Raw genomic sequence first — 57,671 nt, forward strand, 5'->3', positions numbered from 1 at the left:
TGAGGTGGACCGGGATAATTATGACGACGTTTTCGAGCAGTTGAAGGTGGAGCTGGATATTCCTGTCATCGATGACGTCATACGTTTTCGCGAGCTGGATGATATGCATCCGGATTACATCTATGACCGCACCGCACTGTTTGAGAAGTTCAAAAGCCTGAAGCGTCGTCTCAAGAGTAACGATACTTTCCAGGCGGCGGCGGATGAAATCCGCGGCTGGAGTGGTTCCGCTCCAAAAGCGGAAACGTCTGTGACGGAGGCTAAGCCGTCTAATGTGGGCGGCTCCAGCGACAGCGGGTCTCTGTTGGAAAGCCTGTTGGACAGCACATCTGGCGTTCAACGCTCCAGTAACGCTTTTGACGTGCGCACGCTGGTGCAGGAAATCTTTGCGCCCTATGTGAGCCAGGGACCGGACCCTCGCCAGCAGGAAATGCTGGAGGCCGTGGACCAGGCCGCCAGCGACCTGATGCGCAAAATCATGCATCACAGCGCTTTTCATGCCTTGGAAGCGAGCTGGCGCGGGCTGTATTTGTTGGTGCGCAGGCTGGAGACGGACGCAAACCTGCGCGTTTTCATCGTCGATGCGACGCGTCAAGAGCTGATAGCCGACGCCAACGCCGCGGAATCTATCGACGAAACCGGACTGTACAAATTGCTGGTGGAAAAGCGCAGCGCCAGCGGCGCCACGCCATTCAGTATGATCCTTGCTGACTATGCCTTCGGACCGGAGACGGAGTCGCTGAACTTTCTTTCCACACTGGCGGGTTCCGCCCATGTGATCGGAGCCGCGGCATTGACCGGCGGCGCAGCGACGCTGGCGGGATGCGGCGATTTGGCTGCGACCCCTGACCCGGATGACTGGAGCAACGCCGTCGATGCGGAATTCTCTGAACACTGGAAAACCGTGAGGGAGCAGGTTTGCGCAGGCAGTCTGGCGATGGTGGCGCCGCGGGTATTGCTGCGCATGCCCTATGGCAAACGCACCTCCCGTACGGAGCGCTTTGATTTTGAAGAGCTGCCGGAACGTAATCGACATGCTTTCTACCTGTGGGGCAACGGCGCCTGGTTGGCGGTAATGCTGCTGGCGCAACACTATACGGATTTCGGCTGGAATTTTGTTCCGGGTAAAAAGCAGCAGGTGGACCGCCTGCCTTTGCACGTTTACAGCGAAGATGGCGAATCCGTGGTGACGCCTTGCGCGGAGATTAACATCACTGATTCGGCGGTGCGGGCGCTGAGTCAGGCTGGCTTGATGGCGGTGCGTTCCATCGTGGGTAAAGACAGTGTGCTGATACCGAATTTCCGTTCGATTGCAGCGGCCAGCCCCGACCTTAACGGTCCTTGGAACGCATGAGTCGTTAACAGCTCGTTGATATGGACATGTTGATAATCTGGCGCAGGGACGCGCCAGGATGGCGGCAAGCCTCTGGAGATAAGGCTGTATAGACGCATGCCTTAAGGCTCAGGAGGATAACAGTTAGACAAAAGGAAACTCAGGCTCCCTCCTTGTGAAGATGACAGGCGGAGAGTGAGCCAGTAAGCAGTAGTATGAAAATTAGAGTATTAAGCGACCTCCATTTGGAATTTGAGGACTTCGCTGTCGATATCGACGATGTGGATGCGCTGGTCCTGGCCGGGGACATTCATGTCGGCGACAAAGGCGTGCGTTGGGCGCTGGAGCAGAGTCCAGCGAAGCCGATCATTTACGTGCTGGGAAATCATGAGTACTACCGGCATATCTACCCGAAGCTGGCGCGAAAGTTACGAGAGATGACGCAGGGAACGCATGTTCATGTGCTGGAGAATGAGTCCGTGGCGCTGGGCGATGTCGTCTTTTTCGGATGCACGTTGTGGACGGACTTCGAGTTGCTCTGCGATCCTCGCGTGGCGGGTTTTGAATGCCAACAGGTGATGAGCGACTTTCGTAAAATTCGCAGAGAACCCGGCTACTCCAAAGTGCGCTCACTGGATCTGGCGGTGATTCATTCTCGCTCGCTGCACTGGCTAAAAGGCGCCTTCGCCCATTGCGACGAAACGCATCCAACCAGCCGGCGCGTCGTAGTTACCCACCATGCGCCCAGTAGTCAGTCACTGCCGCTGCACAGGAAAAACGACATCATCAGCTCTGCGTATGCTTCTAATCTGGAGCCAGTGATCGAGTCCCTGCAGCCGAATCTGTGGATTCATGGGCATTTGCACAACAGCAATGATTACCAGATCGGAACCACACGAGTCGTATGCAATCCACGCGGTTATCCCGGCGAACGCAATCTGGATTTTGATCCGGCTTTCACTGTCAGCCTTTAATAGTAATTTGTCTAACTAACAGGCGAAGGCCATATACCTATTTGATAAATAGTGAGAGCAATATAGTTGTGAATATTGATGTGATTGATTACGACTCTCAGTATGCCGTGGCGGTGGCTGATTTGTTTCATGGGGCGGTGCATGGCGTCGATTCGCAGATGTACACGGCTGCGCAAAAAGAAGCGTGGGCGCCGACGCCGCCTGATTATGATAAATGGAAAGCCAGACTGGATATCAAAAAGCCGTTTTTGGCGATAAGCGATGGGCGGTTGCTTGGTTTTATCGAATTGGAGGCTGATGGCCATATTGACTGCCTGTATACCCATGTCGAGTTTCAGCGGCGTGGCGTGGCGGCTCAGCTTTATCAGCGGCTGGAGCGGGAGGCGGTTGACGCAGGTATGACGCGCCTTTATGTAGAAGCATCAAGGGCTGCGCGCCCATTCTTCGAGTCAAAAGGCTTTGTAACAACGCAACTTAATGAAATACAACGCAACGGTCAGATACTGGTTAATTTCACAATGGAAAAGAAGTTAACAAAACGCTAGCACATTTGGTTTTTTTATATCCATTTGATCTTATCGTCGTTATTTACAGAGTAAATCCTTTACTAAACTGTAAATAATGGCGCCGCATAAATACTGCTTCTTGGATTTTGCGCCCAAAAGGACGAGAACAGCCCGCATATTTATTCACGCCAGAACAACATATCCGTCGCAGCCCGAAGTCATGCGCAGTGAAGCGCCAAGTGGCGAGTCGGCGGGAAGTATCCTCAGAGGGGGGAGTGGACATGGCGGAAGCACCCGTATCATCGTCAGATAAGACCCGTTTAGGGGACCTGTTGCTCGAGCGGAATCTCATCACCCAGGAGCAACTGGAAAGGGCGATGTCTTTGCAGAAGACATCCCATAAAAAGCTGGGTGAGATCCTGGTCGAAGAACATTTGGTGTCAGACCGGCAAATACGGCGCACTCTTAAGATTCAACGTAATTTACGACGCACCGTACTGACATCTGTTTTAACTTTGTCGCCGTTATTCCTTGCAGGGTGCGGGGGGGCGACGCCGGCTAGCGCCGCGCCAAAAACACAGGCTTCAGCGGAAAGTTCCATCACCGTTTCAGAAACCGAACTGAGCGGCGATACGGTACTGGATTCGTCTTACACCACTTCCACCAAGAGCGGTAAAGGCGGGACCAAGGGTGGAGGCGGCAGATGGGGCGATGGCGGTACGACCACGGACACATCGGGAACAACGGATACGTCGACTACGGATACGTCAACCACCGAAACCTCCACTACGGACACAACGTCGACCGATACGACAACCACCGACTCTTCCAGTACGACGACTGATACAACTGCTTCGAGCAGCGATCAGACTACGGATACCAGCACTACTGATACGTCGTCGAATCAGACCACCACGACGGATACTACCAGTACGACTGACACATCCAGTACAACCGATACTACGGCGACGACGGATACCTCCACCACGGATACTTCCACAGATCAGACACAGCCAGATGAGGTGGACATAGTCATTTCTTTGCCTCCCGCATCGCAGTCTGCATCAGTGGGATCGTCGGTCACCTTGAACGTTAGCGCCAGTGGCAGCAATACGCTGTATTATCAATGGCGTAAAGACGGACAGAATATTCCGGACGCGGTGACCTCCAGTTACACCATACCCAATGTGAGCGAAGCGGACGCGGGCAGTTATGACGTCATGATTGGCAACGAGAGCGGTGTTGTCATCAGTGATGCGGCGACGCTGGACGTTGTGGTCGATCGCACTGCGCTGCTGAGTTGGACGCCGCCGGCGACCCGTGAAGACGGTAGTGTGCTGGCTGCATCGGAAATCCAGCTTTACCGGATCTATCACCTGTCTGAAGACGGTTCCGTGGAAACAGTATATGAAGCGTCGCCGGATGAAATCAGCTTCTCCTTCGACAATCTGCCCGTCGGCACCCACTACTTCGCCGTGTCGGCTGTGGATGTAAATGGGCTGGAGAGCGACACGTCAGATATTGTGATGAAAAAAGTCTTATAAAAACCAAGGGCGGATTATCCGCCCTTTTTACTTCCCTTACTTCTATTAACCTCATATCCCTCAGTAAGCTGGCGCGCTCTCGTATTGGATGCCTTTTTCCGCCGCCTGGGCTTTAACTGTTGAGTAAATTTTGTAGTCCAGCGTTTCTTCTTCTGCGCCGCTGTCTTTGAGTTTCTGTTCGATAAATTCCTGACGCTGGCGTGACAGATCCGCAATTTGCGTGCGCAGGGCATCGCGTTTTTCCGCTGTTTCCTTGATGACTTTCGCCTGTTCGTCTTTTTCCAGCGCTTGCAACGGAGCGGGTAGCGTCGCCGGGGCGATGCTGTCCAGATCGACGCGGCCGCTACTGATGTCATCGACCAGTTCGCTTTCCGCGAGGAAATTACCTTCACCTGCGGCTGACGCATTAAAGGCGGCCCGTTTAGCCAGCGCGGCATCGGAGCTGACTGCATTCAGTTTGTCCGTGGCGGCGCTTTTGGCGGCGAGAGCCTTACGTTTTTCTTCCGTGCCGTAGAACATGCGGGTCTTGTCCATTTCTCTGGAGAGGGACGCCAGCTGTTCGTCAAATGGCGTGGCCACCGCAACGGCCTGACCGGATTGCTCTACCTGGAAGAAGGAGCCCTGGTTCAACTGCGCAATGCGACGCCATTCCGTTTGCGTGAAAGGATCATCGCCAGCCTGGATGGTGTTGACGACGATGCCCTTGGTCAGAGCGTCTTTCAACGTTTGCGGGTATTGCTGCTCGTTCTGATAGTCCATGTGCGGAGGCGCGTCGCCAACCAGAAAGATGACCCGGTAACTGTCTTTGTCCTGACTCCAGGAAATCTTATGCACGGCGTCGAACAACGCCTGATTGACGCTTTCTGGACCGTCGCCGCCGCCTTCAGCCTGGAAGTCCATCAAGGTGGCGTACATGGAGTCCAAGTCCGGCGAAAGATCGATGACGCGGGTGATATAGCTGTCTCCTCGATCCCTGAAGGCGACCAGCCCCATTTTGATTTCTGGAGCGGGTTGCGCGGAGGCCATGGTGCTGGCGATGGACCAGATGTTTTCTTTCGCCGCCTGAATCAGACCACTCATGCTGCTGGTGGTGTCGAGAGCGAACACCACTTCAATTTTGGCCCGCTTCTCATTAATTGTCGCGATCGGGTTCGTTGTAGTGATGGGGGCCGTTGTCGTGACTGGATAAGTTATCTGGTTGACCGCCGGCTTCGCAATGGCGAGGTTCTGCAGCGTAGGGTAAAAGGCGACCACGCCGGCGGTGGCTGCAAACAGGGTGAAGGCGAACAGTTTCGATTTCATGGTTGAGTTCCTCCAATAAATAAATGAGCCGATGTCAGGAATGTCTGGATAGACGGCGCAAGGCGGCGTCTGCATTGCGATAGGCGCGCTCGAATTCCTCATTGCTGGCGGGAGCATCAACGCGTCCTGACGCAGACAGTTTGCGAGGGATGTAAACGAACGCCGCTTGCACGAGAAAGAACGTCCACAGAGCCAGAAACAGACTGTGGGTATGTAGTGCGGCGGCCAGGGATGCGAGCAGGGCTGCGCCATTGAGGAAGGCGTCCAGCGCGGCGGCGATCAGGCTGTCGTGAATATACAGGCAACGCGTCAGCCAGATAGCGGCGGTTTGCGTCGCCAGCCAGACCCATACGCCAGGGTTAAGCAGGAACAAGGCGGCGGTAACGGTCATCCAGGCGGCGAACACGACCAGACGTCCGGTGCGAGCGCGACTGTCGCGCAACAAGATCACCACATACGCCAGACCCAGCGCGGAAATCAGCAGCCTGAGTCCGAAGCCTTCTCCAACCACTGGTGCGAACAGAACCAGCGCCAGTGCGCCGACGATACTGAGCGCCAGCGCAATCACAGCGCCGCGCCAAAAAGTAGACTTGCTCATGACGCCCTCCGCTTTTGTTGTTCGCGCAGCATCGCCAGATCAATGTCTTCCTCGGTAATGCTGACGTCTTTGCTATCCCAGGCCTTGGGCTCGACGCTGTGATCAGTCTCAAACAAAGCGGCTTTCTGTCGCATGCTCTCAAGCCGGCGACGCTGATCGCAGAGGGATGAGGCTTGGGCAGTAATGGCGTCGGTCAGTTGACTGGCCTGCTGACGGAATTGCGACAGCAACAGCTCGCCTTCCAGTTTGCGACGGAGCAGGCTCCGGGCGAGGTTTTCATTCTCTGCTTCGAAGCAAAGATCCAGTTGAGCGTCGAGTCCACTCAGAGACTTTTCCACCTCTTTGATGCGACTGCTAACCTGCTGTATCTCATGCTCTTTCGCTTGCAGCCGGCGCGCGTTTTGCGATACTTCCTCTTCCATTTCCCGAATCGCCTGACGCAGAAGGGCGTCGGGTTCTTCCAGGCGGTCCAGCACGGCGTGCATATCCGCTTTGAATAAACGAGTCAGTCTGGTGATCAGCGCCATGTTCGTCTCCTTTCAGGGTGTTCGTTGATGTGGTTACAGTCTAAAAAGGAGCGTGCAGGTGTCGTAGACAGGCTTTTGTAAAACCTTCGCGGCGCTGTTTACAAAGAATTTACATGGCGTGGCGGCGCTTGTTGTTAGACTCGTTTGTAACTACATTCGCTATCGCGAGAGTGATTTTTTCAGGTATCAATTGAGGTGGAGATGCAACGCAAAGCGCGCATTCTGATCGTGGAGGACGAAACGGCGATTCGCACCGGACTGGTGGATGTCTTCGTTTACCATGGCTATGAGGTGGATTTCGCCGTGGATGGCGACGAAGGCCTGAGCAAGTCGCTGAATGGCGCTTATGACCTGATCCTGCTGGACGTAATGTTACCGGGTAAAAACGGTTATGAGATATGCGAAGCCGTGCGTGTTAAGGACCGCGATCAACCCATCATCATGCTGACCGCCAAGTCTTCCGACGAAGATGTCATTCATGGCCTGTCACTGGGCGCCGATGACTACGTCGCCAAACCTTTTTCCGTGGCGCAACTGGTGCTGCGGGTGCAGGCGGTATTGCGGCGCTCTCGCTCCACGACGCTGGATGACGCCCATATTCGTCTGGCGGGCGGCCTGGAGATAGACACTCTGAATCTGAGTTGTCAGCACAAGGGTGAGGACGTGGCGTTTACCCGCAGAGAGATGGATGTCCTGCAATATCTGCATGAGCACTGCGAGCGCCCGGTATCGCGAGAGGAGTTACTCAACAAAGTCTGGGGTTACGCTCGGGATTTGGATATTGAAACCCGCACCGTAGATATTCATATCGCCAAACTGCGTCGTAAGATCGAGGATGATCCCAAGCAACCGCAACGGCTGGTGACTGTGCGCGGCGGCGGCTACCGCCTGATGACGGAGTCCTGATGGCCGCCTCGCTGCGACATGGACTTACGCCAGGACGCCTGCGCCTGTTCCTGGCGGTTTTGTTTTTGGCTCTGCTGATCCCCTTTGCGGTATTGGTTTGGCAGACCCAGCAGCAGATCAAGTGGGAAGCGTTTCATCAGTACCGCTTGCTGGCGGAGGAACTGTCTCAGCGTATCGACTCTGAACTGCAGCGCTGGATTGCAGCGGAAGAGGCGCACTCTTACGCGGATTATCAGTTTCTGGTTCTGACCGGCGATCCCAATACCTCCAGTTATGTGCAGCGTTCCCCCTTGGCGACGTATCCTGTGGAATCGTCCATTCCGGGGCTGCTAGGGTATTTTCAGGTGGATGCGGAAGGCGTTTTCTCCACGCCGGCGACCCCTGACACCCTGGATAACCCTGAGCGTTGGGGGCTGAGCGCAGAGGAACTGACCCAGAGAACCTCCTTGCGCGACACTTTGTTGGATATTCTCAGCCAGAACCAATTGGTGCAACGTCGCCGGGCGGACGACAAGCCTGTCAGTCTGGCGGATGAAGCGATGAGCCTGGCGGATACGATGGGGCTGTCTTCCAGCGACTATAGCTCGTCGGTGGAGTCCGGCGCGGGAGGCCTGAGCGAGAACGCGGACAGCAGTTGGAGCCGCGACGCGGAGATGGACAGTACGGCGCAGACCGAACCAACGCCAGCGGCGTCGGTCGCGCAGGAGAGAGAAATCGCGCAAGCACCGGCGCAGGAAGAATACAAAGCCAAGTCCCCGCCGGTATACGCGCAGCAGGCATTTGATAATCTGAACTCGCCGGTGTTCGAGCAACGCCAGCGTAGCCAGAGCGACAAGCGTCTGGAAGATCTCAAGCTACAGAGCAGCTTCAAGAAAGAAAACGTTGCGAGCAAGTCCCTGTCGAAAGCGGCAGGCGTTTCAGCGCCCGCCCCTAATCGCTCCTCGCGCATAGAGCAAACCGCCTTGGTCGAGGAAGTGGAGTCCGAAGCCGCCCCAGGAGAGCCCGCTGTTGCTGCGCCCAAAGTCAAAATCTTTGAAAGTGAAGTTGATCCCCTGGAGCTGGCCTTGTTGGACAGCGGACAGTTTGTCCTGTTCAGGAAAGTCTGGCGCGATGGCCAGCGCATCATTCAGGGGGCGATCATTGAACAGAACGCCTTTATCGAAGGCGCGATGGCGCAGGCGTTTCAAGGGACGGCCCTGGCGCAGATGAGCAATATGGTGGTGGCGTTTCAGGGCGATATCCTGCAGACCGTTTCCGGCTCCATCAGACGTGGCTACATGGACCAGAGCGATGAATTAAATGGTGAGCTGTTGCATCAGGTGCGCTTGTCAGCTCCCCTTGGCGACTTTCAGTTGCTGTGGACGATTAACCGACTTCCCGCTGGCCCCGGCGCTCAGGTTGTCATATGGGCCAGTGTGATTCTTGGCGGTGTGCTGCTGCTGGGATTTATCATGCTGTACCGGCTTGGCCTGCGGCAGATCAAACTGGCGCGGCAGCAGCAGGACTTTGTTTCCGCCGTCAGCCATGAACTGAAAACGCCTCTGACCTCTATTCGCATGTACGGCGAAATGCTGCGGGAAGGCTGGGTTGGCGAAGAGAAAAAGCGGGAGTACTACGACTTCATTCATGACGAGAGTGAACGCCTTTCCCGCCTCATCGCCAACGTGCTGCAACTGGCGAGAATGGAGCGCAATGACCTGAAACTGGAACTCAAGCCCGTCGGCGCCCAGGCCCTGATGGATATGGTGCGCTCCAAAATCAGCAGCCAGGTCGAGCGGGCCGGATTTGAGTGCAGTTACGAACTTGATCCTTCCTGTGCGGATAGAGAGCTGCACGTGGACGCAGACGCCTTCGTGCAAGTGATCATCAATCTGGTGGATAACGCCATTAAGTTCTCCTCTAAATCCGAGCGCAAACGTATCGAGATCCACGCGCGGCCGCGGGGCCCCAAGTCAGTCGCCTGGAGCGTCAGGGATTACGGCCCGGGCGTTCAGAAAAGCCAGATGAAGAAAATCTTCCAACTGTTCTACCGCTCCGGTAATGAACTGACCCGTGAAACTGTCGGCACCGGAATTGGGCTGGCGCTGGTGCGACAGCTGACCCGCGCCATGGGAGGCGAAGTCGACGTGCTCAACCGCACTCCGGGAGTGGAGTTTGAGGTGGTGTTGAGCTGATGCAGGAATAAGTGGCTAACTGTAATTTTCTCTATAAAATAGCCACTTATCTGTTTTAAGACTTGTTGCAGGACGCAAACGATGATGTATCCCCCGCTTCGCTTGTTGCGAACTTCCCCCTCGACGATTTACCTCTCATCTGCGCTATGCCCAATTAGTCGCGGATAGCAACGTTCTCTGAATTTTCCCTCTAAACGAAGCCGGTTTTTGCTGGGCTTTGCAGTTGGTGGCGATAGCGCTGAATGATTAAGGATTGAGTAGGGCTATGAACGCTGTATTGCGTATTAAAAATGATCTTGTCGCGGCCAGTATGGTCGCCAGTATTCTGTTCCTCGCAATTGTCAGTCTGGGGCTTTCCCTGGCTGTCTTGCCGTTGTACGTCAATAAAACGCTGGGCTACTCTGCGTTTTATGTCGGATTGGTGGTAGCGATTGAGTCAATTTCTACGTTGCTTTCCCGCGCCTATGCCGGCAGGTTTTCGGATAATCATGGCCCCAGAAAAGGGATGGTGCTGGGGCTTACGCTGACCTTCAGCGCGGGAATGCTGTGCTATTTGTCATTCGCTTTGTTGCCGGCGACCATTCTTACTTACGTGATTATCTGCTTTTCCCGTATTTTGATGGGAATTGGCGAGAGCCTGATTTTCACTTGTAGCGGAACATGGCCTATTGGTCTGGTTGGGCGGGAGCACGCCGGTAAGATTATGTCCTGGGTGGGTATCGCTATGTTTTTAGGGCTGGCTGCCGGTAACTATGTCGGGGCCTGGTCTTATTACTCTGTAGGCATTGTCTATGCGGCGCTTTTCATGAGCCTGCCGCCAGTCATTGGCTTTGTATTTGTGGCGGTTGTCCGTCCCGTGGATGTGCATCCGGAAAGAAGCGAAATCAAGCTCGCTTATGCGATCAGTCGGATCTGGAAGTCGGGGTCAGGCTTTTCTCTCGCGAATATTGGCTATGCGGCGATTACCGCTTTTCTGGTGCTGTACTTTGTGGAAAGCGGCTGGCGGGAAGAGGCGGCTTTCTCTTTATCGCTCTTTGGCGTGGGCTATGTTTGCGCGCGTTTGACGCTGGGCTGGATGGCGGATTCATCCGGCTTAAAGATGACGCTGTTTTCTCTCGTCATTGAGGCGGTAGGGCTGTTGTTGATCGGATTGGCGACGTCGCCGCAGCAAGCGATGGTTGGCGCTTTTCTAACTGGGTTCGGTCTATCCATGGTGTATCCGTTACTGGCGCTGCCAGCCCTGAAAAGCCTGCCGGATAAGAACATCGGACTGGCGTTGAGCACCTATGAATCCTGCTTTGACATTGGAATTCTGATTGCGGGCATTATCGGCGGCTCGATCGTCTCCTGGTTCGGCTACGAGTCTATATTTATTTTCTCATTCTTTTGCTGCCTGTTAGCGATGGCGTCTACGGTGTTGGCATTCAGACAGTTAGATGAAGAGCAAATTGAGCCGATTGCGGTGACGAGTTAAGTCGCTGATAGACGGGTTAAGTGGACTCAGCCGGAGCCTATGGTCATTCGCTCCGGCTTCAGGGCGTCACCTATGCTGCGCTTCAGGGAAGAGCAGTGCGTAGGCGTCGAAAAAGGACAGAGCGTCTTCTTCGGTGGAGGCGTCTGCGAGAGTTTTCAGCTCAGGCTTGAGCGCCAGTCTATAGCCGTCCAGCAGGTGCTCGATATTGTGCAGCTCGGGATGGTGGTTGACGGCGTCGGGCATCATTTTCAGGATCGCATCCACATAGTCGAGGTTGCGATGAATCGCGTCTTCATTATGCAGGCTGGAGGCGACCCAGAGGTGGTTGAGTTCCTTGCCTGAGGTGCGCTTTTCCGAGTCGGCGGCTTGCACGACGGTGGTTCCATACACGACCGTGCACAGCTTTTCTTCCGCCTCAAACTCGCCATTTCTGTTGGCGTCATACCAAAACTCATAACCCAGCTCGTGGGTAAAGGCTCGGGCGTCGATGCTGATTTTGGCGACAGGCTTGCTGTCTGGACCCATCTCCAAGCCTTGATACAGGGAATAGCCATCGAACCAGCTGCGGGGACGTCCCAGGAAATTACCCGGGGGATACTCTTCTTCTACACGATAATGAACGCCCAAAATGTTGAGGTCACTGCCCTGGTGAAAAAACAGATCTCCCAGCAAAACGCCGTCTTCCTGCGTTTCCATGAGCAATTGCTGGCGTTCGTCCTTTAATTTGGTGCCGGTGCGGATGCGTTCGCCCAATATGCCCAGCATGCCCCGGCCTTCGATGACGGTATACAGCGGTTTAATATCGTGGACGTCGCCGTTGTTGATAGCGCCATACACTTCGGTTTCTTCCCGGCCAAAGGCTGGGTCATCTTCGTTGATGGCGAAGACAGGAATAAGCTGATCCTCGACAAGCACTCGACCGATCAGCGCCTCTTTGCGGCCCGCCAGACCTAACCATTTGCGGATTTCACGCTCTTCAGACGAGGCCAGCAAGACGCCGTTGGCGTCCTTAACCTGAAATGTTTCCACCTTTCCGTTGTCGTTAGCGTTGATCTCAGCGATGACGTCGCCGCTGGGAAGGTTGATGTCGTTGTCGCCCCAGAAGTTATAAGATCCGCTTCCCCGACTAACGCCGCTATACACTCGAATAACTGACTGATAAGGGACATCCTCATTAGCCCCTGCGTTCCATGGATAGGTTGTTCGGCTTTCCGCAATGGTCAGCACCGCATTGGAGACCGGGTAATCATTAAAAGGCAGACTGCAGATGAACTTAATAATTCCCCATAGGATGAATGCGGGAATGATATAGATCCCATAGCTAAATAGTTGATTAATAAACTGCATATCTAAGTAATGGATGAGGCTTGTCGGTAGTGTGTCGGATATGTGAGGCGTTAGCTGGCCGAGTATATCATAAGGTGATAGTATTTCGGCCCGGCTCATCGTCGAGTCCTCACTTCTTATGTAGTTTGCGCTTATGGCGCTTTATATTTGACGCAATATATAGCAATGGAATACTGGTCTTTACTCTACCTCCCGTGTCTCTTTTGGGCTGCCTATCACTACTATAAGGACCGGCATAAACCAGAGCCTGTTTTAATGCTGATTTTGGCCCTGGTATTGGGATACTGCTCAGCCTATATCGGCTTATATTTGTATGAAGCGCTGGACTATATTCATTTGCGTTTTGACGCCTATGAACTTGCGAAAAGTTCAAGTCTGCAATTATTTTTATATTCCGTTTTAGCCATTGGGCCGATAGAAGAGCTGGCCAAATTCATTCCTTTTCTTTTTATCATTGTTAGATTGCCGCATTTTGATGAACCCATAGACGGCATTATTTATTCCTCGTTTATCGCGCTCGGATTCTCACTACATGAGAACAGTTATTACCTGACCTATCTGGAGGGCTGGGAAGCGTTGGCCAGATCGCTGACGGCGCCGATGGTGCATGTCATGTTCGCCTCCATTTGGGGGTATGCATACGGCTATTCTGACTCCCATGGTGGCAATCGATACCTCGTGACTTTCTGTTTTCTCCTCATCGCGATGTTTCTGCATGGCGTGTTCGACTTTTTCAGTATTGGGTTATCCATCTGGGCGAATATTGCCCCGCCATTACTGATCCTGGCGATCTGGATGTGGCGGTTGCGGATTCTGCACCGTGTGCAAAACGAGGCTTGATGGCTCACATATGATTAACTCCAACGACTATGTTTATTCATTGCAGGCGCTGCGCTTCTGGTTGCAGGACATGACGCGCCGTTTGCACTCCCGCGCCAATCTTGATCCTGACGAAGAGGAATTAATGCTTCAGGTCGAGCTATGTTATGAGGACGTCTGGCAGGCGTATGCTTCTACCTATGACCCATCGACAAACATGGTTCCCCCTGACTTATTACAACGGTCCGCCTGGGTTCAGAGTCCAGAATGGCCGGAAGCGCTGCAGGAATTACGCCCGGAAGATAAATGCGATACGGATAAAGCAAAGAGATTGCTGCAATTGCCGTTTGAGCGAATCGAACCTTGTTTGCCAGAATTGCTGACGTGGTTACAGGACCCTAACTGGCCCGTTGCGGGAGTCATTGCCGAACCTTTGGCTGCGCTGGGGGAGAAGCTAACGCCCGCGTTGCGGCAGGCGCTCAAAATGGCGCGTCAGGATAATGATTCCTGGTGGGTGTCCAATCTCATCCTTAACCTGATCAACAGGCTGCCGGCGACCTCTGTGGAGGCGCTTAGAACGGAATTGTCATTCTGGATATTGAGCGAAGACCAGGAATTGGGCGTTCAGGTTATCCAGCTCTTGCTGCGTCATAAACTGGGAGACCAGCAGAATCTGCGCAGATGGGCCCAGATAAAGATAGATGCGTACGCGGAGTATATAGCGGAGCTGCAAGATGCTCTCAAGGAAGAGGAAGAGGAAGAGGAAGAGGAAGAGGGAAATCAGCGTTAGCCAATCTCCCTTGTAGTGAGCCTGATCCGAACGGTTAAGTCGCGTCCGCCTGTTGTTCAGGCGTCGCCTTCTGGAAAGCTTCCAGTTTCAAGCAGTTGTCGTTGATCTCACGCAGTCTCGGGAAATTCATCATCGGACAGTTAAAACGATTGGCGTTATATACCTGAGGAATCAGGCACACATCCGCCATTGTCACTTGCTCTCCGAAGCAATAAGGGCCCTTATCCGCGTAGCTCGCCGCCATTTGCTCAAGCGCCTTGAAGCCTTCAAGAATCCAATGCTGATACCACACCAGCTTCTTCTCCTCGTTGACCTCCATGGGGCCAGTCAGATACTGCAACACCCGCAGGTTATCCAGCGGGTGAATGTCACAAGCAATGACCTGACTGAAAGCCCGCACCTGCGCTTTAGTTTGAGGGTCTGCAGGCAGAAGAGCCGGAGTCGGATGACTGTCCTCCAGATACTCAATGATGGCCAGAGACTGGTTCAGGCGAAACTCGCCGTCTGTCAGTAGCGGCACAAGACCCTGAGGATTCAGGGCCTTATAGTCCGACTGGTGCTGTTGACCGCCGTCTTTCACCAAGTGCACGCTATGGGCTTCGTAAGGAAGCCCTTTCAGGTTCAGCGCGATACGCACCCGATAGGCGGCGCTGGAGCGCCAGTAATCGTAGAGCTGCATCATGAGTAGCGCGTCACTTTCTGGTCGATGGCGCCGAAAATGGAGCGCCCCTGCTTATCCAGCATCTCAATACGCACTTGGTCTCCGAAACGCATGAACGGCGTTTTGGGCGCGCCGTTTTCAATGATTTCCAGCATGCGCACTTCCGCCAGACAGCTTGAGCCGGTGGAACGGTCTTTGTTGGAGACCGTACCTGAACCGACGATGGCTCCGGCGGACAGCGGACGGGTTTTCGCGGCATGGGCGACCAGCGTGGGAAAGTCGAAGGTCATATCAATGCCGGCGTTGGGTTTACCCAGCAGCTTGTCATTCAAATGCGTGATCAAGGGCAGGTGCACCTTGCCGCCGTCCCAGGCGTCGCCCAGCTCGTCTGGCGTCACCGCCACAGGAGAGAAGGCGCTGGAAGGTTTGCTTTGGAAAAAGCCGAAGCCTTTCGCCAGTTCGCCGGGAATCAGGTTGCGCAGGGACACATCATTAACCAGCATCAGCAGGCGAATATGTTTGCCGGCGTCCGCGGCGTCAACGCCCATACGAACATCGTCGGTAATCACCGCCACTTCCGCTTCCATATCGATGCCCCAGTCTTCCGAAGCCATGGCGATATCTTCGCGCGGCCCCAGGAAGGCGTCGCTGCCGCCCTGGTACATCAGTGGGTCGGTCCAGAAGCTCTCCGGCATTTCCGCACCGCGAGCCTTGCGCACCAGCTCTACGTGATTAACGTAAGCGCTACCGTCAGCCCATTGATAGGCGCGTGGTAGCGGAGAGGCGCACTGGTTGGGATCAAATGCAATCGCGTCTTTGACGCGGCCTTCGTTCAAGGCGTTGTATACCTCTTCCAACGCGGAAGACAGGTCGTTCCACTGGTCCAAAGCGGCCTGCAGCGTGGGAGCGATCTGTGGAACGGCGACGGCCTGTTGCAGATCGCGACTGACGACAACCAGGACGCCGTCGCGCGAATTGCTTTTTAATGTTGCGAATTTCATGGATATTGCTCCTTAAACCGTCGCTATTTCATTTTCCAACTGTCTGCATACTCGATGGTCTCCACCTGACAGGCGGCCGGCCCGACTTCCAGCGCATCGCGGGTGTCGAGCATCACGGCGACTTCATCGGTTTCTTTGCGGGTATATTCGAGGCCCGCCGCGAACGCTTTGGGGTGAGGCCCGTGAGTGAAACCGGAAGGATGGAAGGTCACCATGGCCGGACCGATATTGTCACGGCTGAAGAAGTTGCCTTGATGGTAGAAAATGACCTCATCGAAGTCGTCATTGTTATGGTAGAAGGGCACTTTCAATGCGCCCGGATCGGATTCGATCGGACGGGGCACAAAGGTGCACACCACAAAACGACTGGCGACGAAGGTGGAGTGCGCTGACGGCGGTAAATGGTAGCGGTGAGACGCCAACGGGCGAATGTCGCGCCAGTTGATGCGCACCACGGACAGATCGCCATGCCAGCCGAGAGCGTCCAACGGGCTGTAAGGGTAGGTCACCCTGGAAATTGCATTGCGACGCTTGATCTCCACTATCCACTGTGTGTCGTCCTGCTGGGCGAGGAAGGCGTCGTCAATGCGGGGGACGTCCAGCATGGCGGGATCAAAGATCGCCTGCGGTCCCACCAATCCTTTTTCCGGCAGCTGATAGCTGTCGTTAGTGGCTTCGATCATCAACATAGTGATGGGAGACTTAGGCTCCAGTCGCCACATGGTGCTGCGCGGCAGCACGATATAGTCGCCTTCGCGCACGGTCAGACGGCCGTAATCACAGAAGAAGTCGCCCTCTCCTTCGTGAATGAAGAACAGGTCATCGCCGTCCGCATTGCGGGCGAGGGTGTCCATCTTCTGCGTGCAACGCCAGTAGCGATACTGACAGTGCGCGTTGTGTAGCAATACTGGGGCGTCGAACGGAGACTTCGTCTCGATGTTCAGTCTGTTGAGGTCAAAAGCCCGGGGGCGTAGCGGCCCTTCCCAGCTATCCCAATCGGTAGGCGGACGCTTGTGGTGGAAGTGGGCGGTAGGCCCGAAGAAACCGCTGCGTCCGGCTTCCCTTTCATAAATGGCTTCGCTGGGCAGATCTGCGTGGGCCTGTCTGGAGACAAGCCCTTCTTTATGCGGAAAAGAGATCCACTTACGCATGTTCCTTCTCTCCGGCGTTGGGTGACAGCAGACCGCGACGAATCTGGTCTTCCTCAATGGATTCAAACAGCGCCTGGAAGTTGCCCTCGCCGAATCCTTCATTGCCTTTACGCTGAATGATCTCGAAGAAAATCGGGCCGATGACCGTGCTGGTGAAAATTTGCAGCAGCAAGCCGTCATTATCGTGAGGCGCGCCATCAATCAGAATACGCAGATCTTTCAGGTTATCGATATTTTCATCATGGCCGGGGACGCGGGTGTCGATTTTTTCGTAATAAGTATCAGGGGTGTCCATGAACACCACGCCAGCTTCGCGCATATCGCGTACTGTCTTGTAGATATCCTCGGTGGACAGCGCGATGTGCTGGATGCCTTCGCCTTTGTACTCCTGCAGATATTCTTCGATCTGAGACTTGTCGTCAGCGGACTCGTTGATCGGAATGCGGATTTTGCAGCAGGGGGAGGTCATGGCGCGGCTGTGCAGGCCGGTCAGCTTGCCTTCGATGTCGAAATAACGAATCTCGCGGAAGTTGCCGATGCGCTCATAAAAGCCGGCCCAGGTGTCCATGTTGCCGCGGAAGACGTTGTGAGTCAGGTGATCCAGAGTGGTCAGTCCCAGGCCTTTCGGATGTTTGTCCACGCCCGGGAAGTACTCGAAATCAATGTCGTAAATACTGTCTTCGCCATATTTATCAACGAAATAAAGCACGCTGTCGCCGATGCCATACACCGCAGGGATGCGAACTTCTTCGCCTTGAACGTCGCCTTTGTCAAAGGGCTTGGCTCCTTGAGATACGGCGTATTCGAACGCCTTTTGTGCGTCCTTGACGCGGAACGCCATGGCGCAGGCGCAGGGACCATGATCCATGCTGAACTTGTGGAAGTAACTGGGGACGTTTTCGTTGACCAGGAAGTTGATATCGCCCTGACGATACAGGGTGATGGCTTTACGCTTGTGTCTGGCGATGGCGGTGAAGCCCAGCGTTTCGAAAAGAGGTTTCAGGCTTTCTGCGCCTGCTTTGTCCGGAGCTCCAAATTCAACGAATTCGAAACCATCAGTGCCAAGTGGGTTTGTATATACATTACTCATGATACAGTCCTCTGTATTATCAATTAAAAAACGCGTAATGGAATTGTCGTCAGCCGGGGCAAAGCCCCGCTTAGCTCCATTGGGCGCGTATTTCTGCGGCTATCAATAGCTTCAATGCGAGTAATGCAAAATCGTTCATAACCTTGGTGGATTTAACCTGCTTCGTCTGTACGTCGTCGCCGTTCCCGCGCTTCAGGCGCCGGCGGCTAACTTCTCCGTATTGGATTGTTGTTTGGGTGGAAAAGTCGGGGCGAACAGCCCAAGTTCTTTGGCTTGGCGCACTTTATCCATGATGTCGCAGTGGGCGACTTCGTAAAGCTGTTTGAGGCCATCCAGCACGTAATAAATAGGTTGCATGATATCGATGCGGTAAGGCGTTCTTAGCACATCCACGATATCAAAGGGACGGCGTTCCGGCCTATCGGAGAAGCAATATTGCGTCTCGCCGATAGAAGACAGAATGCCGCCGCCGTAAATTCGTTGCCCTTGAGCGGAGTTCATCAGACCGAATTCGACGGTGAACCAGTACAGCCGCGCCAGGAAGATACGGTCTTCCTTGGAGGCGGAGTAGCCCAGCTTGCCGTACATTTGCGTGAATTCCGCGAAGTAGGGGTTGGTCAGCATGGCGCAGTGACCGAATATTTCATGAAAGATGTCCGGCTCCTGCAAATAGTCCATTTCGTCTGGCGTACGGATAAAGGTGGCGCAGGGAAATTTCTTATTTGAGAGCAGGTCGAAGAAGGTATCGAAGGGAATCAATGCGGGCACTTGCGCCACTTCCCAGCCGGTTTCACGGCGTAATACGGAGGAAACGTCCTCCAATTGGGGGATACGGTCTTCGGGTAAATTCAGTAACTTCAATCCATGAAGGTATTCGTCGCAGGCCACATTGCGTATGACCTTGTCTTGTCGTGTGATCAGTTCACGCCAGACGGCGTGCTCCGACTCGGGGTAGGCGATAAAGCCGGATGCGTCAGGCTCTCTCGCAACATACTTTGTACCTTTGCCCATTTTCTCACCTCGTGACGTGTCAGGAAGGGTGTATTCCATGGCACTCTTATTATTCTACCGGCTTGTGGCCGGCTTAATCTGGCGGCCGTCAGTTGGGTTGGACGGCGCGAGGTCGGATTTTTTTCCGGCCGGGCCTTCCTCTGATTAAATGACAATCCGCAGAATTTGTCTATACATTGCTAATAACGGCTGGCGATTAACGAGGGAGGTTTAATGACAATTCTTTAGTGAAGTCGCCTTAGCCCGAGAAGGTGCGCCACAGTTTGGCGAACTCTCCGGAGAACTCCCTGACGAGGCCGGGGTGGTCGGTCACTACGATGTTTTCCTGGTTATAAGTGCTGGCGCTGCGGGTCCAGTTAAAACTGCCGTGAATCAGGGCGCTGTCATCGATAAGGGCGAATTTATGATGCATATGGTGGGGTTCATCGTCCATCTTCACCAAAATGCCGGCATCTTTGAAACGATTAATGTCGCTGCCCAGGTCAAAGGATTTGTCATTGTCCGTGATGATGCGGATTTTTAGCCCCCTTTTGTGAGCGTTAATAATTTCATCTGCGATTTTGTCATCGGAAATGGTGAAAACGCAGATTTTCAAGCTGCTTCGAGCATTGCGTATGCGTTCTATGATTGCGCGACGACATTGCTCCCCTGGGCTGAAGTAGGCCCGTGTTAAGTTACTCTCCTCCTCACCAGAGTCCAAAGCCTTGATCACCCGCTCCAGCCATTTCAGCGCCCTGAGCGCACCATCGCCGCCATTGACGATCAATGGACGGGTCAACTCAAAGGCGCGATTACGCATAAAACGCACCTGATCCGGCTGTAAAGTTTCAAGCATCGCCAGCAACGCCTGTTTCTCAGCATTATCGAACCTTTCATCCGTGAGGGTTTGTTGGAGGAAAAAAGTCAGTTGATCCAGTTGCATGGGGAAAACGCCTTATTGCTAAAAATACAAGCGCACAGTCAGCGCTATAGGTGTTTGCTTTGTTCTATCTATAACTAAAAAAGCTTGCATGAAATGCCTTTAGATATCCAGCCTGCTCGGATGGCGCGCAGGTTGAGATAACTCGATAGAAACTTTTTCTGTCGTATCGGAAGCTGGTGCTGAAATTTATCGCCTAAAGTCTCCAAACATGAGCGCTCTCCCTTGTATACTTGCTCGCTAAATATGAATTGATGACTTGTTATTCAGGATTTCCTATGGCGATTAAACGCGTATCTTCTTGGCTATTGGTGGTGGGGTTGAGTCTGGGCGCTTTGGCCGGTTGTTCTCCAGAGGTGGGGAGCAAGGATTGGTGTGAGGATATGGCGACCAAGCCGAAGGGCGACTGGACGGCCAATGAGGCGACGGATTACGCCAAACACTGTCTGTTCCGCTCTGACAGCTAAGCGAACAGCCCCAAGCCTAAACTTTGGGATAAGTGGACCAGTTTTACATTTTGATAGTTATCAACAGGTTGTCGTCATCTTCGAGCCTGTTGTTTTCGTGAGGCGCTTTGTGCGCCTTGACTTTGCCGGGGCGGCCATTTAGCTTACGCCCCCATTGCATCAGGTGTCCTGAGAACATTCGTTCAAGGGATGAAACGGGAAGTCGGTTTAAGCCCGACGCTGCCCCCGCAACGGTAAATGAGTTAAACGACAACCCCCTGTCACTGCGGATTCGCGGGAAGACGTTGTCGCCGGTTACGCCACTCATGAGCCCGGAGACCGGCCTGACGCCTGCTTATCGCGTGGCATAGCGGAGGGCTTTGCCGGGACTCGTCTGACTCGACTCCTTTCCCTCTTTGCTTGTATCCGCTGCGCAACAATTGCATTCACTGGCGCTATTCTTTCGGAACATTATGAGGCTTGTAACCTTTTTGCTTTTAGTTGGCTCACAACTGACCGGCGTTCGCGCGGAAGAGTTGGAGCCTGTTGTCGTCGAAGCCAAGGCTCCATCTGCGGATGAGATTGACGCTGAGTATCAAACTGGCTTCGTGAAGGTGATCAAGCGCGAGCAATTTGACTCGAAAGTCGCAACCGTCGCAGACGTGCTGAAGAATGAAACCGGCGTTCAAGTACGCCAGAGCGGCGGACTGGGGTCATACTCCGCCGTTTATCTGCGTGGCTCCACCAGTAAGCAGGTGAACGTTTATCTTGATGGCGTATTGTTAAACGACGCGACTGGCGGCTCGGTGGACTTGAGCCAGATATTGCTGAACGGCATTGAGCAGATTGAAATTTATAAGGGCGCGACGCCAATTCAGTTGGGTTACTCTGGCGTTGGCGGCGCTATTAACATCAAGTCCCTTCGCTTCAGCAAACCCCTCAGGCAATTAAGTCTTGGGTATGGCTCATTCAATAGCCGCAAGGGGGCGCTTACATTCGCCGATAGCGTTGGCGAAACCAACTACCTGGCGTCCCTTGATTATCTCGGCAGTGATAACGACTTCGAGATGCTGAACAACAACCAGACCGAATTTAACCCCTACGATGACCGTGTGGAACGTCGTCGCAATGCGGATTTCAGTCAGTTCAACGGCATGCTGACGGCGGAGCGCAGCCTGTCGGATCGCACGGACTTGCAACTGATGGCGCAACATTTCAATAAAGATCAGCACTTACCTGATATCGCCAACCTGGAGAGCACGCGAACCAGTCTGGATACGGACTTCACTCGTCTGCAGAGCAAACTGAGCTTTGCCCGAAATACACAGGAAAATTATTCGGGGCGCATTTTCTGGTCCACACAAGAAGAGCGTTATGACGACAGTCAAAGCCGAATCGGCCTGGGCGTACAGAAAACGCGCGCTGACACAGATGTGGTCGGCGCAGAGTTATATGGCTCCTATTCAATCGGTCTGCATCTGCTCTCCGCTATGTTGGAGGCGCGCCGTGAAACTTATCAGGAAGAGGACCTGACCGGACGCAGCCAAAAGCAGGAGTTTGAGCGTTTTACCTACTTGCTGGGTGTGCAAGACGAATGGGCTGATGCGGAAGATATCTGGTTGGTGCGGCTGAGCGCGCGCCAATACTTTCTTGAAGATGAGACGCCCGCTGCATCTATGAGCGGGCGCACGGCGGTGGCCTCCGATTCCGCTCAGTATCATTCATTGCAGGCGGGCGTTCGTTACCGCCTGACAGATTGGCTGTCGCTCAAGACCAATGCATCCCGGGATGTGAGGTTCCCTCAGTTAGCGGAGAAGTTCGGCGATAGAGGATTCTTCATTGGTAATAGTGACTTGCAACCGGAAACAGCGTTGAACGGTGACATCGGATTTGAAGTGGGCGTAGATAGTTTTAGTGTATCTGCGGCCTATTTCTATCGGGATTTAAAAGATGCTATCGTCCCCTCTTATGACTCAAGGGGAGTCGGCCGCTTTGAGAATGTTGGCAAAGCAAGGGTTAGCGGAGTGGAAGTGGACGCCATGTATCGACCTGTTCCCGCCTGGACGTTTATCGCCAGAAGCACCGCCCAGGACACAGAAAACCTGTCAGACGCCCGTGACCTGCACGGCAAGCAACTGGCGGGCGCTTACACCTATTCCCACTTTTTATCCGCCGCCTGGAGTATCGGTCGCATCACTACCTCCGTCGAGTACCGCCATGAATCCGGGGCGTATTACGACAGCGCTCAGGAAACGGAAGTGGAAGATCAAAACATTGTCGATGTGGTGGGCCGCTGGTCCGACGGCGAGACAACAGTTGAAGTTAGCGCAAACAATGTGACTGATGAGGTCGTTGAAGCCTTCAACGGTTTCCCTTCTCCTGGACGTCACTTTTTTGTTTCTTTAATGCATTTATTTTAATGGCTTACTTTTAATAAAAGAGGGTTCAGTCATGCCAAGAAGCTACAAAATATTAGGATGGATTGGTCTATCTCAAGCGCTGGTCTTATTACTAAATGGATGTGGAGGTGGTGGGGTTGAGGGCACTGCGGGCACGACTCCAAACTCAGAGACTCTTGCTGTAATCGCTAACATTTCTACAAAGTTCGACTCAAGTGAAATATCTATTGCTTCAGCCGTCTCGCCTTATGATGTTGAGGAAGGTTACGCTGGCTCAGACAAGTCTGATATTGCCGTTGCTGCTTGGGGGGATTACTTTTATCGCTTGGGTAAGTTTGGCCAAGACAATATTACTAAATACAGTTTTGATCGTCCGGGGGGCGTTCCCGAGTGGCAAGTATCAACTAATGATTCTGGTAAGTCTTTAAGTAACCCATACGATATCTTATTTGTTAGTGAAACGAAGGCGTATGTACTTCGTTATGGCGCCTCTTCAATTTGGGTGGTTAATCCGAGCGATCCTGAAGAATTCAAAATTAAAGAAATAGACTTGAGTCACTACGATGACGATGGTGTGCCAGAAATGTCGGCTGGGGTTATCGTGAATGGGCGCCTCTATGTGGCCATGCAGCGCATGGACTCTACATTCACTCCTGATGATGCATACATAGCCGTCATAAATACGACTACAGATAAAGAAGTGAATACATTTACTGATGATGCTCAATACGGGATTAAGCTAGGTATCAAAAACCCGCACAAATTGGTGACGATGAATGGCTTTGTGTATGTTGTCGGTTCTGGCAGGTATGCAACATCTTCAACCCCGCCTGACTACACTGGGGGAATTGAAAAAATCAATACCACCAACTTTACCCACACTCAGGTAATTGATGACGACCTAGGTACTGATCATCCATACGGAGTTATTACAGATATGGCGATAGTATCAAACACAGTCGGTTATTTTAAAGGTTCTACCGGTTATAAAGACGATACTCTATATCGTTTTGACCCATCTACAGGTGCTGCCTATAAGTCCTTGATTCCGGGAACGAGCAACACAAATCTCCGAGCCCTTGCTGTAAGCCCTAGTGGAGAGTTATGGATAGGTATTGGAGGGGATAACCCAGATTTGGTTATAGCTAGTGTTGTGGCGGAACAGCGGAAAAAAACGATCCCTGTTAATAAGGACCCAGCACAGATTGTATTTATTGAAGTAGAGAAAAAGTAATTCAATGCAAACGTTGAGTAGTGGTCAAGGAATGCGTTGTGGCTAATAAGACGCTTATGATCCAGGGGACCACTTCCGATGCGGGCAAAAGCACGCTGGTCACCGCGATGTGTCGCAATCTGCTGCGGCGTGGCGTGAATGTGGCGCCGTTCAAGCCGCAGAATATGGCGTTGAACAGCGCTGTGACGATAGACGGCGGTGAGATTGGGCGGGCGCAGGCGGTGCAGGCGCAGGCCTGTGGCTTGCAGCCGCATACGGATATGAATCCGGTGCTGTTGAAGCCCAATACGGATATTGGCGCGCAAGTTATTATCCATGGCAAGGCTCGCGCCAACATGGACGCAGTGGCCTATCACGACTACAAACGCACCGCCATGCAGGCGGTATTGGAATCCTTTCAACGACTCTCTTCCGCTTACGATGCAGTTCTGGTGGAGGGCGCAGGCTCTCCGGCGGAGATTAACCTGCGCGATCGCGATATCGCCAATATGGGGTTTGCGGAAGCAGTCGACTGCCCAGTCATCCTGATTGCGGATATTGATCGCGGGGGCGTGTTCGCTCATTTGGTCGGTACCTTGGCTTTATTGAGCGAAAGCGAGCAGCGGCGGGTGCGCGGTTTTGTCATCAACCGTTTTCGCGGCGACATTGCTTTGCTTGAGCCCGGCCTGAAGTGGCTGGAGGAATATACCGGCAAGCCCGTGTTGGGGGTGCTGCCTTATCTGAACGGCCTGCATCTGGAAGCGGAAGACGCCTTGCCGCGAGACTCAATTGTAAAATCTGGCGCGACGCTTAAAGTCATCGCGCCCGCCTTGCCCCGAATCAGTAATCACACTGACTTTGATCCACTGCGCTTACACCCGCAGGTGGACTTCCAGTTTATCGGACCAGGTCAGTCGCCGCCGTCAGCTGACCTCATTATCCTTCCTGGCTCCAAATCCGTACGCAATGACCTGCAGTGGCTGCGCGACAATGGCTGGGAAGAGGTTATTCGCAAGCATCTACGTTATGGCGGTCGAGTCATCGGTATTTGCGGCGGCTACCAAATGTTGGGACGTAGCATCGCCGACCCTCATGGTTTGGAAGGAGGCGCTGGAGAGAGCGTCGGCCTCGGATGGCTGGATATCGCCACCACGTTGGAGCCGGAAAAGCAATTGCGGCGAGTGGAAGGACATCTTTGGTTGGATGACGCCTCGATTACCGGCTATGAGATTCATGCTGGAGTGACTCGCTGCGCAGCGTCGCAAACGTCGGCGGTGCGTCTTGAGGACGGGCGATTGGACGGCGTCGTCAGCGATGATAATCAGGTGCTGGGGCTGTATCTGCATGGACTGTTTGAAAGCTCTCAGGCATTGGCGGCGCTATTGCGCTGGGCTGGACTGAACGAAGTGCAACACCTGGATTACGATGCTTTACGAGAAGCTGACATAAATCGCCTGGCGGATGTCGTGGATCAGTACTTAAACTGGGACGAAATCGCAGGGTTTCTACAGATTGAGCCAAACAGCGGCGACAGGGAGAGCAGGGCGTGAGGACGTTGATTCTAGGCGGCGTGAAGTCAGGGAAGAGCGCATTGGCTGAGCAATTGGCGATTTCCCAGGGGAAACCTGTCGTTTACATTGCTACGGCGACCGCCGGCGATGGCGAAATGGCCGCGAGGATCGCTCATCATCGCGCCCGCCGTCCTTCCTCCTGGGGATTGATTGAAGCTCCTATCTATCTCGCTGACGCCATTCGTGACGCCATGCAGGAAGGAAGTCTCGTACTGGTGGACTGCCTGACGCTTTGGCTTACCAATCTTTTAATCTCAGACTCCAAAGAACTTTTTGAACAGCAACGGCAGGCGCTGTTGGAGATGCTGTCCGACCTCGATGGCGATGTCATCTTCGTCAGCAATGAAACCAACATGGGCATTACGCCTTTAGGAGAGCTGACGCGACGCTATTGCGACGAAGCCGGGCTCTTGCATCAGGCGCTCGCCGCCCTCTGTGATCGGGTTGTGCTGACCGTCGCAGGACTGCCTCATTGCTTGAAAGGTCGTTTGGAGCTTGCCTAAGTATACTGATTACTATTAAAAATAAGGTCTGAACCTTAGGTTGGGCCTGTTGATGTGTTAGCGCGTGGGTTTGGAAAACAACAATGACTGACTATTTGACGAGAAGAGGATGAAAATGGAATTTATCAGACGCTTGCGCGTTCCCCCGATAGACGACACGCTGGATGCGGCGTTGCACCAAAAAATCGATCAGAAAACCAAACCCCTGGGCGCATTGGGGCAACTGGAAAGGCTGGCGTTTCAGGTCGCCCGCATTCAGGGCACCATGACCCCCACTTTGAAGAATCCCCATATTCTGGTATTCGCCGGCGATCATGGCGTGGCGAAATCCGGCGTCAGCGCGTATCCACAGGACGTCACCTGGCAGATGGTGCATAACTTCCTGCAGGGCGGGGCGGCGATTAACGTCTTTGCGCGTCAGCACAATATCAATATGCGGGTGATCGACGCAGGCGTGAATCACGAATTTGAAGACCATCCGCAATTGGTGAAAGGGAAAATCGGCCCGGGGACGGAAAACTTTCTGGAGCAACCGGCCATGTCCGAGGAACTCTGTGAGAAGGCGCTGCGCCTGGGCGCGGCTCAAGTCGATGCGATTGCGGAAGAAGGCTGCAACGTCTTGGGCTTTGGTGAGATGGGCATCGGCAATACCTCTTCCGCCTCCATGCTGATGAGTTACCTTCTCGACGTCCCACTGGAGCACTGCGTGGGGCGCGGCACAGGACTGAGCGATGAGCAATTTGAGCGCAAGGTTAAATTATTGCAGCAGGCGGCGGATAAGTATCCTGATCTGAAAAGCCCGATTGATATCCTGCAGACATTCGCCGGCTTTGAAATAGTCGCCATGGTCGGAGGCATATTGCGCGCGGCGCAAAACCGCATGCTGGTGCTGATAGACGGCTTTATCGCCACCGCAGCGTATCTGGCCGCTTATAAGCTGGCGCCGGCCATTGGCGAATATGCTATTTTCTGCCATCGCTCCATGGAGCAGGGGCATCAACATATGCTGGAAGCGCTTAAGGCGGACCCCATTCTGAAGATGGACTTGCGGCTGGGAGAAGGGACCGGCTGTGCGCTGGCGTATCCCTTGTTGCAGTCGTCTCTGAATTTCTTCAATGAAATGGCCAGCTTCGCGGACGCTGGCGTCAGTGAAAAAAGTTAGCGGACTCGATTCGTGAGCGACTACGAGCGCGTTGACCAAAGATCCCGAACAATCATGGACGGCGGCGAAACCGTAAATGAAACCGAGGCGTCCGCGGCGCAGCGCTGGGCGGAGATCCTGCGTCGGCAATGGCACCTGCTGATGCTGTCCTTGCAGTTCTATACCCGTGTCCCGGTGCGCTTACTGTATGACTTCAATGAAGCGGATCTGAATCAGGCCAGTCGCTATATCTCCCTGACGGGGTGGCTGATCGCTCTTGCGGCCGCCTGCGCTTATTTGCTGGGCCTCTACTTCTATGGATCCTGGGGCGGAGCTGTGCTGGCTATTGCGGCAGGCGTTCTTATCACGGGCGCGTTTCATGAGGATGGACTGGCGGACGCCGCTGATGGATTCGGCGGCGGACACACGCCGGAGCGTATCCTGGAAATCATGAAGGACAGCCGGGTGGGAACCTATGGCGCGCTGGCGCTGGCGTTAAGTCTTTCTCTGAAAATAGTCATTCTGGCGCAGCTTACTCCTGACGCCGCTCTGTTATTGCTTTGGATATCCCATGCCTGCAGTCGCGCCCTGGCGATCAGTCTGATCGCGAGTCTGGACTACGTGCGCGCGGACCAGCTCAGCAAGGTCAAGCCGGTCGCTAAAGGCATCGCAACGAGAGACATCGCCATTGCCGCAGTGATAGCGCTCGCGCCGCTGCTGTTGGCGGGCGTCAAAGCGCTGGCGTTGGCGGTTGTGGGTTTGTGGTTCCTGCGTCGCGCCAGTATTGGTTACTTGTCCCGTCGTTTGGGCGGCTACACCGGAGACTGTCTGGGCGCCGTGCAACAACTGGCGGAAATCGTTTTATTCCTGTTGCTGGGGGCGCTATGGAGCTCTATCTGATCCGGCATACTCGGGTTGCGGTCCCGAAAGGAACGCTGTACGGCCAATCCGATGTCGCACTGGCTGATACATTTGCGGAAGAAGCCGCCACCATTCGCAAGCAATTACCGGCGGCCTGGGACCTGCTTTACAGCAGTCCACTGACCCGTTGTAAAACACTGGCGGACTGGTTGGGTTCTGCGCCGGATTTTGACGACCTTCTGATGGAAATGAGTTTTGGAGATTGGGATGGCAAGCTGCTAACCGATTTGCCGCAAAAAGAAGCGCGGGACTGGGGCGACAACTGGCTGACTCAGCGCACTCCGGGTGGCGAAGGTTTTCCAGATCTGTATCGGAGAAGTGAACAATTTATTGAGCGCCTGGCGCGGGAAGCGAAGGGGAAAGTGGCGTTGGTGGTGGCGCATTCGGGCTTATTACGTTGTCTGTGTCTGCAACTGCATCCTGAATACAGCCGCTGGGACAAGTCGAAAACGTTCAGCATCCCTCTCGACTATGGCGGCGTGATTCACATCCCCACTCCGAATCTGCCTGAACGGTGAGCTACTCTTTGCCTGCCTCGCGGCGCTTCAGCCAGGCCTCAAAATCCTCTGGGGCCATCGGCTGGGCGATATGAAACCCTTGAGCAATATCGCAGCCCAGTTTGGCGGCGTAATCCCAGTCATCCTGATTTTCCACTCCCTCCGCGACGATACTCATGCCCAGTTGTTTGCCCAGGGCGGCGCTGGAGTCAAAAATGGCGCGCGCCGCCTGGTCGCGATTGGACCCGTGCACAAAGCTGCCGTCGATTTTGAGTTCGTCGAAGGGAATGCGCTGCAAGCGCTCCAATGAAGAATAGCCGGTACCGAAGTCGTCGATGGACAGCCCCAACCCTTTAAGCTTGATGCGAGTGAGCACCTCCAGCATGGTCACCATATCCTGTCCCACTTGGGTTTCCGTAATCTCAAGCGTGATTCTCGACGCCTCCACTTTATGGTGCTGGCAGTAGTGTTCCAGCAAGTGCGGCAGGTCCAGGATGGAAATAGAGGAAGAGGAAATGTTGATGGCGACTTGCAGATTGAGCTGCTTCTGCTTCCACTTCTGCATTTGATCTATCGCCTGGGCGATCACCGCAGTGGTGAAGTCACCGACAAGATTGCTTTCTTCCGCTAATGGCACAAACGCGCCGGGGCCCAGCAACCCATGTTGTGGGTGCTTCCAACGAGCCAGCGCTTCGACTCCGACGACGGCTTCCGTTTTCATATCCACCTGGGGTTGGTAATAAAGCGTGAGGTGGCCGTCATTCAAGCCCTGGCGCAGCTCGCTGGTATTGAGCAGAGAGCCGCCGGAAACTGTGTTACGGGAGCGGAAATAAGACTGATAATGGGTGAGGTAATAGGTGAGGGCGTCAACGGTGACGGGCTTCTGCAACGACCCCAGCACATTCAGGTAGCGCGCTCGCGCCACATTCACTGCCGCTTTCAACACTTTGCTGTCTGCGCCGCTGAATAGCAGAACGCCGCCCTGGTATTCATGTTCTGCCAGATGGCGCAGCAGTTCGATACCGTCCATGCCGGGCATCAGCAGATCCACCAGCAAAATATCGAAGTGGGAGTCGTCGCCTTCCAACAAGGTCAGCGCTTCTTCTCCGCTAGCAACGCTCTCCACACGCCCCAGATTAAGTCGCTGCAGCGTTTTGGTGATAATGCTGCGCATGAAGGCGTCGTCATCAATAATCAGGGCGTTCAGGTGACAAAACTGCTTTTCGCTCATAACAATCAATTCTTAACTCTTTTGATCTGTGTCGCCGAGGCTCGCTCCTTCAGTATCGGCCAAGCAGCCGCGATGTGGGGACGGAGCAGTCGGGGGCGACGGGGCTGCGTGACGGTTTGGCCGCAGTCAGCTCAACCTCCGTTATGGGCCAGCCAGTTTTGTAAATAATAGTCTACTTTTTCGAACTCTTGCTCAATCCCGCTGACTGCGAAGCGGATATCGCGCCAATTAGCGCCGCGCCCAGCCATTTCGGCTTTTTCACTCCATTCTCCCAGCGCTTCCGCGCCGATCGCGCGGGAGGAGGATTTGAGGCGGTGCGCTTCGAAGGTTACGGCTTCAGGATTGTCCTGTTGGGCCGCAAGCACCAGCGCCCTCAGGTTGGCGGCGGCGTCTTCCCGGTATTTGGTGAGAATTTCATGCTGGACGTCTATATCCGGCCCCACAGAGTCGCTCAAGACATTGAGGTCTACAGAGCCTTCCACCATTTCCGGGTGCTCTGCGGGGTTGAGCTTGCGGCGCTGATGCGGCAGCCATTTGGCCAGCGTCTCATAGAGTTTGCGTATTTCCACAGGCTTGGAAAGATAGTCGTCCATGCCCGCGTGCAGGCAGCGCTCCGCTTCACCACGCAAGGCATTGGCGGTAATCGCGATAATGGGGGTGCGCAGGCCTGCGCCTTCTTTTTCCCGGATCGCTGAGGTCAATTGAAAGCCGTCCATTTCCGGCATATGGCAATCGGTAAGCACCAGATCCACCTGACGCTGTTGCCATACCGCCAGCGCCTGACAACCGTTCTCCACAATAATGCAGTCGAGGCCGAGCCGTTTCAGCTGCAGGCGGATGACCTCCTGATTGGTGAGGTTGTCCTCCGCCACCAGTATGCTCACAGGGTGCAGGCCTGGGCGATTCGGCACGTCGAAACGGGGGATCTTGTCCGGGTCCTGAAAGTGTCTAACTGGTGGACTGCAGCGCCCTGCCGCCGCGGCGGCGGCCATCACAAGATCATTACGACACAGCGGGTAGACATAGACTTTGACGGAGTCCGGCGGCGGATTCAGTGATCGATAGCGTCGCGGCGTCAGGATGATAAAGCGCACGTCCTGCCCCCAGGGTTGTCCACGTAGCTTTAGCAAGGGCGAGAGATCGCCGTCCTGCTCCGCGTAGGTCAGCAGAACGGGAGGCGTACGGTCCAGTTGCAGGGCTTTGGAGAGGTGCGTGGACGCTTCTTTTATGTCCTGGCAGCTTTGCACCGTTGCGCCGAATTTCAGCAAGTAGCTGGTGATAGTCGCCCTAGTGAGCTCATCGCTTAAGACCACCAGCGTCTCGATGCCATCCAGAGTGGGAGGCGGTTCTATGCGAGCGCCTGGAGCGGCGGCCAGGGTCAGATTGAGCCGGAATTCCGTGCCCTGTCCCGGCTCGCTGGCGACTTCTATGGCCCCGCCCATTATCTCCGTTAAGCGTTTGCAAATGGACAGGCCCAGCCCAGTGCCGCCATAGCGGCGAGTGGTGGAGCTTTCCCCCTGAGTGAAAGGGCTGAACAGCTTGTCCAGGGTGCCCCGGTCCATTCCGATGCCGTTGTCTTTGACGCTGATGCGAATGGAATAGAGCTGGCCGGCGCTGTGCAGAAGGTCGGCGCGCAAGGTGACGCACCCTTGCTGTCCGTTGGCGGTGTCGGTGAATTTGGTGGCGTTGCTGCACAGATTGAACAGAATCTGGCGCAGACGCACTTCGTCGCCGATAAGTGCGTCGGGAATGTCCGGGTCCACGTAGCAGTGCAGGTGCAGATTGCGTTTGTTGGCGCTGGCCGCCACTGTCTCCGCCACGCCTTCGATAATTTCCTCCACGGACAGGGTGATGTTCTCCAGCTCCATGCGTCCGGCTTCTATTTTGGAGAAATCGAGAATGTCATTGAGAATATTCAGCAGGGAGAAGGCGGAGTCCCTTACTGTGCTGATCATCTTGGTTTGTTCGGCGCTGAGCTGCGAATGCGACAGCAGCTCCAGCATGCCCAGGATACCGTTCATCGGCGTGCGGATTTCATGGCTCATTGTGGCCAGAAACAAGCTTTTGGCCTCGTTAGCGCTTTCCGCCGCTTCTTTGGCGTCGAGCAGCTTGCGATTGGTTTCCGCCAGCTCAGCGGTGCGCGCGTCTACGCGTTTTTCCAGGGCGGTATTCAGCGCCAGTATTTCGCCTTGGGCTTTAGTGACCGCTTCCACCTTGTTTTGCAGGCGTGCGTTGACCCGCTGGTAATCATCATGGGTCGTGGACAGGTCGCGACTGGCGCGCTCCAGTTTCAACTGCAGTTCCTGGGATTCATCCAGCAGCGGAATGGTGTCGTCCAGCACCTTTAACATGGGAGTGAAGATTTGCGCCAGGTCATTGAACCAGTGATGAGGGGCCTGCAATAACCAGCAGCGTGGCCCCAGAGGTTGCAGATCAAAGGCGTCGCCGAAGCTGACTATCGCTCCCTGTAAGCGGTCGCTGCGATGGTCGACAATGGCGAGCACCTGCTCGGAATTATCGGTGACCACCACAACCGGTCCTGCCACCAGATCGCGTTTTTGCGGGTGGCGGAAGGTGAAGCCTGGCGGTGCGGGGTCGAGCGTACTGATTAACCTGGCTTTCATTTATTATCAATGCCCTACGGAAGCGCGAACGGGTTATTCGGATATTAACAGAAGTACATAGGTCATGTTGTGGAACAAGTTTCTTGAATAACCCTTCGCGGTCTTGAGCGGACCGATCTCCCCAAATGACGGAAACCCTGCGATGGGCAGGGCGCTGCCGAAGTGCTCCGCCAAGGCGCGGATTTCATGTTCGATTTCATGCCCCAATAGCCATTTACGGCCCACGCAGCTGACAATAAGCGCGGCGACAGGTTTCACGCCACGTTTACGCGCCTTTTCGGCGATGCTGTATACCTCGCTGATAATGGTTTCCGGTTGCGCCAGACATACTTGTACCGTCTTGCCCTGTTCTATGCCGCCATAGAGCCCCAGAAAACGCTCGGAAACGGAAAAGTCCGGCACGATGGATCGTAGTCGGGTGATATCCGGTTCATCGGAATCAATAATCGACAGGGAGGTGATGCCACGGTCCGACTGTAGTACCGGCTTGCCGGTTTCCCGTTCGATAAAATCCATGGCGTCGGTGCCGTCGATGGAGAAAATCGTGGCGCCTTCCGCTTTGTCGATGATTCCCGGTTGGCCGACAGCATTCAGGGTGTTGCCGATGGAGATATCAAAATGCAGCTCGCCGGACGCCGTCATGACAACGACCGCGTCGGAAAGGGCGCGACGGTTGGCGTACAGGGTGCAACTGGCCATCTTGTTGTCGTCGGCGGCGAAGCCTCCGACAATGGGAATGTCCGTCTCGAACTCCAGCACTTTTTCAATCTGCGAGGCGTCGGCGCGAAAATCCGCCACCATAAACATGCATGTTGGTTTGTCGTCGCCACAGGCTTGCAGCGCGTCGGACAGGGCGGTGCGCGCGGTCTGCGCCGGTTGCTCGCCGACCCCCAATGCGTGGGATGCTCTCCACCTGACCAGGCCTTCCGAGTTGAGCGCCAGCGCGCAGGCTCCGATGTCCCGCGGCCCTTCGCTTTCAAAGAATCCGTCTCCTGTGCTGCCTATAATCACCAGGTCATCATTGCCGATACTGTCGTACAGCCCTTCGACAAGTTCTTGCGGGTTCTCATAATGAACGGTGGAGAATAAGAAGATGACTTCAGGGCTTATGGCGGCTAGCACGTCGCCCATCATGGTCCCCGCCCGATATGGATCGGCGGCGTTCGTGGAAGTGGAACAGGCTTTCATGGGACACCTTCACGGTAACAGCTGTTATTAAAATGACGGCTCAAGCCAGTGAAATGCATCAGTTCAGGCGTTACCTAAAGTCTAGTTGCTCAATGGTGAGAATTCATCCCGCCCAATAAAGTTCTCCCCGCCATATTTCGCCCTGATTTTCCCATCGGTTCGCCCTATTTGTTTGTTTAGATAGCCACAGAACAAACAAAGGAGCGGGCAAGGTGAACGTAAAAGAAGTAAATTGGCGGCGGTTTGGGCTGCATTCTCCACTGGGCAAAGCCTTTATGATTGGCGTGCTGATCCTGATATTGCAGATTCCCATCATGGAGATTAATGGCCTGATCGGAGAGCGCAGTGTCAGATACCATAATGTTGTGACGGAGATTACTGAGAAATGGGGCGGCGAGCAGACCGTGAACGGCCCCTTTCTTGTCATACCGGTGGACACCGCATCCAACGCAGTCGCTTCGGAGACCGCCGCCAGACCTATTATGCGGACCCATTATCTAATGGTGACGCCGATCTATTTGCACGCAAAATTTAAAGTGATCAGCGATATCCGATATCGAGGTATTTATGAGGCGCCTCTTTATCATACGGACGCCAATCTGAAAGGGGCGTTTGACCTGCGTCCGCAATTGCAGGAGCTGGAGGAAAACCAGTCGCTACGGTTAAAAGACGCCTATCTTGCGGTAGCGGTCGGGGATGTCAAGGCGATTCAAAGCCCGATTAAGTTTCTTTGGAATGAGCACGAGGCTGCGCCTTCGCCCGGCGGCGGCATGGCTGACGTCAGCGGCGTACATATGCGACTGCCGGTAGGATCGATACGCACCGACGCCCCTAATGATTTCAATCTGGCGATTCGTTTAAAGGGCGCACAGGCGTTGTATGTATCGCCGGTCGGGCAGGAAAGCAATATCGAAATCGATGGAGACTGGTTAGATCCGAGCTTCCAGGGAAATTGGCTGCCGGTGGAGCGTAAGCTGGAAAAGGACGCCTTTTACGCCAAATGGGACATTCCGTTTCTGGCCAAAGGGGTTCCCGCTTCCTGGACGGGGTCAGCGCCTGCCTTGCTTGATCAGGTTTCGCCATTAGTCGGCGTGTCGCGACCTGCTGCGGGGGCGGGATATCAGGAAATCAGCCGTTCGGTGAAGTATGCGTTACTGTTTCTTACCTGCACCTTTGCGTGCCTGTGGCTCTTTGAAGTCATCAGTGGCGTGCGCATCCACGTTATGCAGTACTTGTTTACGGGACTGACTCTGTGTTTGTTCTATCTGCTGTTTCTCTCCCTTTCAGAGCATTTGGGGACTTGGGCAGCGTATTTGATCGCCTGTGGCGCGGTCATCGGGCAGGTAGGATGGTACGCCGGGCAGTTTATCCGGCGGAGAAAGCTAACCATCGCCTTCGTCGCGTTATTGATTGTGTTGTACGGCTATCTATTGTCGCTACTGAACGAACAGGATCTGGCGCTGCTGTACGGCTCTCTGGGATTGTTTGTCATCCTTAGCGCGGCCATGTTCGCCACGCGCAGAATCGACTGGTACAACCTTAGAGGCGGCGAAGGAGACATAAGGGAAGCTTGATCGGGATAACTGGCGCGAGACTCAGAGGTCTTCGCGCCAGCCATCCAGTTTCAATTCCTGGCCTTCCTTGACCGTCTCCATCACGACATAGCTGCGCGACTCCCTCACACCGGGCAACACCAGTATCTTTTCACCCAGCAAAGCACGGTACTGATCCATGTTGGCCACCCTGGCTTTTATCAGATAGTCGAAATTGCCGGAGACAAGGTGACATTCCTGCACTTCGGGGACCTTGATGACGGAGTCCTTGAAGTCGGCGAATACATCCCTGGAGGTTCGGTTCAAACCGATTTCAATAAACACCACCAAACCCACGCCCAGCTTTTTAGCGTTCAGAACAGCGGTATAGCGCCGAATGTAGCCATCTCTTTCCAGCCGTTTTACCCGTTCAAGGCAGGGAGTGGGGCTCAGGTTCACCCGCCGGGACAGTTCACTGTTACTAAGGCGTCCTTCACTTTGTAGTTCGCGCAAAATGGCGTGGTCTATACGGTCCAGCTGCTTTTTCATTTTTTGCCAGTCAAATATGCTGAAAGTTTTAAAATAAAAGAATAAAACACTGAGTCTGATTTTAACAACAGAGATAAATTCTGCATACAAAGCGTAGACTGGAATTATTACTAACCTTGAGAGGGCTTATTAATGATTGTCGGTGTACCAAAAGAAGTAAAAAACCACGAATACCGTGTCGGATTGACTCCCGCCGCTGTCCAGGAGCTGATTCGCAATGGACACAAAGTGGTGGTGCAAAAGGATGCCGGCGCAGCCATCGACTTCTCTGACGAGCAGTATGTCGCGGCTGGCGCGGAAATCGCCGCTACCGCTGAGCAAGTGTTTGAAGTCGCCGATATGATCGTCAAGGTGAAAGAACCTCAAGCTCAAGAACGCGCTATGTTGCGTCCTGGGCAAACTCTGTTTACCTATTTGCACCTGGCCCCAGACGTTCCTCAGACTCAAGATCTGTTGAACAGCGGCGCCACCTGTATCGCTTATGAAACTGTTACTGACGCGCAAGGTCGCTTGCCGTTGTTGTCCCCCATGTCAGAAGTCGCTGGACGCATGAGCATCCAGGCTGCTGCGCGCTGTCTGGAAAAATCCCAGGCGGGTCGTGGTCTGCTGTTGGGCGGCGTTCCTGGTGTGGAAGCAGCTCTGGTCGTGGTTCTTGGCGGCGGCGTGGTTGGCTTTAACGCCACACAGATGGCTGTCGGCATGGGCGCGCGGGTTGTTGTAATGGACAAGTCCGTTGACGTGCTGAGACGCTTCGACGCTACTTTCGGCAACAGCGTCCAAACCGTATTCTCCACTGCGCAAGCGGTTGAAGAGTGGGTAACTCAGGCTGACGTGGTAATCGGCGGCGTTCTGATTCCAGGCGCAGCGGCTCCAAAACTGGTTTCTCGCGAAATGGTGAGAAAAATGAAGCGCGGCGCGGCGGTTGTCGACGTGGCGATCGACCAGGGCGGATGCTTCGAGACTTCTCACGCGACCACTCACGCGGAACCGACCTTTATCGTTGACGACGTTGTTCACTACTGCGTAGCCAACATGCCTGGCGCTGTAGCGCGTACTTCTACTCTGGCGCTGACCAACGCAACATTGCCATTCGTTCTGCAACTGGCCAACAAAGGCGCGAAGCAGGCTCTGGAAGACAACGCCTTCCTGCTGCAAGGTTTGAACGTAGTGAAAGGTAAGCTGACCTGTCCTTCTGTCGGCGTAGCTCAGGACATCGAGTCCCTGACTCCAGAAGAAGGTTTGGCGCTGCTGTAACAGGCGACATTGTTCTAACGGGTAAAACCGTTAAACCTCCGCAAAAGCGCTTCGGCGCTTATGCTCTCTAGTGCATTGGAGAATGGATTCTCGTCTTCCTTGCGGCCCTGAGTGGCCGCTTTTGTTTTTGCGGGGACCGCAAAACAGCGCAGAGGCAGGAGAACGTCCTTGTACTGTGCGTTTCCTGCTCGGCGGGACGCCTTAGTTGGCGTAATACATCCACTCAAAATACTCTCTCATTTCCTGCATAACCGTCACCTCATAGGGGTGGGTTAAAGCGAACAGCAGACTTTCGTTGGTTTCGGGTTTCATAACTTAAATCCTTCTTCTCAGTGGTTAGATTGAGACAATCCGTCTTCGTTGGGTTGTGGGTCTATCGTTTGGTTTGGGACACCTCTTTCACTCCAGTTTCAGCATAAGCCGTGCCAGTGGTTTTCAACTTCCGGGCAATTCACTGAAAGCAAAAGAAAAAGCGTTAGTCTTTGGATAGCTTCCATGTAATCGAGGACGTTTTTCCTTCCTATTTCCGCCCCGGATATTTGCTGGAAGCTCCAAGATGGGGCGGTAATCCTGGAGTTTGGTCAATTAATGTGCGCTTGTGCAGACAAGTGTTGCGTCAGTCAATCCTTGACGCCGGCTCCATCAGCATTTGCAATCGTTCGGCGCGCATTATCAAAGCCGGGCTTTTTTCATCAAGGCCTAAACGGGTCAGGTGCTCCGTCATCGGATGGTCGGTTTCGCCGACCGTAAGCCTGACCGTGCCTGCGGGGTAGAGCTTTCCAAATCCTTTCAAACGTACTTTGGTTTTCGTAAGTCGATGCTCCACCTGGGTGTAAATCAGCAGGTTGACAGGAATCACCGGAATGCCGGGCAGCGTTTCGCCGCTCAAAGTAAAAAGCGTTTCGCCGTCAGAGCGGACTTGCGCGTGTATCTGCCTGCGCTGGCTGGCGAGGGTGATCTCCGCCGGAAAGCGCGGTAATCCCCACAGTTCTCTGCCAGTCGAGAGAGCGCTCTCAGATGTGACCGGGAGGTCCAACGGAAAAAATCCGATACGGCGTTGATTAATAGGCAGGTACAAATCCAGCACGTTGCTCAGAGGCAGACTTTCACCTTCCGGCAGTACGGGAATAACCAGACCGGCCTCTTTATGCGCGCCGATGGCGCAGCGCTTGTGATCATAGATACTGACCACCACCAACGTGTGAGAGCCCAGTGCAAAAGCCGGTTTGAGCCCGCTGCCTTTTAGCAGAGATGTCGCCGCCTCCACAGAAACGGGAAAGAATGCATTGATGCAGGCGCTGTCGCGGTAATTGATCGACGCGGAGAGTGCGCCTTTGTCTGTGCTTGGCATGGGAGTTGGAGTGGTTAATCCTAATTTGACTCCGGTCATCGGGATGTCTCCGCAGATGGCGTGGGTTGAGGCGGCGGCTCCTGGCCGGGTGATTTACACAGATTAACACGAACTTGCCCACTGGGTTTGATGTGAGTCAGTTCGCGCAGCCGGCGCGCTTCATGGTCCGCCGACATCCCTCCTGCTCCGCTGTATGACGCGCGCATTATCCTGGTGAAAAGCTGCTCTCACGCTGGTTGCGCCCGCATATGAATATTAACAAAGAAATTATTGCAAGCATGCGTCGCCAAGTACATTATGCAGCCGATTCCCTGTTGTTTAATGAGAGCGCGGTCGTGACATACTGTTTGGCGATATCCGTTGATGCCGGGTTGGTGTTTGCATCTGATTCCCGTACCAATGCAGGGGTTGATAACGTCAACACCTATCCCAAAATGTATTCGTTCAAAGTGCCGGAAAAGGCCTTTGTCACCGTGCTGACTTCCGGCAACCTGGCGACCACGCAGGCGGTGGTCAGACGTATCTCCCGTGACCTGGAAGATCCTTCTGGAGAAGGCGGGCTGGCCGCGTGCAATGATATGAGCGACGCGGCTCGCTACATCGGCGCCTTGAGCGTCGAATTGAAAAACTATTACGAAAAGGATTTGAAGCAGGGCGCTAATTTCGACTGCACCCTGATCGTTGGCGGGCAATATCACGACGGACCCCATGAGATATTCATGGTCTATCCTGAAGGAAACTATATTCAAAGCTCGCCCTATGCGCCGTACCTGCAGATAGGGGAGACGAAATACGGCAAGCCTATTCTGGATCGAGTGATCCGCAGTAACTCCAGTCTCGAGGCGGCGGCCCGTTGCGCCCTGGTTTCCATGGACTCCACCATGCGCAGTAATTTATCCGTGGCGCCGCCGTTTGATCTTCTGGTGTATGAGACCGGTAAACTGGAGCCGGCCCATGTCATGCATTTGAAGCTGAATTCGCCTTACTATGCGACATTGCGCAAGCAATGGAGCGAGGGGCTTAAGGCGTTGTTTAATGAGTTACCGCTTTTCGAGTGGGAGAAAAATAAATAAGCGCCAAGGCGCGGTAGTTGCGTAGAAGCGCTGCGATAAGATGAATTAACGTATTCCTTGACCGGACGGTCGCCTCCTATCCTTGTTGCGGAGCAAGGGAGCTAGCGAGAGTCAGTAAAGGATGCGTCATAACAATGCAGGCGCTTACCGACGATGACTAAGCAAGGGGGTTGCTATGAGTATTCTGGTAGGGATCAGACATCGAACGACATACACCTATGACCGACTGGTCAGTCTGTCTCCACACACTGTCCGACTTCGTCCCGCTCCGCACTGCCGCACGCCGATTATCAGTTACAGTCTGAACATTCATCCCAAACCGCACTTCATTAACTGGCTGCAGGACCCTTTCTCCAACTACGTTGCGAGGCTGGTTTTTCCAGAGAAGACGTCCAAGCTGGAAGTGGATGTGGATCTGGTGGCGGACTTAACCGCCTATAACCCTTTCGACTTTTTCGTTGAAAGCTTCGCGGAACATTACCCTTTCCAATACCCGGATAAACTGAAAGCCCAATTGGAGCCTTTTCTTGCGACGCAAGAGTGGGGGCCTCGCTTTGAGTCTTATTTAAAGTCGCTGCCCCGGAAGAAAAAGCCGATCAATGATTTTCTGGTCGAGCTGAATCAGACCCTTTGTAAAGACATCCAATACAATATCCGTATGGAGCCGGGAGTGCAGACTCCAGAGCATACGCTGGAGATAAAGCGGGGCTCCTGCCGGGACACCGCCTGGCTGATGATCCAGTTGTCGCGGCGGATGGGGTTGGCGGCGCGGTTTGTATCCGGTTATCTGGTGCAATTGACGCCGGACCAGAAATCGTTGGACGGTCCCAGCGGGCCGGAGAATGACTTCACCGACTTACACGCCTGGTGCGAAATCTTTGTTCCCGGCGCGGGCTGGTTGGGGCTGGACCCAACCTCCGGCTTATTCGCCGCGGAGGGACATATTCCACTCACCTGTACTCCCAATCCGGAAGAAGCGGCGCCTATCCTGGGGTCTGTGGATGAAGCGGAAGTTGAATTCAGTTTCTTCAACCAGGTGACCCGAATAAAAGAAGATCCACGCGTTACCAGGCCCTTTACTGAGCGGGAGTGGGAAGACATTGACGCCCTGGGTCAACATATCGATGAGACGCTGACTCGTAATGACGTGCGTCTGACGATGGGCGGCGAACCGACATTCGTTTCCATCGACGATATGCAGTCGGCGCAATGGAACACGGATGCAGATGGGCCGGAAAAGCGGCGTCTGGCTTTTGACCTGTCCCTGCGGCTTAAAAAGCAGTACGCGGAAAACGGCTTTATGCATTACGGTCAGGGCAAATGGTATCCCGGGGAGCCGCTGCCGCGCTGGCAGTACGCCCTGTATTGGCGCAAAGACGGCGCGCCCCTGTGGCAGGGACCGGAAGATGCGCTGAGCCACGACGCCAAGCCGGATGACGCGCGTGCGCTCATGGCGGCTTTCTGCCAGGAAATGGGGCTGTCCGACAGTGCGGTGCAACCTTGTTACGAAGACCCTTTCTACTACATGTGGCGTCATGCTCAACTGCCGGCGGGAGACGGTCCGCACGGAGATCATGAGGAGCTGGCGCGCCGCACTTTGGCGCAGGTCATGCAACGGGGACTGAATCAGACGGTGGGTTATTGTTTGCCAATCGGTCTGAATCAGGTGACAGGCGTTTGGCGCACTTGTTTCTGGCGCTTTTTACAGGGGGCGTTGTATCTGAGCCCCGGTAATTCTCCTCTTGGTTTCAGACTGCCCTTGGCGAGTCTTTCGTCCCATGAACTCAGCGACGAATACGAAGTGCATGAACGTGACCCTTTCGCTCCGTTGCCGCAGGAAATAAGGCCGCTCGCAAAAGCTGAAAGCCGTCCACTGGCGGAGATGGTCATCCATACCGCAATGTGCACGGAAGTTCGCGACGGCTATCTACACGCCTTTATGCCTCCGGTCAGTACGCTGGAGGAATATGTTACGTTGCTGGATGCCCTGTCCCGGGCGGCGACCAAGATCAAGCGCCCGGTGCGTATCGAGGGCTATCCTCCGCCTCATGATGTCCGACTGGTGAAAATGGTGGTGGCGCCGGACCCAGGGGTGATTGAAGTGAATATTCAACCCGCCTCGAGTTGGAATGAGCTTAAGCAGATTACGGAAACGCTTTACCACGAAGCGCGCCTGAGCCGCCTTGGAACGGAAAAGTTCATGTTGGACGGTCGGCACAGCGGCACCGGCGGCGGCAACCATGTGACGCTGGGCGGGCCTACGGCGGCGGACAGTCCGCTGCTGCGGCGTCCTGACCTGCTGCGCAGTCTGATTACGTTCTGGCAGCATCATCCAAGTCTGTCTTACCTGTTCAGCGGCATGTTCATCGGCCCCACCAGCCAGGCGCCGCGTCTGGACGAGGGGCGGGTGGAGCGGATATACGAGATGGAGATCGCTTTCTCTCATATGCCGGCGGGAGACGTGCCGCAACCCTGGCTGGTGGACCGGCTGCTCCGCCACCTACTGACTGACCTGACCGGCAACACCCATCGCAGTGAATTCTGCATCGATAAACTGTATTCCCCGGACAGCAGCACTGGTCGCCTTGGCATTCTTGAGTTTCGCTCTTTTGAAATGCCGCCTCATGCGCGCATGAGCCTAGCGCAAATGCTTCTGCTAAGGGCCTGTGTGGCTCTGTTTTGGGAGCGTCCCTACAAGCATAAGTTGATTGAATGGGGACACAGCTTGCATGACCGTTTTATGTTGCCTCACTTCCTGTGGCGGGATCTGACGGATGTGCTGCAGTTTCTGGCGGACAATGGCTACCCCTTTAAATCTCAATGGTATGAGTCTTTTCTAGAGTTTCGGTGTCCACGTGTCGGAACCATGGAGCTTGAGGGCGTTGAACTGGAGCTGCGGCATGCGCTGGAGCCCTGGTTTGTGCTGGGTGAAGAGGCCGCGGCAGGGGGAACGGCGCGCTACGTGGACTCCAGTATGGAGCGGCTGCAGGTCAAGCTGAGACTGGCGACGCCGGAGCGTCACGTGTTGACCTGCAATGGGCGTGTCGTCCCTATGTCTCCAGGCGGAGAGGAGGGCTGTTTTGTCGCTGGGGTGCGTTATCGGGCTTGGCAGCCTTGGTCTGCGTTGCATCCCACCATTGGCGTTCACTCGCCGCTGGTGTTTGATATTTTCGATACCTGGAACGGCCGCAGCCTGGGTGGATGCACGTACCACGTCATGCATCCGGGGGGCCGTAGTTACGAGCATTTCCCGGTCAATGCGCTGGAAGCGGAAGCGCGTCGCATCAGTCGTTTTGAGGATATTGGCCACACCCATGGCCCTCTGATTGCGCCGCCAGTCGTCAATGGCGGCGGGCGCTTTTATCCTCGTCGCGAGCCTCGCGTCGGCGCTGCGCCGCCCCGGCCCAAGCCCAACGCCAGCTATCCCTTAACCTTGGATTTACGCTACGATTAAGCTATGTCAGAAAACATAGCGCCTTCTACGCAGCCCAGTCTGGATCTGACTGGGTTGCCATATTCCCCCCTCGCCACCGCATTCGATGAAATGCTGGGTTCCGGCGGCGAGGCGCGTCCTCACTGGCGCGCCTTTGCAGAATATTTTTCTCGGGTATCCCGGGACGATCTTGGGCAATTGCGTCGCGACACGCTGCGCCGTTTGAAAGAGCAGGGCGTCAACTACCACGTATATGACGACCCGCAGGGTATGCGTCGAACCTGGCAGTTGGACCCGCTGCCGATGGTGATGTCCGAAGCGGACTGGAACCCGATTGAAGCGGGATTACAGCAGCGGGCGCATTTGTACTCACGGGTGCTGGCGGATTTATTGGGACCGCAAACCTGTCTGAAGCAAGGGGTGTTGCCGCCGGAACTGGTGTTGCAGCATCCGGGGTTTTTGCGTTCGATGATGGGCTCCGCGGCGTTGCCGCTGAGTCTGTTCGCCGCGGATCTGGCCAGAGGCCCTGACGGCTCCTGGTGGGTGCTGGCGGATCGTACTCAGGGACCTTCCGGCGCCGGCTACGTTCTGGAAGCCAGAATGGTGACCAAGCGCGTTTTAAGTCAAAACGCCGTGGATTACGCCATCGCGCCGCTGGCGCAATTTTTCTATCACTTCAAACGTCATGTGGCGGCGCTGGCCCCGGACCAGCAAAAAGAGCCCACGATCGTGCTGTTGTCGCCGGGTATCGGCAACGAAGTGTATTTCGAACATGCTTATCTGGCGGCGCAACTGGGCATCACCTTAGTGCAGGGCGATGATCTGACGGTGCGTCAGGGTAAGGTCTACCTCAAAACCGTGGACGACTTGCAGCAGGTGGATGTCATTATCCGCCGGGTGGACGATGCTTTCTGCGATCCTCTGAACTTTCGCGCCGACTCCATGCTGGGCGTGCCGGGACTGGCGCAGGCGCAAGCGCTTGGGCGGGTGGGAATGGCCAACCCATTGGGCGGCGGCTTTCTGGAGTCGCCGGCGATGTTGCCGTTTCTTCCGGCGTTGTCGAAGCATTTCCTGGCGGAAGAACTCAAGCTGCCCAACGTGGCCACCTGGTGGTGCGGGCAAGAGAAAGAACTCAAACACGTCCTGCAGAATCTGGATGACTTGGTGATCAAGACGGTAGACCGCCACGCACTGGTGTGTTTCGGGCCCAAAATGAGCGCACGGGAACGCGACGCACTAAAACGGCGCATTCAGGCGGAGCCCTGGCGCTATGTTGGGCAGGAACTGCTGAGCTTTTCCACCACGCCGACCCTGGTCGGCTCCGAGATTCAGCCGAGACATCTGGTGCTGCGTGGATTCGCCGCCGGCGATGGCGAACAGTACGACGTCATGCCTGGAGGTCTGACACGGGTCTCTCCAGATGCGCATACCTTTCTGGTGTCCGGCCAATCTGGAGGATGGAGTAAGGACACATGGCTGCTGAAAAGTTCCGGCTCCATGCGCGATGTGCTGCGGCTGAGTCCAACCAAACAACGTCGTATCGCCTCCGCGGTGCTTACCAGCCGGGCGGCGGAAAACCTGTTCTGGCTGGCGCGCTATCTGGAGCGCACGGAATCCCTGCTACGCCATATTCGCGCTTATGTGCGACGCCTGGAAAATTATATCGACTATGGCTTCGATACGGATAAAGCCGTGTTGGAAGGCATGTTGCCGGCGGTGGAAGCGTTCTGCGCTCTTGGTCGCGAAGGCCTGCCTACCGTTGAGGATTTGAAACAGTATGTGCTGGACTCCACCCGCGTGGGAGGCGTCGCTTTCAATCTGCGCGGCGCTATCAACTCCGCCTACACCGTACGGGACCTGTGGTCCGGCGACTGCTGGCGCGCGGTGGAGGAGCTTGAGGAGTTGCTGGAGTACAGCGAAAAAAACCGCAGCGTGCTGGCGTTGGACCAGTTTATCCAGCCTTTTCTTACTGCTCTGTTGGCGTTTTTAGGGGCGAGTCAGGAGAGTCTGGCGTTGAACCAGGGAGGCCTCTGGTTGCAATTGGGGCGACGTCTGGAACGGGCGCAAAACACGCTATCCAGCACTCATAAAATCTGCGCGGAATTGAACGAAGACAACGAGGCGGGGCTGCGGGAAATGTTGCTCGAAGCCCATGACTGCCTGAGCAGCCATCGTCGCCGTTATGGCACTGAGTTGCCTTTTTACACGTTATGGAAACATTTACTACTGGAGCCTACTAACCCGCGCTCGTTGGTCTATGCTGTCAGTGAGCTGGAGCCCTTGCTGAGCTATCTGAACCCAACGCCGCAACAGGGACTCATCGGGCTCGAGAAGAACGTTCTGGCGATTCTTACGCCACTGCGACTGGCGGATGCAGTGGAGTGGCGCGACCTCGAATTGACTCAGACAGAGTTGGCTCCCTTTTTGCAAAACCTGACACAACAACTAAATCAGTTTGGTCTGAATATTGAGCACCAATACTTCAAGCACGCCCAACCCCTCACCCGATTCATGCGCTGACGGCGTATTGCTGAGGGTGAAGCACGAGACGGTCTACCGCTATCCGGGACCGGCCTCGCTCGCCTATAACGCCGCCTGGCTGGAGCCGTTGTCCGGCGACGGTCAGATGCGCATTGAGCATCGCTTGAAGGTAGACCCCAAGCCGCAATTCCAGAACCTGAGGACAGACGCCTTCGGTAATCAGATGCACTACTTTGAAGTGCATAAGCCGCATTCTGCGCTCAAAGTGGTGAGCGAGGCGATTGTGGAGCGTCGTCCGAGGCCGCATAACGAGGCCTGCGCGGCGCCATGGGAGCGTGCGCGCTACGCCGCGGCGTCTGCCCCGGCGGAACGCGCTGCGTTGTGCTCTTTCGCGTATCCGGACGCTTCGATTCCGATTATTGATGAAGTGATCGACTATACGTTGGTGAGCTTTCAAAAAGGGCGTGCGCTGAATGAAGCAGTGAAAGACTTCGCCGCCCGCATCTATCGGGATTTCAAATATACGTCCGGCGCCACGCAGGTGGACACCAGCGTTACCGAATTCTGGGAGTTGCGCAAAGGTGTCTGCCAGGACTTCGCCAATCTGGCGGTATTGGGATTGCGGGCCATCGGACTGGCGGCCGCTTACGTTAGCGGCTATGTGCTCACGCATCCTCCGGAAGGAGAGAAAAAGCGTCAGGGCGCGGACGCATCTCATGCCTGGTTTGCGGTGCATGCGCCGGGCTATGGTTGGATTCATGTGGACCCGACCAACAATATGTGGGTGGCGAAAGAGCATATCATCGTGGCGATAGGGCGGAATTACACCGACGTACCGCCGCTCAAGGGCGTTTGTTACGGAGGGGGCCAGCAGCAGCCTGAAGTTGCGGTAACCGTAGACATAATAAAACGAGAGGATCTCTTCCATGGGCATTCAATGGAAAGACTATAAATACCCGGAACTCTATGACGAATTGATTGACGGGAAAGGGAAGCCAAGGAAAGTGGCGGAAACATTGGCCAGGCATATGGCGGAAATGGAGGACGAGGAGCTGGATCGGCTGAAAAGCACTTCCGAACTGGCGATCAAGGAAATGGGCATTACCTTTACCGTCTACGATCAGGAAGGCGGCTCCATCGACCGACAGTGGCCATTCGACATTATCCCCAGAGTGATGAGCAAGAAAGAGTGGGATGTGGTCGACGCCGGACTCAAACAGCGCGTCAAAGCGCTCAACATGTTTATCGACGACATCTATCACGACCAGAAGATCGTCAAAGATAAAGTCTTCCCCAAAGAGCTGCTCAGCAAATCCAAGAATTTTCGTAAGCAATGCATTGGTGTGAGCCCGGCTCACGGCGTGTGGGCGCATATTTGCGGCTCGGATCTGGTGCGGCACTCCGATGGCCAGATATACGTGTTGGAGGACAACCTGCGGGTGCCGTCCGGCGTGTCCTATCTGCTGGAAAACCGGCAGGTCATGAAACGCGTATTCGCAGACCTTTTCGGCGACTTCAGCATCTTGCCGGTGGACGATTACCCCTCGCAGCTATTCGATACCCTGGCGGCGCTATCGCCGCGTCCGGCGGATTACCCCCAGGTCGTGGTGCTGACGCCGGGCATCTATAACTCCGCCTATTTTGAACACGCTTATCTCGCCCAGCAGATGGGCTGCGAGTTGGTGGAAGGCACGGATTTGGTGGTGACTGACGACGACTGCGTTTATATGAAAACCATATATGGCCTGGAGCGGGTTGATGTGATCTATCGTCGCGTGGACGATCTGTTTCTGGACCCGGAAGCCTTCAACCCTGACTCAGTGCTGGGCGTGCGCGGCCTGATGAGGGCTTGGCTGAAGGGCAATGTGGCGCTGGCCAACGCGCCGGGCGCGGGGGTGGCGGACGACAAAGTGGTGTATGCGTTTGTGCCGGACATGATCAAGTACTACCTGAGTGAGGAAATGATCCTGCCTAATGTACCCACTTATTTATGTATGAAAGACGAAGACCGCAAGTACGTGCTCTCTCATCTGGAGGAACTGGTGGTGAAACCCGCCAATGAATCCGGCGGCTACGGTATGCTGGTCGGCCCCAAATCCACCAAGAAAGAGCGGGAAAAGTTCGCGGAGCTGATTGAAGCCGATCCGCGTAACTATATCGCGCAGCCGACGCTGAATCTCAGCACCGCGCCTACGCTGGTGGACGGTAAGGTGGAGCCGCGACATCTGGACATGCGTCCTTTCATTCTTTCCAGCGATCAGATTTACGTGACCACCGGCGGACTGACCCGGGTAGCGTTGAGAAAAGGGTCGCTGGTGGTGAATTCCTCCCAGGGTGGGGGGAGTAAAGATACTTGGATCATAGACGAGGAGGCCTGAAATGCTCTCACGAGTAGCCGGAAACATATACTGGATGGCCCGGTATCTTGAGCGTGCGGAGGACATGGCGCGCCTGATCAACGTCAACGCCAACCTGACACTGGACTTGCCGAAAGGCTTGTCGCCAATCTGGGGACAGCTTATCGCCATCACCGGTGTGGGCGAACTCTATGAGGGCGAATTCGACGAACGCTCAGTCCTGAAATTCCTGATTGCAGAAAACAACAACCCGGTTTCCATCCTGTCCTGTATGGCTTATGCGCGGGAAAACGCCCGCACTATTCGCGATGTCATCCCCCGGGAAGTGTGGGAAGCCATCAACCGGGTTTATCTCTACGCCAAAGACCATGCGCAGCAGGCGCTGACCAAACGTGGACGTTATCCTTTCCTCTTTGAGATCATCAGTGAATGTCAGCATATAACCGGCATTCTGGCGGGCACGATGAACCACGATGCTGGGTATACTTTCCTGAAAGTGGGGCGGAATCTGGAGCGGGCGGATATGACCAGCCGCATTATCGACACCCGTTCCGCTAACTTGGTGCCGGACGCCATAGTGACCAAAGCCACTAACGATAACCTGCAATGGATGAGCGTGCTCAAGTCGCTGACCGGTTATCAAATGTATCGACGCGAGATGCAGGTGCGCATCCAGCGTCAGGAAGTGCTGAAATTCCTGATTCAGTCAAAAGTGTTTCCAAGGGCGATCGCCCATGCCATGTCGGAAGTTGAGAAATCGCTGGAGTCGCTGCCGAACCACGAAAAGGCGCAATTGGTAATTCATCGCATCAACCGGCAGATCGACAATGTGGAGATCGCCAAGCTGAAGCAGACGGAACTACAGAACTTTATGGATCAACTGCAGGTAGGGTTTGCGCAGACGCATGAGGAATTGAGTGTCGCCTATTTCGGCGGGCAGGTCAGCGCTCAGTCGCAAAGTCAGGACGCAGCCTGAGCGCTGCGCCCCATACAAAATCAATCTAATAGCGACTGCGCGAAGGCGATCAGCTCCTCCGCCGCTTTTTCCCGGATGGCCAGCGTGTCCTCCGGGTCAATGCCATATTTCTGCGCCAGCAGAGTGAAATCTTCCGAGCGCAAGGAAACGGTCAGGCGCGGGCGAATCGGCGTTTTGTTATAGGAGAGTCCCAGTATCTTGCGGATCATGTCCGGCGGATTCAGGTCCTGATCCAGCGCCGCCCGCTTCAACACTTGCTGCACCTCTTTGGATACGTCAAAAGCAAGTTGGGTGGCTCTTACCGCTTTTTGTTCTTCAAGCCAACGATCTTTACCTTTGTTCAACGTTATCTCCCGGCGCCGCTCCGGCCGTCTGGTCGCCTTTCATATGGTTTTCTCATTGATAGTAAAAAGCAGCCTGTTCGGGGCTGCGTAAATGTCATCAGAAATTTCCGTCGTAATTCAATTCAGGGCTTTTGCGCTTTCAGACGTTCAAGAATGTCGCGGGCGCTGCGTGAATCTCCCGTCAGACCGGCGGCTTCAAGACGCTTGGCTAATGGATCTTCATTGCGCTCCGCCAGCAGCTCTTCGCCGGCTTCTATCTGGTAATCCGTCATCTGCTGACTACGTTTGATGCGCTCCAGGGTTTCCCGCGCCGATCCCAGATTCGCGTTGTGGGCGGCGGCGTTGTCCGCAATCTGCAAGGTCGCCTTTTGCACTTTATCCGTTGTTTGCACGACGGCGAGATCGCGTTCGTTATCGGCGATTAACTTTTCGGCTTTTTGAATGTTGCTCTTGAGACGCTGGATCTGTTCGTTATAGCGCTGGCTGATCGTCAGCTGCTCATGCACGCTGGTCTCCAGCCTGGCGATGTGCTCCGCTGCTTGCAGGGCGAGGGCTTCGTCATTCTGGTTAAGCGCCGTCAGGGCTTCGGCTTCGCGTTTGGCGATATCCAGGCGCAGAGACTTGGTTGTGGCGTCAGCCTCCAGCTTATGGACCATGACATCCGTCAGACTGCGTTTGGCGTCTTCAATATGGCCTTTGGCGACCTCAATCTCTCTTTCGATGGCGCGTACGCCGTCCGCATCCATCACGGCCTCTCCCATTTCCCTCACGCCCCCGCGCAATGCGGTCAGTAGCTTTTCGATGATGCTGCTCATGGAACACCTCCGGTGATCTATTTCAAATACTCTTCAAAGGCCTGGAAACAATCGTTGGCGTTGCGGGCCAGCGTCACCAGCTCTTTCAGGACGTTTTCGAGAATGGATAGAGGCGACAAGGCGCCGTAAATGACGTAGAAGTCGTCGACAATGGCGAAAGCGCTAAGGGGCATCGGCAAGCTCATTTCCAGTAGCGATTCATTTAACTCCGCGAGACGGGATTCCAGCAGTTCGCCCTTGCGAAACAAATAGCTGATGCATAGGATTTGGGTCTCTGTAGCGGTCACGTATATCGGTAATGCATCCAGTTCCGACACTTGCACCTGCAGCACTTCCACTTCTCCCCTGATTGGGAGGCAGTCGAACGTGTGGCCTTCGTAGGCGGCGTCGGATAACTTGAGGGCTAAATCGTTAATTAAACTCACCGTTGTCTCCTCGCGACATAATATGTCCCGCGTCGATCCTAAAGCGCGCGCCATATCATGTCAATCTAAAAAAAGCGTCGGATTTACAGCTAAGCTTAATCGCTAAATGATTTGTTTGAAGGACGAAATTTTCTGTTGACATAATATGGCCGTCCTGAGTATTAATGACATAGTATGTCGTAAGAGGTGAGATATGGAAGCATACTTGGCAACAATTTTTTCGTTTCCGACTGTGGTTTTCACAGTCTTTTTAGGGATTGTCGTTTGCTATTGGATTCTCGCCATTATCGGCTTGCTTGACCTGGATCCTTTCGACTTGGATCTTGATCTGGATGTGGCCGACGCGCAGGGGCTGGCGGGACTCATGGTTACCCTCGGTTTAACCGGCGTTCCATTGCCCCTGGTGTTGAGTTTCCTGGCCATGTACGGCTGGGCTCTCACTTATTTCGTTTCTCTTTATATCCTGATTCCCATGTTTGGGGGCGTTATCCTCTACATCGCCGGCGCAGGCGTTATTGCTATCGCCTTTGGAATTTCGATCCTGTTGACGGCTAAGACCATACGTCCTTTGCGTCCTTTGTTTCGCAAAGCTTATGGTACGGCGAGCGCTAAAGTCATCGTCATCGGAAGAACCGGGACTGTGCGGTCAGGGAGCGTCAGTGAAACGTTTGGAGAAGCGGAAATAACCATCGACGGTGCGCATCTCATTCTGAAGGCCAGAGGTGAAGCGGGCTTGAATCTGAAGCGTGGAGATAAAGTCATATTCGTTAAATACCTGGAAGCGGAAAACGCCTATCAGGTGATGCCCGAAGAAGACTTTTTGGCGGACTCTTGATAGCCGCCGTTGCAATATTTCGAACTAATTAAATTCATAAATCAACTAGGCATAGAGCTAGGAGAAAGTGGCTTATGGAAGTGGAAGCAGGGGCTGTTTTTGGACTTTTAACCATCATAGGGGGCATTTTTCTATTCCTGATGGGAATACTCGCCCTGTTTAAAGCGTTCTATAAAAAGGTAGAGCAAGGGCAGGCGTTGATCGTTAACGATATGTCGACCCAGCCGAAAGTGTATTTTACCGGCGCTATGGTGCTGCCGGTTATTCACAAAGCCGAAACCATGAAAATTTCGGTTATCACGTTGGAGATTGATCGTCGCGGTAAAGACGGCCTGATCTGTCAGGATAACCTCCGCGCTGATATTACTGTCGCGTTCTATTTGCGAGTGAATGAAACGGCGGAAGACGTGCTGAAGGTAGCGAAGGCGGTGGGCGTGTCCCGTGCGTCAGACCGCGTCGCCGTCAATGAGCTGTTCAACGCCAAGTTCTCCGAAGCGCTGAAGACGGTCGGTAAGCAAATGGAGTTTCTGGGGCTGTTTGAAGACCGTATCGGCTTCCGGGATCGCATTGTTCAGACCATCGGTAATGACCTGAACGGTTATGTGCTCGAAGACGTCGCTATCGACTATTTGGAGCAAACGCCTAAGTCCAGTCTGGATTCCAGCAATATTCTGGATTCCGAGGGCATCAAGAAGATTACCGAAATCACGGCTCAGCACAATATCCACACCAACCGTCTGGAGCGTGACGAAGAGCTGGAGATCAAGCGTAAGAACGTCGCCACGCGCGAAGCCATGCTGGAGCTGGAGCGCCAACAGGCTGACGCCGAAGCGAAACAGAAGCGTGAGGTGGAGTCCATTCAGGCTCGTGAAACCGCTGAGACTCAAAAGGTTCGTGAAGAAGAACGCAAGAAAGCGGAAGAAGCGCGCATTCTGACCGAAGAGCAGCTGTCGATTGCGGAAGAGAACAAGCAACGTCAGGTGGAAATCGCGGTTAAGAACCGTGAGCGCACAGTGGCGATCGAGCATGAGAAAGTCGAAAAAGCCCGCCAGCTGGAAATGGTTAACCGCGAGCGCGAAGTTGAGCTGCAGCGCATCGCCAAAGAGAAAGAGCTGGAAGAGCAGCGTAAAGTCATCACGCTGACGATCAGTGAGCGTATCTCCGTCGAGAAGAAAGTGGCGGAAGAGGAGGAGCGCATCAAAGAAGTTCGTGAAGTGTCTATGGCTGAACGCGAGAAGCAAGTGCGCATTCTGGCGGCCCAGGCGGAAGCGGACGAGCAGTTGGTCAAGCAGGTCAAGGCGGCGGAAGCAGAGAAAGAAAAAGCCGTGTTCCGCGCCCAGGAGATCAACACCATTGCTCAGGCGGAGCTGGAAGCTTCCTCCAAGAAAGCGGAAGCCAACAAGAAGGAAGCCGAGGGCATCCAGGCGATGGAAGCCGCGTCTGGACTGGCGCAGGCCCGTGTAGCGGAAGCCAAGGCGGCCGCCTACGAGCGCGAAGGTCAGGCGAAGGCGAATGCTCAGAAAGCGGAAGGTCTGGCGAAAGCAGAAGTTGTCGAAGCCCAGGCGGCGGCCAACGAGAAGAGTGGTCTGGCGGACGCCAAGGTGCTGGAAGAGAAACTCACCGCCAAAGCGCGCGGGGACGAGAGCATTGGTATGGCGAAGGCGCGGGCGGAAAGAGAGCTGGGTGCGACCGAAGCGGAAATCATTCGTCAGAAAGCCAAAGCGGAAGCGGACGGCTTGGTGGAGAAATTCAACGCGATGGGCAATATGTCCCCAGAAGCCCGCGAGTTCGAAGAGTTCCGTATGCGTATGGACGCTGCGATCAAGGAAGTTATGGCGAGCATCGAAGCCAACAAGTCTATTGCAACCGATCAGGCTCAGGTGCTGGCGCAAGCGCTGCAGAAGTCCAATATCGAGATCGTCGGCGGCGGCGGAGAGTACTTCGAGAGCTTCTCCAAAGCCCTGGCTGTCGGCAAAGCCATCGATGGCGTGGCTGGCAAGAGCCAGGCGGTGCAAGCGGCGCTGGACAAGCTGTTGTCCATCACCGGCAAACCGTCCGGCGAGAAGTCCCACTAACCCTTCGACCCTTTCTTTGCAGTCAGACGGGCGGCCTTGGTCGCCCGTCGGCCTGATCTGATAGAACCGCAGTTTGGATGGAGTCTTTATGACATCGCAAACCAATGATCTGGTTGAAAACGCCGTTGCTGAAGGAGGCGCCTACGAAGTCTTGCGCAAACGCCTTCAGGAACAGGGGCTTCGCCTGCGCGAACTGGTGGAGGCGCTTAACAAGGAGCGTCTGCAGGAGTTCGGCAGTTCTGATATGGATATCCTCAGTCGTATCCGGGTGCGCACCGAAAATAATTGCGTCGCCCGTGACATCGTTCGGGTTGGAGACTTTCTGTTATTCGGATACAACGTTTTTATCGGCCTGAAGAAAGAAACCAAAGTTTCTGATGTCTTTGCGTTGTATCAACTGACTGAAACTGAGCAGGGATTGGAGCTCAGCGAGCATTCTTCAGACGGAACCTTTCTGGCGGACGCCAAGTTCCTCTCTGATTTTAATGAACTGTATACATACTATAAAAACGCCAAGTTGCTGCAGTTGGTGGTGCGCCAGGGGCGTCTGCTGGCGGCGTTTCAAATCGGCGAGCGGCTGGAAGACCTGCGAGTTTTCCAATGGGCGGTTAATGCCGCCGGCGAGGTGGAGAGCTACATCGACAACCGCGGCGAGCGCTATATCCAACTGCCTCCCCGCCATGACTTTGAATGGATTGAGGTCAAGCGGGAGCAAGTAGTCGAGGGGCAGCATCCGCACATCAATATCCTCGACACGCTGTTCGTCGATAACATTCGCGGCGACCTGACGTTCAAGATTGAAAATAACACCCGCACCGGCGAAGGCATTTTTTCCGATCCAGTTGACGATGAAAATCAGTCTCTGGACGACGGCCAGTTTTTTTACGCGGAAGTGGGTGAGCTGATCCTGATAAAGGTCCTGCCATATCGGGAAGAGAGCTGGCGTTACTACGTTTTCAACAAGCGCCTCAGCAAAGTGACACGCATTGACGCCATCGGGCAGTCCTGCGTTCAATTGCCGGAAGATCATGGCCTGATGTTCCCCGGCGGCTATTATCTGGAAACCGGCGAACTTAAGCACTTTGATGAAGAGATTGACGGCTTTCGCTTCAAACGCGCGATTCGTTCACCCAACGGCGAGGACGTGCTGTTTGTCTTCTATGAAATACCTCAGGGCATCAGTGGCTTATACAGCTATAACCTGATCACCAAATCCCTGCAGAACCCCATCGTCGGTCATGGCTACGCGCTGCTTAACGACGGTCGGATGGTGGTGTTCACGGCGGACGACGAGCCGACGCGCATTCATCCCATGCAGGTTTGGAAGACCCCTTACTTCAGTGAGACGTTTGCGGCGCAGGAAACCGCCAGTCAAACGTTTCTGGGGCGTATCGGCAACAAGGAGCTGGTGCGCGGTATTTCCGATCTGCTCAGCATTTGTCGTCTGGTGGAGCAGAATGTCGCCTCTTTTGAGCACTACAATTCGCTCATCAAATCCGCCATGCGATTGTTCGATCAGTATTACTGGTTGGACTCCAAAGAGTTGGCGGAGGTGCACGGGCTATTGAAAGAGCTGGTCGCCAGCGGCGAGCTGGTGCTGGACGAGTATGAAAAGGTCGCGTCGATTCAGGAGAGTTCGCGCACTGCACTGGAACAGGCGGCGGCGGATAAGAAAAAGCTGATTCAAAGCCTGTCGCCGGAATCCTGGAGCCAGCCGGGAGATTTCGTCAACGCGCTGGACGCGGCCCGCAAGTTGCGCGGCAGACTGATGACGCTGCGTGATTACCGTTATATCGACCTCTCTGCGATCGACGCAATGGAAGCTGAATTGGTGGAGACGGAGCAGGAGCTGGCGGAGGAAACCGTCAAGTTCCTGGCGACTCCCAAAGCGCTTGATGGCTATTACGAGCGCCTGGAGGAGCTAACGGATAAGGCGGAAAAACTGGAAACCCGCGCCGAGCTGAAACCGTTGCTGGAAGAATTCGGCGCAATCAGCGCCGGGCTGGATTTATTGTCGGAGCTGGTGGCGACGCTGGAAGTGGAGGACGCCGTACAGCGCACGCATATCATCGACGGTATTTCCGAGCTGTACGCCAAGATTAACCAGCAGAAAGCCAAGGTTCAGAACAAAGCCAAGTCGCTGGGTTCGAAAGAGGCGACTGCGCAATTCGCCGCGCAGTTCCGCTTGTTTGAGCAAAGCCTCAGCAATGCTCTCGGTCTGGCGGATACGCCGGATAAATGCGACGAGCTGCTGTCACGGCTGCTGAACCAATTGCAGGAGCTGGAAGGACAATTCGGCGAATTTGATGAGTTTCTGGGCGACATCCTCGCCAAGCGCGATGAAGTGTATGACGCCTTCGACAAGCATAAGCAGCGTCTGATCGAAGAACGTCAACGCAAGACGCACACACTGGCGGACGCCGCCGGGCGCATTCTGGAAAGCGTCGGCAAGCGGTGTCAGCGCTTCCAGCAAATGGATGAGGTGAACACCTTCTTCGCATCCGATGCGCTGGCGCAGAAAGTCCGGCAAATAGTGAAGCAGTTGCGTGAGCTGGGTGATCAAATCGCCGCAGACGACCTGGAAAGCCGCCTGAAATCCGCCAAGGAGCAAGCGGTAAGAGGACTGCGGGACAAAACGGACATTTTCGAAGAGGGCGGCAAGGTAATCAAGTTAGGGCCGCGTCACCGCTTCAGCGTTAATACGCAGGAACTGGATCTGTCCATTTTGCCCAGGGACGACAAGCTGTTCATTCATGTGACCGGTAGCGACTACTACCAGCCGATTGATGATGCGGAGCTGGATGCCTGCCGTCGTTATTGGGATATGACGCTGATATCGGAAACGCCGGATGTGTATCGCGCGGAGTTTCTGGCGCACCGTTTTCTGGAGCGTCTCAGCGATCCCAAAGAAGTCGCCTTCAAGGATAAGGTCATGCAGGCGTTGGCGGCCGGGGATGAGATACAGCCGTTTGTCACCGAATTCGCCGGTCCTCGCTATAAAGAAGGTTATGAAAAAGGCATTCATGACCATGATGCGGCGCTGATTCTGGCGAAGATTCTGCCAGTCATCAATCAGGCGCAGCTGTTGAAATATACCGGTCGAATTCGGGCGCTGGCCTGTCTGTTCTGGTCGGCCTGGCAGTATGATGAAGGCAGCGCCGCCCGTCGTGCGCAGGCCCGCGCGGCGCAGATCATGCTGGATGTGTTGAACAGCCCTCAGGCGATGTCGCAGTTACAAGGCGCATTGGGAGAGAAGCTGACGCAATTTGTGGCGCAACAGCGTCTGGACTTCAGTGAAGTGGATATCGCGCAGGCGGCGGCTTATTTGGCGGCTGAGTTGGGCAAAGATGCGCTCGCATTCGAAACCGGCAAGTACGCCCTGGATTGCTATGAGCGCATGAAACTCAATCTGCAGACCTCCAATGCCTGGAATATGCTGCAGGAGAGTATGAAGTCTCTGGGCGGCGACCTGGGCGCGCGCTGGCGCCTGGCGCAGAGCTGGCTGCAGGCGTTCATCCAGTCTACGGGGCAGGCGTTCGAGGATTTTCATTACGAAGCGGTGGCGATTCTGGCGGCGGAGCAGGAAATCCCCAGGGATAAGCGCGAGGTCGACTTACGCTTCACCGTATCCGGATTGCTGGGTTCGTATCCGCGGATCAAGGAGCAAGCGCTGCAGCTGGCGTTAGACGACTTCATGGCGCGTATGACTCGTCATGTTGAAGAGGACATCGCCGGTTATGAGCGTTTCCTCAAATTGCGCCAGCAGAAGCTGGATCAGGCTCGCAAGATGCTGCGTCTAAGTGAACTCAAGCCTCGGCCGTTGACCTCGTTCGTACGCAACAAGCTGATCAATGACCACTATCTGAAATTCATTGGCGATAACCTCGCCAAGCAGATGGGGACCGTTGGCGAAAGCAAGCGTACGGATAATATGGGCTTGCTGATGATGATATCCCCGCCGGGATACGGTAAGACCACTTTGATGGAGTATACCGCCAGCCGTTTGGGGCTGACGTTCGTCAAAGTGAACTGTCCCTCTCTGGGCCATGACGTGGTCTCGCTGGACCCTGAAAAGGCGCCGCACTCGACGGCCAGACAGGAGCTGATCAAGCTGAACTTTGGCTTTGAGCTGGCCAACAACGTCATGCTGTATCTGGACGATATCCAGCATACGCATCCAGAGTTTCTGCAGAAATTTATCTCTCTCTGCGACGGCACCAGAAGAGTGGAGGGGGTCTGGAACGGAGAAACCCGGACTTACGACCTGCGCGGCAAGAAGTTCTGCATCGTCATGGCGGGCAACCCCTACA

46 protein-coding genes and 1 riboswitch (2 of these 47 cut by a window edge) are annotated in these 57,671 nt (G+C 54.7%); of the genes, 28 read left to right on the forward strand and 18 right to left on the reverse strand.

What is annotated here, in order from left to right:
• The 4 genes from ACQYWX_RS03885 to ACQYWX_RS03900 form a co-directional block, all read left to right on the forward strand.
• Nucleotides 1-1,354 carry the 3' portion of a type VI secretion system contractile sheath domain-containing protein gene (locus ACQYWX_RS03885; RefSeq protein WP_431687950.1) on the forward strand. The gene continues 173 nt to the left of window position 1, outside the view, so 1,354 of the gene's 1,527 nt are visible here — the last part of the coding sequence; its start codon lies beyond the left edge, outside the window; it ends in the stop codon at nucleotides 1,352-1,354.
• A gap of 194 nt (nucleotides 1,355-1,548) precedes the next feature.
• Nucleotides 1,549-2,307: a metallophosphoesterase gene (locus tag ACQYWX_RS03890; protein WP_431687951.1), complete on the forward strand. Its 759-nt coding sequence runs from the start codon at nucleotides 1,549-1,551 to the stop codon at nucleotides 2,305-2,307.
• Between the two features lie 68 nt (nucleotides 2,308-2,375).
• A complete protein-coding gene (locus ACQYWX_RS03895) occupies nucleotides 2,376-2,852 on the forward strand; it encodes a GNAT family N-acetyltransferase (protein WP_431687952.1) in 477 nt (158 codons plus the stop codon).
• A 242-nt stretch (nucleotides 2,853-3,094) separates the two neighbouring features.
• On the forward strand, nucleotides 3,095-4,357 hold the full coding sequence (locus ACQYWX_RS03900; protein WP_431687953.1) for an immunoglobulin domain-containing protein: 1,263 nt from the start codon (nucleotides 3,095-3,097) through the stop codon (nucleotides 4,355-4,357).
• 60 nt (nucleotides 4,358-4,417) lie between these two features.
• On the opposite strand, the gene ACQYWX_RS03905 is transcribed toward ACQYWX_RS03900, so the two are convergent.
• From ACQYWX_RS03905 to ACQYWX_RS03915, 3 genes are read right to left on the reverse strand one after another with little or no spacing between them, the layout of a single operon-like run.
• Nucleotides 4,418-5,659, reverse strand: a complete 1,242-nt coding sequence (locus tag ACQYWX_RS03905) for a vWA domain-containing protein (RefSeq protein ID WP_431687954.1) — start codon at nucleotides 5,657-5,659, stop codon at nucleotides 4,418-4,420.
• Nucleotides 5,660-5,693: 34 nt separating this feature from the next.
• Nucleotides 5,694-6,257, reverse strand: a complete 564-nt coding sequence (locus ACQYWX_RS03910; RefSeq protein WP_431687955.1) for a hypothetical protein — start codon at nucleotides 6,255-6,257, stop codon at nucleotides 5,694-5,696.
• Entirely contained in the window at nucleotides 6,254-6,784 is a 531-nt protein-coding gene (locus ACQYWX_RS03915) for a PspA/IM30 family protein (RefSeq protein ID WP_216736466.1), read from the reverse strand. The genes ACQYWX_RS03910 and ACQYWX_RS03915 overlap by 4 nt, the downstream gene beginning before the upstream one ends.
• Nucleotides 6,785-6,985: 201 nt before the next feature.
• On the opposite strand from ACQYWX_RS03915, the gene ACQYWX_RS03920 reads away from it, so the two are divergent.
• From ACQYWX_RS03920 to ACQYWX_RS03930, 3 genes are all read left to right on the forward strand, one after another.
• Complete coding sequence (locus tag ACQYWX_RS03920) at nucleotides 6,986-7,690, forward strand: response regulator transcription factor (protein ID WP_431687956.1); 705 nt, start codon at nucleotides 6,986-6,988, stop codon at nucleotides 7,688-7,690.
• Complete coding sequence (locus ACQYWX_RS03925) at nucleotides 7,690-9,864, forward strand: sensor histidine kinase (RefSeq protein WP_431687957.1); 2,175 nt, start codon at nucleotides 7,690-7,692, stop codon at nucleotides 9,862-9,864. The genes ACQYWX_RS03920 and ACQYWX_RS03925 overlap by 1 nt, the downstream gene beginning before the upstream one ends.
• Before the next feature lie 265 nt (nucleotides 9,865-10,129).
• Nucleotides 10,130-11,338, forward strand: a complete 1,209-nt coding sequence (locus tag ACQYWX_RS03930; RefSeq protein WP_431687958.1) for an MFS transporter — start codon at nucleotides 10,130-10,132, stop codon at nucleotides 11,336-11,338.
• A 66-nt stretch (nucleotides 11,339-11,404) separates the two neighbouring features.
• Here the strand turns inward: ACQYWX_RS03930 and ACQYWX_RS03935 are convergent, their stop codons facing one another.
• Nucleotides 11,405-12,685, reverse strand: coding sequence for a hypothetical protein (locus ACQYWX_RS03935; RefSeq protein ID WP_431687959.1), 1,281 nt, complete (start codon nucleotides 12,683-12,685; stop codon nucleotides 11,405-11,407).
• Between the two features lie 255 nt (nucleotides 12,686-12,940).
• Between ACQYWX_RS03935 and ACQYWX_RS03940 the strand changes: the two genes are divergently transcribed.
• Complete coding sequence (locus tag ACQYWX_RS03940; protein WP_431687960.1) at nucleotides 12,941-13,525, forward strand: PrsW family intramembrane metalloprotease; 585 nt, start codon at nucleotides 12,941-12,943, stop codon at nucleotides 13,523-13,525.
• 10 nt (nucleotides 13,526-13,535) lie between these two features.
• A complete protein-coding gene (locus ACQYWX_RS03945; RefSeq protein WP_431687961.1) occupies nucleotides 13,536-14,294 on the forward strand; it encodes a DUF5071 domain-containing protein in 759 nt (252 codons plus the stop codon).
• Between the two features lie 34 nt (nucleotides 14,295-14,328).
• Here the strand turns inward: ACQYWX_RS03945 and maiA are convergent, their stop codons facing one another.
• The 6 genes from maiA to ACQYWX_RS03975 all read right to left on the reverse strand — a co-directional run bounded on the left by maiA (nucleotide 14,329) and on the right by ACQYWX_RS03975 (nucleotide 20,130).
• On the reverse strand, nucleotides 14,329-14,976 hold the full coding sequence (gene maiA, locus ACQYWX_RS03950; protein WP_431687962.1) for a maleylacetoacetate isomerase: 648 nt from the start codon (nucleotides 14,974-14,976) through the stop codon (nucleotides 14,329-14,331).
• On the reverse strand, nucleotides 14,973-15,956 hold the full coding sequence (locus tag ACQYWX_RS03955; protein WP_431687963.1) for a fumarylacetoacetate hydrolase family protein: 984 nt from the start codon (nucleotides 15,954-15,956) through the stop codon (nucleotides 14,973-14,975). Before ACQYWX_RS03955 ends, maiA begins: the two co-directional genes overlap by 4 nt.
• A gap of 23 nt (nucleotides 15,957-15,979) precedes the next feature.
• Nucleotides 15,980-17,107 carry a homogentisate 1,2-dioxygenase gene (locus ACQYWX_RS03960; protein ID WP_431687964.1) on the reverse strand — a complete coding sequence of 376 codons (1,128 nt, stop codon included), beginning with the start codon at nucleotides 17,105-17,107 and terminating at the stop codon, nucleotides 15,980-15,982.
• Nucleotides 17,100-18,197 (reverse strand): 4-hydroxyphenylpyruvate dioxygenase, encoded by a 1,098-nt coding sequence (gene hppD / locus ACQYWX_RS03965; protein ID WP_279504281.1) that lies wholly within the window; start codon nucleotides 18,195-18,197, stop codon nucleotides 17,100-17,102. Before hppD ends, ACQYWX_RS03960 begins: the two co-directional genes overlap by 8 nt.
• A 192-nt stretch (nucleotides 18,198-18,389) precedes the next feature.
• Nucleotides 18,390-19,208: a phenylalanine 4-monooxygenase gene (phhA, locus tag ACQYWX_RS03970; protein ID WP_431687965.1), complete on the reverse strand. Its 819-nt coding sequence runs from the start codon at nucleotides 19,206-19,208 to the stop codon at nucleotides 18,390-18,392.
• Between the two features lie 238 nt (nucleotides 19,209-19,446).
• The gene (locus ACQYWX_RS03975) at nucleotides 19,447-20,130 is read right to left on the reverse strand and encodes a phospholipase D-like domain-containing protein (RefSeq protein ID WP_431687966.1); all 684 of its coding nucleotides are present in this window, start codon (nucleotides 20,128-20,130) and stop codon (nucleotides 19,447-19,449) included.
• A 275-nt stretch (nucleotides 20,131-20,405) separates the two neighbouring features.
• On the opposite strand from ACQYWX_RS03975, the gene ACQYWX_RS03980 reads away from it, so the two are divergent.
• From ACQYWX_RS03980 to cobC, 8 genes are all read left to right on the forward strand, one after another.
• Entirely contained in the window at nucleotides 20,406-20,594 is a 189-nt protein-coding gene (locus ACQYWX_RS03980) for a DUF3012 domain-containing protein (RefSeq protein ID WP_011394921.1), read from the forward strand.
• Between the two features lie 144 nt (nucleotides 20,595-20,738).
• A riboswitch (cobalamin riboswitch) is annotated at nucleotides 20,739-20,935 on the forward strand.
• Nucleotides 20,936-21,046: 111 nt separating this feature from the next.
• Nucleotides 21,047-22,993, forward strand: coding sequence for a TonB-dependent receptor plug domain-containing protein (locus ACQYWX_RS03985; RefSeq protein WP_431687967.1), 1,947 nt, complete (start codon nucleotides 21,047-21,049; stop codon nucleotides 22,991-22,993).
• Nucleotides 22,994-23,024: 31 nt separating this feature from the next.
• Entirely contained in the window at nucleotides 23,025-24,206 is a 1,182-nt protein-coding gene (locus tag ACQYWX_RS03990) for a hypothetical protein (protein ID WP_216736480.1), read from the forward strand.
• A gap of 38 nt (nucleotides 24,207-24,244) precedes the next feature.
• Nucleotides 24,245-25,735, forward strand: a complete 1,491-nt coding sequence (locus ACQYWX_RS03995) for a cobyric acid synthase (RefSeq protein WP_431687968.1) — start codon at nucleotides 24,245-24,247, stop codon at nucleotides 25,733-25,735.
• Complete coding sequence (gene cobU / locus ACQYWX_RS04000; protein WP_431687969.1) at nucleotides 25,732-26,259, forward strand: bifunctional adenosylcobinamide kinase/adenosylcobinamide-phosphate guanylyltransferase; 528 nt, start codon at nucleotides 25,732-25,734, stop codon at nucleotides 26,257-26,259. Before ACQYWX_RS03995 ends, cobU begins: the two co-directional genes overlap by 4 nt.
• 115 nt (nucleotides 26,260-26,374) lie before the next feature.
• Nucleotides 26,375-27,421: a nicotinate-nucleotide--dimethylbenzimidazole phosphoribosyltransferase gene (cobT, locus tag ACQYWX_RS04005; RefSeq protein WP_431687970.1), complete on the forward strand. Its 1,047-nt coding sequence runs from the start codon at nucleotides 26,375-26,377 to the stop codon at nucleotides 27,419-27,421.
• 12 nt (nucleotides 27,422-27,433) lie between these two features.
• Nucleotides 27,434-28,300: an adenosylcobinamide-GDP ribazoletransferase gene (locus ACQYWX_RS04010; protein ID WP_431687971.1), complete on the forward strand. Its 867-nt coding sequence runs from the start codon at nucleotides 27,434-27,436 to the stop codon at nucleotides 28,298-28,300.
• A complete protein-coding gene (gene cobC, locus ACQYWX_RS04015) occupies nucleotides 28,285-28,839 on the forward strand; it encodes an alpha-ribazole phosphatase (protein ID WP_431687972.1) in 555 nt (184 codons plus the stop codon). The genes ACQYWX_RS04010 and cobC overlap by 16 nt, the downstream gene beginning before the upstream one ends.
• A 1-nt stretch (nucleotide 28,840) precedes the next feature.
• On the opposite strand, the gene ACQYWX_RS04020 is transcribed toward cobC, so the two are convergent.
• From ACQYWX_RS04020 to ACQYWX_RS04030, 3 genes are all read right to left on the reverse strand, one after another.
• Nucleotides 28,841-30,049, reverse strand: coding sequence for an EAL domain-containing response regulator (locus ACQYWX_RS04020; RefSeq protein ID WP_279504295.1), 1,209 nt, complete (start codon nucleotides 30,047-30,049; stop codon nucleotides 28,841-28,843).
• A gap of 131 nt (nucleotides 30,050-30,180) precedes the next feature.
• On the reverse strand, nucleotides 30,181-32,673 hold the full coding sequence (locus ACQYWX_RS04025; RefSeq protein WP_431687973.1) for an ATP-binding protein: 2,493 nt from the start codon (nucleotides 32,671-32,673) through the stop codon (nucleotides 30,181-30,183).
• Between the two features lie 33 nt (nucleotides 32,674-32,706).
• Complete coding sequence (locus ACQYWX_RS04030) at nucleotides 32,707-33,861, reverse strand: FIST signal transduction protein (RefSeq protein ID WP_431687974.1); 1,155 nt, start codon at nucleotides 33,859-33,861, stop codon at nucleotides 32,707-32,709.
• Between the two features lie 212 nt (nucleotides 33,862-34,073).
• On the opposite strand from ACQYWX_RS04030, the gene creD reads away from it, so the two are divergent.
• Nucleotides 34,074-35,435: a cell envelope integrity protein CreD gene (creD, locus tag ACQYWX_RS04035; protein WP_431687975.1), complete on the forward strand. Its 1,362-nt coding sequence runs from the start codon at nucleotides 34,074-34,076 to the stop codon at nucleotides 35,433-35,435.
• 21 nt (nucleotides 35,436-35,456) lie between these two features.
• Here creD and ACQYWX_RS04040 read toward each other — a convergent pair whose 3' ends face one another.
• Nucleotides 35,457-35,942 (reverse strand): Lrp/AsnC ligand binding domain-containing protein, encoded by a 486-nt coding sequence (locus ACQYWX_RS04040; RefSeq protein ID WP_127968550.1) that lies wholly within the window; start codon nucleotides 35,940-35,942, stop codon nucleotides 35,457-35,459.
• Nucleotides 35,943-36,074: 132 nt separating this feature from the next.
• On the opposite strand from ACQYWX_RS04040, the gene ald reads away from it, so the two are divergent.
• The gene (ald, locus tag ACQYWX_RS04045) at nucleotides 36,075-37,196 is read left to right on the forward strand and encodes an alanine dehydrogenase (RefSeq protein WP_127968551.1); all 1,122 of its coding nucleotides are present in this window, start codon (nucleotides 36,075-36,077) and stop codon (nucleotides 37,194-37,196) included.
• A gap of 616 nt (nucleotides 37,197-37,812) precedes the next feature.
• Here the strand turns inward: ald and ACQYWX_RS04050 are convergent.
• On the reverse strand, nucleotides 37,813-38,586 hold the full coding sequence (locus tag ACQYWX_RS04050; protein WP_279504305.1) for an acetoacetate decarboxylase family protein: 774 nt from the start codon (nucleotides 38,584-38,586) through the stop codon (nucleotides 37,813-37,815).
• A gap of 296 nt (nucleotides 38,587-38,882) precedes the next feature.
• Here ACQYWX_RS04050 and ACQYWX_RS04055 point away from each other — a divergent pair, with 296 nt between their 5' ends.
• From ACQYWX_RS04055 to ACQYWX_RS04080, 6 genes are all read left to right on the forward strand, one after another.
• Nucleotides 38,883-39,620 carry a proteasome-type protease gene (locus ACQYWX_RS04055; protein WP_216736490.1) on the forward strand — a complete coding sequence of 246 codons (738 nt, stop codon included), beginning with the start codon at nucleotides 38,883-38,885 and terminating at the stop codon, nucleotides 39,618-39,620.
• 175 nt (nucleotides 39,621-39,795) lie between these two features.
• Nucleotides 39,796-43,074: a DUF2126 domain-containing protein gene (locus ACQYWX_RS04060; RefSeq protein ID WP_431687976.1), complete on the forward strand. Its 3,279-nt coding sequence runs from the start codon at nucleotides 39,796-39,798 to the stop codon at nucleotides 43,072-43,074.
• Between the two features lie 3 nt (nucleotides 43,075-43,077).
• Nucleotides 43,078-45,573 carry a circularly permuted type 2 ATP-grasp protein gene (locus ACQYWX_RS04065; protein WP_431687977.1) on the forward strand — a complete coding sequence of 832 codons (2,496 nt, stop codon included), beginning with the start codon at nucleotides 43,078-43,080 and terminating at the stop codon, nucleotides 45,571-45,573.
• A 16-nt stretch (nucleotides 45,574-45,589) separates the two neighbouring features.
• Nucleotides 45,590-46,486, forward strand: coding sequence for a transglutaminase family protein (locus ACQYWX_RS04070; protein ID WP_431687978.1), 897 nt, complete (start codon nucleotides 45,590-45,592; stop codon nucleotides 46,484-46,486).
• Nucleotides 46,461-47,912, forward strand: coding sequence for a circularly permuted type 2 ATP-grasp protein (locus ACQYWX_RS04075; protein ID WP_216736493.1), 1,452 nt, complete (start codon nucleotides 46,461-46,463; stop codon nucleotides 47,910-47,912). Before ACQYWX_RS04070 ends, ACQYWX_RS04075 begins: the two co-directional genes overlap by 26 nt.
• Before the next feature lies 1 nt (nucleotide 47,913).
• On the forward strand, nucleotides 47,914-48,867 hold the full coding sequence (locus tag ACQYWX_RS04080; protein WP_216736494.1) for an alpha-E domain-containing protein: 954 nt from the start codon (nucleotides 47,914-47,916) through the stop codon (nucleotides 48,865-48,867).
• Nucleotides 48,868-48,887: 20 nt separating this feature from the next.
• Here the strand turns inward: ACQYWX_RS04080 and ACQYWX_RS04085 are convergent, their stop codons facing one another.
• The 3 genes from ACQYWX_RS04085 to ACQYWX_RS04095 all read right to left on the reverse strand — a co-directional run bounded on the left by ACQYWX_RS04085 (nucleotide 48,888) and on the right by ACQYWX_RS04095 (nucleotide 50,451).
• Nucleotides 48,888-49,211 (reverse strand): hypothetical protein, encoded by a 324-nt coding sequence (locus tag ACQYWX_RS04085; protein ID WP_127968558.1) that lies wholly within the window; start codon nucleotides 49,209-49,211, stop codon nucleotides 48,888-48,890.
• 122 nt (nucleotides 49,212-49,333) lie between these two features.
• The gene (locus ACQYWX_RS04090; protein ID WP_431687979.1) at nucleotides 49,334-50,026 is read right to left on the reverse strand and encodes a PspA/IM30 family protein; all 693 of its coding nucleotides are present in this window, start codon (nucleotides 50,024-50,026) and stop codon (nucleotides 49,334-49,336) included.
• 17 nt (nucleotides 50,027-50,043) lie between these two features.
• Entirely contained in the window at nucleotides 50,044-50,451 is a 408-nt protein-coding gene (locus ACQYWX_RS04095) for a YjfI family protein (protein WP_127968560.1), read from the reverse strand.
• A 205-nt stretch (nucleotides 50,452-50,656) separates the two neighbouring features.
• Between ACQYWX_RS04095 and ACQYWX_RS04100 the strand changes: the two genes are divergently transcribed.
• The 3 genes from ACQYWX_RS04100 to ACQYWX_RS04110 form a co-directional block, all read left to right on the forward strand.
• Nucleotides 50,657-51,286 carry a hypothetical protein gene (locus ACQYWX_RS04100; protein WP_279504318.1) on the forward strand — a complete coding sequence of 210 codons (630 nt, stop codon included), beginning with the start codon at nucleotides 50,657-50,659 and terminating at the stop codon, nucleotides 51,284-51,286.
• A gap of 74 nt (nucleotides 51,287-51,360) precedes the next feature.
• Nucleotides 51,361-53,361 (forward strand): flotillin family protein, encoded by a 2,001-nt coding sequence (locus ACQYWX_RS04105; RefSeq protein ID WP_279504319.1) that lies wholly within the window; start codon nucleotides 51,361-51,363, stop codon nucleotides 53,359-53,361.
• A gap of 88 nt (nucleotides 53,362-53,449) precedes the next feature.
• A protein-coding gene (locus tag ACQYWX_RS04110) for a DNA repair ATPase (protein ID WP_431687980.1) crosses the window boundary here: on the forward strand, nucleotides 53,450-57,671 show its 5' portion. The gene runs 1,031 nt beyond the window's last position; 4,222 of the gene's 5,253 nt are visible here — the first part of the coding sequence; the start codon lies at nucleotides 53,450-53,452; the stop codon falls past the right edge of the window.

This window comes from Hahella sp. NBU794, assembly GCF_050749805.1.
Taxonomy (GTDB): Bacteria; Pseudomonadota; Gammaproteobacteria; order Pseudomonadales; family Oleiphilaceae; genus Hahella.

Bases quoted from the DNA above. Each gene is read 5' to 3' on its own strand.
- ACQYWX_RS03890 (WP_431687951.1), top strand. From the start codon at position 1,549: ATGAAAATTAGAGTATTAAGCGACCTCCATTTGGAATTTGAGGACTTC.
- ACQYWX_RS03900 (WP_431687953.1), top strand. From the start codon at position 3,095: ATGGCGGAAGCACCCGTATCATCGTCAGATAAGACCCGTTTAGGGGAC.
- ACQYWX_RS03905 (WP_431687954.1), bottom strand. From the start codon at position 5,659: ATGAAATCGAAACTGTTCGCCTTCACCCTGTTTGCAGCCACCGCCGGC.
- ACQYWX_RS03910 (WP_431687955.1), bottom strand. From the start codon at position 6,257: ATGAGCAAGTCTACTTTTTGGCGCGGCGCTGTGATTGCGCTGGCGCTC.
- ACQYWX_RS03915 (WP_216736466.1), bottom strand. From the start codon at position 6,784: ATGGCGCTGATCACCAGACTGACTCGTTTATTCAAAGCGGATATGCAC.
- ACQYWX_RS03920 (WP_431687956.1), top strand. From the start codon at position 6,986: ATGCAACGCAAAGCGCGCATTCTGATCGTGGAGGACGAAACGGCGATT.
- ACQYWX_RS03925 (WP_431687957.1), top strand. From the start codon at position 7,690: ATGGCCGCCTCGCTGCGACATGGACTTACGCCAGGACGCCTGCGCCTG.
- ACQYWX_RS03930 (WP_431687958.1), top strand. From the start codon at position 10,130: ATGAACGCTGTATTGCGTATTAAAAATGATCTTGTCGCGGCCAGTATG.
- ACQYWX_RS03935 (WP_431687959.1), bottom strand. From the start codon at position 12,685: ATGCAGTTTATTAATCAACTATTTAGCTATGGGATCTATATCATTCCC.
- ACQYWX_RS03940 (WP_431687960.1), top strand. From the start codon at position 12,941: ATGCTGATTTTGGCCCTGGTATTGGGATACTGCTCAGCCTATATCGGC.
- ACQYWX_RS03945 (WP_431687961.1), top strand. From the start codon at position 13,536: ATGATTAACTCCAACGACTATGTTTATTCATTGCAGGCGCTGCGCTTC.
- maiA (WP_431687962.1), bottom strand. From the start codon at position 14,976: ATGATGCAGCTCTACGATTACTGGCGCTCCAGCGCCGCCTATCGGGTG.
- ACQYWX_RS03955 (WP_431687963.1), bottom strand. From the start codon at position 15,956: ATGAAATTCGCAACATTAAAAAGCAATTCGCGCGACGGCGTCCTGGTT.
- ACQYWX_RS03960 (WP_431687964.1), bottom strand. From the start codon at position 17,107: ATGCGTAAGTGGATCTCTTTTCCGCATAAAGAAGGGCTTGTCTCCAGA.
- hppD (WP_279504281.1), bottom strand. From the start codon at position 18,197: ATGAGTAATGTATATACAAACCCACTTGGCACTGATGGTTTCGAATTC.
- phhA (WP_431687965.1), bottom strand. From the start codon at position 19,208: ATGGGCAAAGGTACAAAGTATGTTGCGAGAGAGCCTGACGCATCCGGC.
- ACQYWX_RS03975 (WP_431687966.1), bottom strand. From the start codon at position 20,130: ATGCAACTGGATCAACTGACTTTTTTCCTCCAACAAACCCTCACGGAT.
- ACQYWX_RS03980 (WP_011394921.1), top strand. From the start codon at position 20,406: ATGGCGATTAAACGCGTATCTTCTTGGCTATTGGTGGTGGGGTTGAGT.
- ACQYWX_RS03985 (WP_431687967.1), top strand. From the start codon at position 21,047: ATGAGGCTTGTAACCTTTTTGCTTTTAGTTGGCTCACAACTGACCGGC.
- ACQYWX_RS03990 (WP_216736480.1), top strand. From the start codon at position 23,025: ATGCCAAGAAGCTACAAAATATTAGGATGGATTGGTCTATCTCAAGCG.
- cobT (WP_431687970.1), top strand. From the start codon at position 26,375: ATGGAATTTATCAGACGCTTGCGCGTTCCCCCGATAGACGACACGCTG.
- cobC (WP_431687972.1), top strand. From the start codon at position 28,285: ATGGAGCTCTATCTGATCCGGCATACTCGGGTTGCGGTCCCGAAAGGA.
- ACQYWX_RS04020 (WP_279504295.1), bottom strand. From the start codon at position 30,049: ATGAGCGAAAAGCAGTTTTGTCACCTGAACGCCCTGATTATTGATGAC.
- ACQYWX_RS04025 (WP_431687973.1), bottom strand. From the start codon at position 32,673: ATGAAAGCCAGGTTAATCAGTACGCTCGACCCCGCACCGCCAGGCTTC.
- ACQYWX_RS04030 (WP_431687974.1), bottom strand. From the start codon at position 33,861: ATGAAAGCCTGTTCCACTTCCACGAACGCCGCCGATCCATATCGGGCG.
- ACQYWX_RS04040 (WP_127968550.1), bottom strand. From the start codon at position 35,942: ATGAAAAAGCAGCTGGACCGTATAGACCACGCCATTTTGCGCGAACTA.
- ald (WP_127968551.1), top strand. From the start codon at position 36,075: ATGATTGTCGGTGTACCAAAAGAAGTAAAAAACCACGAATACCGTGTC.
- ACQYWX_RS04050 (WP_279504305.1), bottom strand. From the start codon at position 38,586: ATGACCGGAGTCAAATTAGGATTAACCACTCCAACTCCCATGCCAAGC.
- ACQYWX_RS04060 (WP_431687976.1), top strand. From the start codon at position 39,796: ATGAGTATTCTGGTAGGGATCAGACATCGAACGACATACACCTATGAC.
- ACQYWX_RS04065 (WP_431687977.1), top strand. From the start codon at position 43,078: ATGTCAGAAAACATAGCGCCTTCTACGCAGCCCAGTCTGGATCTGACT.
- ACQYWX_RS04075 (WP_216736493.1), top strand. From the start codon at position 46,461: ATGGGCATTCAATGGAAAGACTATAAATACCCGGAACTCTATGACGAA.
- ACQYWX_RS04080 (WP_216736494.1), top strand. From the start codon at position 47,914: ATGCTCTCACGAGTAGCCGGAAACATATACTGGATGGCCCGGTATCTT.
- ACQYWX_RS04090 (WP_431687979.1), bottom strand. From the start codon at position 50,026: ATGAGCAGCATCATCGAAAAGCTACTGACCGCATTGCGCGGGGGCGTG.
- ACQYWX_RS04105 (WP_279504319.1), top strand. From the start codon at position 51,361: ATGGAAGTGGAAGCAGGGGCTGTTTTTGGACTTTTAACCATCATAGGG.